The 57671-nt window shown below is 45.8% G+C and carries 40 protein-coding genes, 1 tRNA gene and 1 pseudogene (1 of these 42 running past the window's edge); 16 read left to right on the plus strand and 26 right to left on the minus strand.

Annotated features, from left to right (window positions below; all coding sequences use genetic code 11):
* On the minus strand, positions 1-860 hold an 860-nt coding region (locus RIB93_RS12825), incomplete at its 3' end, for a GGDEF domain-containing response regulator (protein WP_446373151.1).
* Positions 861-1196: 336 nt separating this feature from the next.
* Here RIB93_RS12825 and RIB93_RS12830 point away from each other — a divergent pair.
* Both RIB93_RS12830 and RIB93_RS12835 read left to right on the plus strand, forming a co-directional pair.
* On the plus strand, positions 1197-1586 hold the full coding sequence (locus RIB93_RS12830; protein ID WP_446373152.1) for a hypothetical protein: 390 nt from the start codon (positions 1197-1199) through the stop codon (positions 1584-1586).
* Complete coding sequence (locus tag RIB93_RS12835) at positions 1564-2580, plus strand: S66 peptidase family protein (RefSeq protein ID WP_446373153.1); 1017 nt, start codon at positions 1564-1566, stop codon at positions 2578-2580. The genes RIB93_RS12830 and RIB93_RS12835 overlap by 23 nt, the downstream gene beginning before the upstream one ends.
* A gap of 110 nt (positions 2581-2690) precedes the next feature.
* On the opposite strand, the gene RIB93_RS12840 is transcribed toward RIB93_RS12835, so the two are convergent.
* The 5 genes from RIB93_RS12840 to RIB93_RS12860 form a co-directional block, all read right to left on the minus strand.
* A complete protein-coding gene (locus tag RIB93_RS12840; protein ID WP_446373154.1) occupies positions 2691-3560 on the minus strand; it encodes a DUF4388 domain-containing protein in 870 nt (289 codons plus the stop codon).
* Between the two features lie 315 nt (positions 3561-3875).
* Entirely contained in the window at positions 3876-5108 is a 1233-nt protein-coding gene (locus tag RIB93_RS12845; protein ID WP_446373155.1) for an RNA-guided endonuclease InsQ/TnpB family protein, read from the minus strand.
* Positions 5109-5504: 396 nt separating this feature from the next.
* A complete protein-coding gene (ilvB, locus tag RIB93_RS12850) occupies positions 5505-7370 on the minus strand; it encodes a biosynthetic-type acetolactate synthase large subunit (RefSeq protein ID WP_446373156.1) in 1866 nt (621 codons plus the stop codon).
* A gap of 245 nt (positions 7371-7615) precedes the next feature.
* Positions 7616-7963: a hypothetical protein gene (locus RIB93_RS12855; protein ID WP_446373157.1), complete on the minus strand. Its 348-nt coding sequence runs from the start codon at positions 7961-7963 to the stop codon at positions 7616-7618.
* Between the two features lie 172 nt (positions 7964-8135).
* Positions 8136-9545 (minus strand): AAA family ATPase, encoded by a 1410-nt coding sequence (locus tag RIB93_RS12860; RefSeq protein ID WP_446373158.1) that lies wholly within the window; start codon positions 9543-9545, stop codon positions 8136-8138.
* A gap of 257 nt (positions 9546-9802) precedes the next feature.
* Here RIB93_RS12860 and RIB93_RS12865 point away from each other — a divergent pair, with 257 nt between their 5' ends.
* The 6 genes from RIB93_RS12865 to RIB93_RS12890 all read left to right on the plus strand — a co-directional run bounded on the left by RIB93_RS12865 (position 9803) and on the right by RIB93_RS12890 (position 19838).
* Positions 9803-11608, plus strand: a complete 1806-nt coding sequence (locus RIB93_RS12865; protein WP_446373159.1) for a tetratricopeptide repeat protein — start codon at positions 9803-9805, stop codon at positions 11606-11608.
* A 12-nt stretch (positions 11609-11620) separates the two neighbouring features.
* Positions 11621-11755: a hypothetical protein gene (locus RIB93_RS12870; protein ID WP_446373160.1), complete on the plus strand. Its 135-nt coding sequence runs from the start codon at positions 11621-11623 to the stop codon at positions 11753-11755.
* A 310-nt stretch (positions 11756-12065) separates the two neighbouring features.
* A complete protein-coding gene (locus RIB93_RS12875; RefSeq protein ID WP_446373161.1) occupies positions 12066-14099 on the plus strand; it encodes a tetratricopeptide repeat protein in 2034 nt (677 codons plus the stop codon).
* A 156-nt stretch (positions 14100-14255) separates the two neighbouring features.
* On the plus strand, positions 14256-15785 hold the full coding sequence (locus RIB93_RS12880; protein ID WP_446373162.1) for a YifB family Mg chelatase-like AAA ATPase: 1530 nt from the start codon (positions 14256-14258) through the stop codon (positions 15783-15785).
* Between the two features lie 243 nt (positions 15786-16028).
* Positions 16029-16238: a hypothetical protein gene (locus RIB93_RS12885; protein ID WP_446373163.1), complete on the plus strand. Its 210-nt coding sequence runs from the start codon at positions 16029-16031 to the stop codon at positions 16236-16238.
* Positions 16239-16346: 108 nt separating this feature from the next.
* Complete coding sequence (locus tag RIB93_RS12890; RefSeq protein ID WP_446373164.1) at positions 16347-19838, plus strand: tetratricopeptide repeat protein; 3492 nt, start codon at positions 16347-16349, stop codon at positions 19836-19838.
* A 191-nt stretch (positions 19839-20029) separates the two neighbouring features.
* Here the strand turns inward: RIB93_RS12890 and RIB93_RS12895 are convergent, their stop codons facing one another.
* The gene (locus tag RIB93_RS12895) at positions 20030-20425 is read right to left on the minus strand and encodes a type II toxin-antitoxin system VapC family toxin (RefSeq protein ID WP_446373165.1); all 396 of its coding nucleotides are present in this window, start codon (positions 20423-20425) and stop codon (positions 20030-20032) included.
* The gene (locus RIB93_RS12900; RefSeq protein ID WP_446373166.1) at positions 20418-20702 is read right to left on the minus strand and encodes a hypothetical protein; all 285 of its coding nucleotides are present in this window, start codon (positions 20700-20702) and stop codon (positions 20418-20420) included. The genes RIB93_RS12895 and RIB93_RS12900 overlap by 8 nt, the downstream gene beginning before the upstream one ends.
* 576 nt (positions 20703-21278) lie before the next feature.
* Between RIB93_RS12900 and RIB93_RS12905 the strand changes: the two genes are divergently transcribed.
* The 3 genes from RIB93_RS12905 (at position 21279) to RIB93_RS12915 (ending at position 27695) form a co-directional block, all read left to right on the plus strand.
* A complete protein-coding gene (locus RIB93_RS12905; protein ID WP_446373167.1) occupies positions 21279-22763 on the plus strand; it encodes a Ycf66 family protein in 1485 nt (494 codons plus the stop codon).
* 126 nt (positions 22764-22889) lie between these two features.
* Positions 22890-26387: an isoleucine--tRNA ligase gene (ileS, locus tag RIB93_RS12910; RefSeq protein WP_446373168.1), complete on the plus strand. Its 3498-nt coding sequence runs from the start codon at positions 22890-22892 to the stop codon at positions 26385-26387.
* A 498-nt stretch (positions 26388-26885) separates the two neighbouring features.
* Positions 26886-27695: a hypothetical protein gene (locus RIB93_RS12915; protein ID WP_446373169.1), complete on the plus strand. Its 810-nt coding sequence runs from the start codon at positions 26886-26888 to the stop codon at positions 27693-27695.
* Positions 27696-27944: 249 nt separating this feature from the next.
* Here RIB93_RS12915 and RIB93_RS12920 read toward each other — a convergent pair whose 3' ends face one another.
* The 3 genes from RIB93_RS12920 to RIB93_RS12930 all read right to left on the minus strand — a co-directional run bounded on the left by RIB93_RS12920 (position 27945) and on the right by RIB93_RS12930 (position 30948).
* The gene (locus RIB93_RS12920) at positions 27945-28604 is read right to left on the minus strand and encodes a hypothetical protein (protein WP_446373170.1); all 660 of its coding nucleotides are present in this window, start codon (positions 28602-28604) and stop codon (positions 27945-27947) included.
* Positions 28605-28764: 160 nt separating this feature from the next.
* Positions 28765-29400 carry a hypothetical protein gene (locus RIB93_RS12925; protein ID WP_446373171.1) on the minus strand — a complete coding sequence of 212 codons (636 nt, stop codon included), beginning with the start codon at positions 29398-29400 and terminating at the stop codon, positions 28765-28767.
* A 66-nt stretch (positions 29401-29466) separates the two neighbouring features.
* On the minus strand, positions 29467-30948 hold the full coding sequence (locus tag RIB93_RS12930) for an eCIS core domain-containing protein (RefSeq protein WP_446373172.1): 1482 nt from the start codon (positions 30946-30948) through the stop codon (positions 29467-29469).
* Positions 30949-31038: 90 nt separating this feature from the next.
* Here RIB93_RS12930 and RIB93_RS12935 point away from each other — a divergent pair, with 90 nt between their 5' ends.
* Positions 31039-31350 carry a hypothetical protein gene (locus tag RIB93_RS12935; protein WP_446373173.1) on the plus strand — a complete coding sequence of 104 codons (312 nt, stop codon included), beginning with the start codon at positions 31039-31041 and terminating at the stop codon, positions 31348-31350.
* A gap of 43 nt (positions 31351-31393) precedes the next feature.
* On the opposite strand, the gene RIB93_RS12940 is transcribed toward RIB93_RS12935, so the two are convergent.
* Positions 31394-32683: a WG repeat-containing protein gene (locus RIB93_RS12940; protein WP_446373174.1), complete on the minus strand. Its 1290-nt coding sequence runs from the start codon at positions 32681-32683 to the stop codon at positions 31394-31396.
* Positions 32664-34253, minus strand: a complete 1590-nt coding sequence (locus RIB93_RS12945) for an eCIS core domain-containing protein (protein WP_446373175.1) — start codon at positions 34251-34253, stop codon at positions 32664-32666. Before RIB93_RS12945 ends, RIB93_RS12940 begins: the two co-directional genes overlap by 20 nt.
* 106 nt (positions 34254-34359) lie before the next feature.
* Between RIB93_RS12945 and RIB93_RS12950 the strand changes: the two genes are divergently transcribed.
* Positions 34360-36405: an ATP-binding protein gene (locus RIB93_RS12950; RefSeq protein ID WP_446373176.1), complete on the plus strand. Its 2046-nt coding sequence runs from the start codon at positions 34360-34362 to the stop codon at positions 36403-36405.
* 212 nt (positions 36406-36617) lie between these two features.
* Here the strand turns inward: RIB93_RS12950 and RIB93_RS12955 are convergent.
* Positions 36618-36689, minus strand: a tRNA-Gln gene (locus RIB93_RS12955).
* 484 nt (positions 36690-37173) lie between these two features.
* On the opposite strand from RIB93_RS12955, the gene RIB93_RS12960 reads away from it, so the two are divergent.
* A complete protein-coding gene (locus RIB93_RS12960; protein ID WP_044204643.1) occupies positions 37174-37407 on the plus strand; it encodes a hypothetical protein in 234 nt (77 codons plus the stop codon).
* Here the strand turns inward: RIB93_RS12960 and RIB93_RS12965 are convergent.
* From RIB93_RS12965 to RIB93_RS12985, 5 genes and pseudogenes are all read right to left on the minus strand, one after another.
* Positions 37395-39110 (minus strand): R3H domain-containing nucleic acid-binding protein, encoded by a 1716-nt coding sequence (locus RIB93_RS12965; protein ID WP_446373195.1) that lies wholly within the window; start codon positions 39108-39110, stop codon positions 37395-37397. The two genes, RIB93_RS12960 and RIB93_RS12965, sit on opposite strands and share 13 nt — an antisense overlap.
* Positions 39111-39280: 170 nt before the next feature.
* Positions 39281-40534, minus strand: coding sequence for a circadian clock protein LdpA (gene ldpA / locus RIB93_RS12970; RefSeq protein ID WP_446373177.1), 1254 nt, complete (start codon positions 40532-40534; stop codon positions 39281-39283).
* Entirely contained in the window at positions 40527-40769 is a 243-nt protein-coding gene (locus tag RIB93_RS12975) for a hypothetical protein (protein ID WP_446373178.1), read from the minus strand. Before RIB93_RS12975 ends, ldpA begins: the two co-directional genes overlap by 8 nt.
* A gap of 236 nt (positions 40770-41005) precedes the next feature.
* Positions 41006-41206, minus strand: a pseudogene (locus RIB93_RS12980) (RNA-guided endonuclease TnpB family protein); the annotation flags it as partial.
* Complete coding sequence (locus RIB93_RS12985) at positions 41113-41964, minus strand: hypothetical protein (RefSeq protein WP_446373179.1); 852 nt, start codon at positions 41962-41964, stop codon at positions 41113-41115. The pseudogene RIB93_RS12980 and the gene RIB93_RS12985, both read right to left, overlap by 94 nt.
* 576 nt (positions 41965-42540) lie before the next feature.
* Between RIB93_RS12985 and RIB93_RS12990 the strand changes: the two genes are divergently transcribed.
* Positions 42541-46650 carry a response regulator gene (locus RIB93_RS12990; protein WP_446373180.1) on the plus strand — a complete coding sequence of 1370 codons (4110 nt, stop codon included), beginning with the start codon at positions 42541-42543 and terminating at the stop codon, positions 46648-46650.
* A 209-nt stretch (positions 46651-46859) separates the two neighbouring features.
* Positions 46860-47453: a hypothetical protein gene (locus RIB93_RS12995; RefSeq protein ID WP_446373181.1), complete on the plus strand. Its 594-nt coding sequence runs from the start codon at positions 46860-46862 to the stop codon at positions 47451-47453.
* A 428-nt stretch (positions 47454-47881) separates the two neighbouring features.
* Here the strand turns inward: RIB93_RS12995 and RIB93_RS13000 are convergent, their stop codons facing one another.
* From RIB93_RS13000 to RIB93_RS13030, 7 genes are all read right to left on the minus strand, one after another.
* Positions 47882-48721, minus strand: coding sequence for an SDR family oxidoreductase (locus RIB93_RS13000; RefSeq protein WP_446373182.1), 840 nt, complete (start codon positions 48719-48721; stop codon positions 47882-47884).
* A 261-nt stretch (positions 48722-48982) separates the two neighbouring features.
* Entirely contained in the window at positions 48983-50539 is a 1557-nt protein-coding gene (locus tag RIB93_RS13005) for an iron uptake porin (RefSeq protein ID WP_446373183.1), read from the minus strand.
* 39 nt (positions 50540-50578) lie between these two features.
* Positions 50579-51580, minus strand: coding sequence for a phosphotransferase (locus RIB93_RS13010; RefSeq protein ID WP_446373184.1), 1002 nt, complete (start codon positions 51578-51580; stop codon positions 50579-50581).
* A 219-nt stretch (positions 51581-51799) separates the two neighbouring features.
* On the minus strand, positions 51800-53638 hold the full coding sequence (locus tag RIB93_RS13015) for an ABC transporter ATP-binding protein (protein ID WP_446373185.1): 1839 nt from the start codon (positions 53636-53638) through the stop codon (positions 51800-51802).
* The gene (locus tag RIB93_RS13020) at positions 53635-54903 is read right to left on the minus strand and encodes a glycosyltransferase family 4 protein (protein WP_446373186.1); all 1269 of its coding nucleotides are present in this window, start codon (positions 54901-54903) and stop codon (positions 53635-53637) included. Before RIB93_RS13020 ends, RIB93_RS13015 begins: the two co-directional genes overlap by 4 nt.
* Before the next feature lie 408 nt (positions 54904-55311).
* Positions 55312-56649, minus strand: a complete 1338-nt coding sequence (locus tag RIB93_RS13025) for a glycosyltransferase (RefSeq protein ID WP_446373196.1) — start codon at positions 56647-56649, stop codon at positions 55312-55314.
* Between the two features lie 300 nt (positions 56650-56949).
* Positions 56950-57671: the 3' portion of a glycosyltransferase family protein gene (locus RIB93_RS13030; RefSeq protein WP_446373187.1), read on the minus strand. The gene runs 670 nt beyond the window's last position; 722 of the gene's 1392 nt are visible here — the last part of the coding sequence; the start codon falls outside the window, past its right edge — the gene reads right to left on this strand; it ends in the stop codon at positions 56950-56952.

Genomic DNA, 57671 nt, shown 5'->3' on the forward strand with positions numbered 1-57671 from the left:
TCACTGACAGCAGAAGCCGCATGGGTAATTTTTAAACCGTGAACCAAACTGCGTAATTCTTCAGCGACTAGCGACGCACCAATTGTGGTGGTATTAGGTAAAACAATTGCAAACTCTTCCCCACCGTAGCGAGCGACTAAATCCACCGAACGTTTGGCACAAAAACGCAAAGCATCAGCTACCCTTCGCAAACAGGCATCACCGGCTTGATGACCGTAGGTATCATTATATTTCTTGAAAAAGTCGATATCACATAGAATCAGAGACAAGGGCAACTCTTCTCGAATCATGCGCCACCATTCATCATCAAGGTATTGATCAAACCGACGGCGATTGGCTACACCCGTCAGTCCATCTAACGTGGCTAAACGTTGTAACTCTCGATTGGCTTGTTCAAGTTTTTGATAAAGCTGAAACTGTTGAATTAAACGCCGTACTCGTTGACGCAAGACGGCTAAGTGAATCGGTTTGGTGATATAGTCAGTAGCACCAACGGCAAAGGCGCGGTCAACGGATTCTGGATCATCGAGATTGGTAATCATTAACACCGGCGTTTGGGAAACTCCCTGTAACCCTTGAGCCTCCAAATGTTCGCTATCGGGTGATGTCTCGTCTTCGTCTGAGAGTTTTTGTAAGTGTTTGCAACAGGTAAAACCATCCATGACCGGCATCAGGGCGTCTAGCATGACCAGATGCGGTTTGAGACGCTGATAAACGTCCAAACCCTGTTCGCCGTTGGTTGCTTCAACAACTTTATAGCCTTCTTTTTCCATGACTCGGCGTAAAAGTTCTCGTATAAACTGGTCATCATCAACCACCAAAATGGTTGGCGGTTCTTCGGGCAAAGAAACTAATTTCATCCTTAAGAATGCTGATATTGCCGTCTTTGGGTCTGTAAGATTAATGTGACCCGTTGATACTCAGCCTCTAGCTGGCAAAAAAAACTGCGCCAGTGCTGCTATGGGATCACCACCCTTGCTTATCTGTTCTAGCATCTGACGAAACGGGTAGATGTTCCTAGTTCCTAAAATCCCATGACTTCAACGTGTCAACTTCATCAATTGAGTCTCTATACGTCTGTTGAGGATAGCTGCAGCATGGATGCCATTAACCTGAGGCATGTTCCAGGGAATGATTGATCACCTCCAAATCGAGAGAAAGAGTATCTTTCCCTACCATAGCCTGAAGCAATTGCCATGTCTCTGGGTGTAATGGCTGAATTGTTAGAGTTGTTGACTGGCTATCGTGAATTTTGCCGGCAGATGCTGTTCAACGAGTCAGATTCAGCACCGTCAGATCAAATGTCTGTAATTAATCGGATACAAAAAAATAATCATTTCTGTACCGATCGCGCGGTGATGACACAAACCAAGCATCAATCCCGGTTCGGGAGTTTAATGCCTAGCTGCGGTGAGTTGACCAAAATCTGGCAGATGCAATATCTCTATTATTATTGCTTGATGTTTAGAGATGATTCAAGTAAGTCAATTCTAGCTCTTTTTCCCAGCTTGGTACTCCCAGCCATTTTCCACGTTGTCTATTGTAGTTTTCCGGGACTGACCATTGAGCCAACCCTTTTCCGGTAATCGCCGTGCCTTTCTTAAACTCTTGGGACTAACGCTGTTGGCAACCCAAGTCCCTGTAACGGCAAACCCCCTACCCCTTCTCAAACCACGACGCCTGAATCCTGGCGATACCGTAGGGTTGATTAGTCCAGCTGGTCTAGTTGACCAAAAGACCCTTGATGAAATCGCTCCCACTTTATCACAACTCGGTTTGAAAACCAAACTGGGAACCCATCTTTTCGACCAATACGGCTACCTCGCGGGTCAAGATGTTGACCGCGCTGCTGATGTGAATGCGATGTTCGCTGATTCCTCTGTCCGGGCTGTGCTGGCAATGGCAGGTGGATGGGGTTGTAATCGAATTTTACCCCTGTTGGATTACGAGCTAATCCGCCAAAATCCCAAAATCATTATCGGCTATAGCGATGTCACTTCACTGCTGTTAGGGATTTATACTCACAGTAATCTGATCACCTTTCATGGACCACTCGGAACATCAACCTGGAATTGGTTCTCAATCCAACATCTGCAACGCATCTTGTTTGATGGGGCAGCAATGACACTGCAAAATCTATTGAGTACTCCTGTGGAAACCATTACCCCCGGTAAAGCAAGGGGGCGTCTGGTGGGGGGTAATTTATCGCTGGTGGCGGCGCTGGTGGGGTCAGACTATTTACCCGATTGGCAGAACTCTATTTTGTTTGTGGAAGATATCCGGGAAGAGGTTTACCGGATTGACCGCTTGTTAACCCAGCTCAAACTCGCTGGAATTCTCGATCAAGTGGCTGGATTTATTTTTGCCCAATGTACAAACTGTCCTGCAGGTGAGGCGAATGAACCATCGCTGACGTTGCGGCAAGTCTTAGCTGACCATATCAAACCTTTGGGGATTCCTGCCTGGTATGGTTCGATGATCGGTCATATTCAGGATAAGTTCACTGTCCCTATCGGTGGAATGGTAGAAATTGATGCGGAGCGAGGCACAATTCGTTTATTAGAATCGGTAGTAATCTGATATATAGCAGTTTAGTCCTGATTGAGGTACGTTATTTGATGGCACGCTGCTGCAAACCGCTGCGCGTCTACATTTGTTGTGTCTGATCCACTTATCCGTCCTGGCTCTAACTAAGCCGCCCGTAACGGCAGATGCTTGGACTTATCTGCTAAGAAACCCATTAGATTGTGCAAAAATGAGTGGCTGACTGGCTGATCGGTCGCTTCTGGATGGAGCGGTGTCGCGATCGCGTCCACAGATTGAGGACAGGGCGTATGCATCATGAAGGGAACTTCTTCGATCAATCCGACTGCCATTAATCGAAAAGCAATCTGCTGTACCGTTTTTACCGAAAGTCTGAGTTGTTTAGCAATTTCCCTCAAGGACACAGTGCCACTGGTATACTCCCAGACTTGAGATTCTAAGGCGTTGAGGGGATAACGAGGGTGTCCTGTAACACTGAGCAACCCCCCATTAACATCAGGTAATTTATCGCTGAGGGCATCCCAATTACGCAAAGAACGTAATCCTAGTAAATTGGCACCTAGGGTGTTTAAGCTCAAACCCGTCATTCCTAACATGGGGAGTTTAACTTCATGGCTGAACTTAAAATGACCTGTTTTGAGTTGAAACAAGGTACAGGTGGGTCGTAAGACTTGGACTTGGAACAACCATTTGATTTGTTGAAGGGTTAACAACCCATGTTCTTGCAGGTATGTACCCAAGGGTTGCTCCTGAGGCAATGACTCACTCAATTGAGTTAACTGACTTCTATCCATCCATTGGCGTTGAGCAATTAACTTAATTAATCCTAGATGCTTTAACTGAGAATCAACTGCCACAATTCGACCGCGATAGACCCAAACATAGCAAACGCCATTGGGGGTGACAGGAGTAGAAACATCAGTATTCACAGTGAGTAAACCCGTATGATGCCCTTTACCAAGGAGCCGAAAAATTTCGGGTAATGAAAAGTCAGTGAGTGAGCCTGTAATACACATTGTTCTTACGTTGATATCAGTTTTGTTATTTAGGATGCAAATAGCAGGGTAACGCCTTCAAAGTCAGCCTGTTTAGCTTGATCCCGAAAAAAAATCTGTAGTTTTTACTACTCTTAGTGTAATCCCTGATGAAAGTTTCATCCAATTGCTTTTTTACTAAGTTATGTTAAGAAAGGAGAATCTTTATTAAAATACAACTCAAAAAGTTGAGCCTTATAACCATTCTCATGTTTTGCCGTCATCCATTTGTACCTAAGACGATTCTTTCTCAGTTAAAGTTTATTTAACATCCTACTGAAGGCAGACAATAGTGAACTACCCATCGCTAACCCTGTCGGGTATAGCGTGGGCTTCTGATCTCACAGGGGATTGCGTCAGCTTAGACTTGCGCCCAAGCTTCGGACTCACATCCCCTCCACCAGCAGCAGTCCTGGTTCCCAAGACCGATAAAATCCTGATGCCTTCTGCTCTGATATTTGCTGAGGCGTTGCCGTCTCTATCGTGGTGAATGCCACAACTAGGGCAAGTCCAAGACCTAACCTCTAGCGGCATCTCACTTACTTGATAATGACAGTTTGAGCAGAGTTTTGAACTGGGAAACCATCTATCAATCTCTACCAATACTTTACCCTCTTTTTCCAGCTTGTAAGATAAGAAATTGACGAACATTCCCCAGCCTACATCAGAGATTGCTTTGGCTAGTTTATGGTTACGAACCATGCCCTTGGTATTCAGACTTTCGACTACTATGACTTGGTTTTCGTCAACTAGCTTTCTGGATAGCTTATGTAAGTAGTCTTGACGGACATTCCTAACTCGTTCGTGAACCCTAGCTACCAGTTTTCTGGCTTTATCTCTTGACTTGCTTCCCTTCTCCTTTCTAGCTAATTTTCGTTGCTTTCTCTTGAGATTGCGCTCAGGTTTGGCTAAATGCCTGGGATTAGCGTATTTAGAGGTCTTGACCCCATCATTGACAATAGCGAAATCCTTTAACCCTAAGTCAATTCCTGCTACTTTACCATCAGTATTAGTCGGTGGTTTATCTCCTTCTAACTCCATTAGTACAGAGGCAAAATACTTACCCGATGGCATCATGCTAATCGTTACTGTCTTGATTGTTTCCTCAATTGGTCGGTGTATTTTAGCTTTGACTACACCAACGCGACCCGGAAACTTTAGGCAACCATCAACAACCTTAACCGACTGGGGATACTGAATAGATTGCTTGTTTTTCTTGGCTTTAAACCTAGGATATTTCGCCCGACGTTCAAAGAAGTTTCGATAAGCAGTTACTAGATTTAATGTTGTTGCTTGTAATACCTGAGAATAACATTCAGATAGCCATTCAGTATCCTCCTGTTTTTTGAGCTTAGGCAAAAATTTGTTCAATGCGGACTGACTCAAGCTTTTGCCCGTCGCCTGGTAAGTTTCAATGCACAGATTGAGCGCACGATTCCACCACCAACGAGCGCAACCAAAGTGTTGAGCTAGTATCTCTTGCTGTTCAGTTGTCGGATACAGTCTAACTTTGACGGCTTGATGTCGCATTGTTTATCACCTGCTCTTACTATTATATACATTCCTAGTAGGATTATTCCGGATTGTTTGTAAATTTCATCTGGATTGACCGATAAAATTTCCTTGGGGGATGTCCATGTATCCCAACGCCAAATCAAAAATTATGGCGTGGGACTTATGGTTCCTCCCCCAAACCCCCACCATCAGTTAAAGATGGGGAAGGTCGGGAAGGTGAGGAAGGTGGGGAAGATAATATTTTGAACTTTTACCCTTCACTTGGTTCGAGGGCATGGCGCGTGAATTAACTCACCATCTCCCTCATCTCCCCTATCTCCCCTATCTCCCTCATCTCCCCTATCTCCCCTATCTCCCCTATCTCCCCTATCTCCTCTTCCCCCACTGCCCTCACCTGGCGCTCGTCACCAATTAGCTCAGAGCAACCGTTGATTGTAGATCCAACAGTTTCGTGCCGCATTCACAACAACATTTATGCGTCGCTGGATTTTCGGTTCCACAGTTAGAACACGTCAGGATAGTGGGTGAAATCGGCTCTGGGTTATGAGGGTGCAACCCCATCATGTCGCTATTAGTATGACCGGGAGCAACCATGGGATAACAGTCCTCATTGCGGGTAACGCGCACATCTACAAGCACTGGACCGTCATGGGCAAGCATTTGAGCGATCGCCTCAGGTAATGCATGACGTTCAGTTACCTTAATGGCATTAATCCCGTACACCTGAGCCAGATTCACAAACTCTGGGGTGCCAACTTCCAGATTCGTCGCTTCATAGCGATCGCCATAGAACAAATGCTGCCATTGGCGCACCATTCCCAGCCAACCATTGTTGAGGATGACAATCTTGACACCAATGCCGTATTGGGCGATTGTACCCAGTTCCTGCATATTCATCTGGAAACTCCCATCACCACTGATACAAATCACCGGTTCTGAGGGGAGAGCCACTTTTACCCCTACAGCCGCAGGCAAGCCAAATCCCATTGTCCCCAAACCGCCACTAGAGATCCAGTGACGGGGCTTATTTTTCAAGAATTGAGCCGCCCACATTTGGTGTTGACCGACATCAGTGGTGTAATAAGCGTGGGGGGATTGACGAGCAACTTCCACAATCACTTCTTGGGGGGAAAGATTCTCCTGGGGATGGGGCAAATCTAAGGGATACTCATCCCGCCACTGTTGCAGGCGATCGCACCACGCTTTCGTCTGGTTGGGATCGATACCATTCCCAAGTTGATGAGAACGCCGCAACAGGTCAATTAACACCTGCCGCACGTCGCCAACAATGGGTACATCAGTGTTCCGATTTTTACCCACTTCCGCCGGATCAATATCGATGTGAATCACCTTCGCCTCAGCCGCAAACTGTTTCGGCAAACTTGCCACCCGGTCATCAAAGCGGGCACCCAAGGCGATTAACAGGTCACATTCACTCACGGCAAAGTTAGCATAGGCGGTGCCGTGCATCCCTAACATTCCCAAAGCCAGGGGATGGGACTCATCAAATGCTCCCTTACCCATCAGCGTCGTTGTCACCGGAATCTGAAAATGTTCCGCCAGTTCCAGAAGTTCTCCCTGGGCACTTGCCGCGATCGCACCGCCACCTACATAGAGTAACGGTTTCTTCGCTGCCCGGATCAAATCTAGTGCTTTGTTAACTTGGTTAGAATTCCCTTTCACCGTGGGACGGTATCCCGGTAGCTTAATCGTACCTGGCTCCACGGGAAAGTAATCAAATTGCTCCATTCCCACATCTTTGGGAATATCAATTAACACTGGTCCCGGTCTACCCGTACTCGCAATGTGAAACGCTTCCGCCACAATCTTAGGAATATCGCGAGCATCATTCACTAAATAGGAATGCTTGACAATTGGCAGCGTAATGCCGAAAATATCAATTTCTTGGAATCCATCCGTACCGATTGCCCCACGGGGAACCTGTCCCGTAATTGCAATCATTGGCACAGAGTCCAAACTCGCCGTGGCTAAACCTGTGACCAAATTCGTGGCTCCCGGTCCGGAGGTTGCCAAACAGATGCCCACTTTACCTGTCGCCCGGGCATACCCGTCAGCAGCATGGGCAGCACCCTGTTCGTGTCGCACCAGAATATGTTGGAGTTCGCCTGCGGCTTCCGCTTGGTAGATTTCATCGTAAATTGGTAGATTCGCACCGCCCGGATAACCGAAAATGTGCTTCACACCATGGCGCTTTAAACTATCAATCAGGGCAAAAGCGCCGGATACACGCCTGACTCTCACAGTTTCAGATTGCACAGCTAGTGCCTCCACTTAAGTCCAACAATTGTATGAGGAACGTTACTAATGAGTGCTAACCCAAAACTGGGTCAGCGGTTTGCTAATTTGGATACATCTTAGAGTTTGACTCAATGATTAGACTTTTATTGAAAGACGGTTTTAATTGTTAATGAACGAATGAACTTTGAGTAAAAATTTTATATTTTTTTAATCTCCTCAATTTTCGAGGGAATTACGAGAACTGGATTAAATTTATAATTTACTCACCAACTCTGTCTTTTAAGCATCTGTTTTATGTCGGCTTCTAGTATTTGAAAGGCAGACAGACTCCGCAGTTCTGAAAAGTCATCGATAAGTTCAGCGATTCGTTGAATCTTCTCTCGCTCTCTGGCGCGAAATTTCTTTAGTCGCCGACCTGTCAACCCACTTGCTTGACGCAGAAGTTGACAAAGATATTGTTTTGGATCAGGTAACTCCTCACATTTAGAGAGGTTTGGCAAATTTAAAGGTTGCTTTCCTCTGGGATTTTCTGCCGCCCTGCGTATGGCAGCTTCGTCAAATAATAACCAAGCTTCTGTCATCCGCACAGGTACAACACAGATAACCGACACAGAAACTGATTCCCTGATCCCCTCAACGGCTTTTTGAATTTCAGCAACTCGTTTCTCACGAGGCTCTTTTTCGGCATCCCTGTGTATAAATAAAAGGTCGCAAGGGTAAAGGTTCAAACTCAATTCAATTCTCTTTGAGTGATCCTGTGGTTGTTGTGGCAAGCGTCGAAAATCAGCCCACTGGGACTGGATAGTACGCGAGAAGTTTACCTAAAGGAACAGTACTTGTATTTTCGGTTTCCGCAACTTTAAGGTGTCGCCAAGTATTCGGTAGACAACTAAAGCGTACCCCTTTAAACCATTGTCCTGACGGTGCTTTTTCTTCCTTCAACTCAGCAACTAAGAGACTATCTTCTGGGACTTGCTGTACAACGGCTGGCGAGTGGGTATTGATGATTACTTGGCGTAGGGGATTGTCCTGATCAACAGGTTCTTCAACATCCGTGGCAATGTCTTGTAAGAGTCTGAGGATCTTCGGAATACGCTCTGGATGAATACCATTTTCAGGTTCCTCCAAGCACAACAAACCTTGAGCTTCTGGGTCTAATTCCAGTACCGCTAACGCCAAAAAACGCATCGTTCCATCTGAGAGCGATCGCGCTGGATGGGTGGTACCATCTCTAGTCGTGACCATTAATGTGAGCAGTTCGCGACGATCATCCCGCTCTATTCCTACCTCCCCAACATCATCGAGCAATTCTGCCAAACGACCTGCAACTTGAGCATAAACCTGCGCTTCGGCTTCCTGATCAGATTTGCGGAGATTTTTTCTCAGCCGTGCCAAATGATAGAGAGTTGAAGCCAGATGAGAGCCATCTGTTCCTAATTTTGTCGGTGCCGTAAATTCGTCGGGTTGTCGTAAAGAAGAAGGTTCTAGCTGTAGTAACTGCCAAGATTGCATTTCCCGACGTGCTAGTAGTGCCGTTGGGCTTTCGGCTGCATTGGTCACAGACAGTACAGTTCGAGGCAGATCAGCTGCTGAGCGAGCTAAGGGTCTACCACTGCTTCCGCCGTCTTGATGGAGCTTAATCACTCGATTTGTCCCCTCACCTTCTGTAGAAATAAAATAAGGGACTCGGCGCTGTCCTTTCACCGCCGACTTGCGCCAAGTTTTCGCCTTGTGATTAAATAGCAGATGCTTAGGGGCATCACCAAGATTAATATGAACTAACTCTTCTTTAAGTAGTTCCAGTGACCCTAATGAGCGGAGACTATCATCTGGTCGATAGGCTAGCTCTATAGAGTAGCGAAGAAAAGTAATACTAGCTTCGGCAGTTTGTCCTAAATCATCAACACCTTCACCTGGCACAATCATCTCAGCTTCAAATGACATCTGTGGAGCATAGTCATTGCCAATCCGATGAAACAGACTACGGACATCTCCTGTCCTACCGCCCTCATCTCGAACAGATAAAGCAGCTTCAATTAGAGGAAGATCGGCTAAGGCTGACAAAAACCTAATCGCATCAAACAAGTTAGATTTGCCTACGCCATTTACACCCGCTACACAGGTAAATGGACTAAAGCGGACATCCACATTAACAAGGTTTTTAAAGCCAGAAACTTTTAGCCTGGTTAGCATTATCTGATCCTATATAGTTTTTGGGAAGCGGCTAGATCCTAATCATTAAGTTGTATACATTTGAGAATCCATCGATTTTAACTTACATCTTTAATCAATTTCAATAAACCAGATAGCGCGAGCCAGGGAAACGCTCGCACTTTGATAGCCTATTGCCAAGAGCAATTTACCACCTAACACCTACCCTAACCTCCTTGAGAAAGGATTGCTATAGTACAGGAAGGATAAATAAATACTGGCATCAGGGGGCAAACCAGGTGATACCATTAGCAGACCTCAAAGCCTTAATTCAACAAACTGAAGCAAAAGGGGGAAGCCAAGACCCGAGTCTGGCGAACTTGTATGCTCAACTCGGACAACTCTATCAAAGCCGACTGGAAAATGGAGAATTTGAGGATTACCAGCACGAACTTGCCCTCGCGGTTGAGTATTTCCATAAAGCGGTTGACCGGCAACGACGATTGGGGTTAGACACTGACTTAGCGACAACGCTGAATCATCTGGCGGAACTATACAGAACCCAAGGACGCTACGACCAAGCCGAACCGCTTTATCTGCAAGCCTTAGACATAAGGAAACGTAACTTAGGAGATAACCATCCTGATATTGCCACCAGCCTCAACAACCTAGCACGACTCTATCACTCTCAGGGACAATATCCCCAAGCCGAACCGCTTTATCTGCAAGCCTTAGACATAAGGAAACGTAACTTAGGAGAGAACCATCCCGATGTCGCCATTAGCCTCAACGATATCGCCGCCCTCTACTTTTTCCAAGGACGCTACGAGGAAGCCGAATCTCTTTATCTGCAAGCGTTGGATTTAAGGAAACGCAGCTTAGGAGAGAACCATCCCGATGTTGCTACCAGTCTTAACAACCTCGCCTTACTTTACTTCTTACTGGGACGCTATGACCAAGCCAAACCCCTTTATCTGCAAGCCTTGGAACTGAGGAAACGCTTACTGGGAAGGAACCATCCCGATGTCGCCACTAGCCTGAATAATTTGGCAGAACTCTACAGAACCCAAGGACACTACAAACAAGCCGAACCCCTCTATCTGCAAGCCTTGGAAGTGATGAGACGCTTGTTGGGGGATGAGCATCCGGATGTGGCGACTAACCTGAACAATCTAGCTGCACTTTATTTCTGCCAAGAACGCTACGACGAAGCCGAACCCCTCTATCTGCAAGCCTGGGAAATCAGGAAACGCTTATTCGGTGATAATCATCCCGATGTGGCACAAAGCCTCAACAACTTAGCCGGACTCTACTTCTCTCAAGGACGCCAGGGTGAAGCCGAACCTCTCTATCGCCAAGCCTTGGAAATCTGGCAACGTTTATTGGGTGATAATCATCCAGATATCGCCACGAATCTGAATAATTTAGCCTTACTCCACCACTCCCAAGGACAGTACGAGGAAGCTGAACCTCTTTATCGCCAAGCGTTGGACTTAAGGAAACGGTTATTTGGTGCGAACCATCCTGATGTAGTGACCAGCCTAAATAACTTAGCATTGCTCTACCATTATCAAGGACGCTACGAGCAAGCCGAACCTCTTTATGTGGAGGTGTTGGATGTGGGTAGACAGTTCTTAGGAGAGGAGCATCCCGATGTTTTAACCAGCCTGAATAACTTAGCCGTACTCTATAAAAATCTCGCCGAACTTTATTCCACGCAGGGACGCTACGATGAAGCCGAACCTCTCTATCTGCAAGCCTTAGAGTTGCGGAAACGCTTACTGGGAGATGAACATCCAGATGTAGCCCAAAATCTGAATAATTTGGCAATACTCTACTTCTTTCAAGGACGTCATGACAAAGCCAAAGAGTTCTATTCCCAAGCCTGGGAGTTAGGAAAACGCTGGCTAGGGGATGAGCATCCAGATGTGGCACAAAATTTGAATAATTTGGCAGGACTTTATTCGTCTCAAGGAGAATATGAATTAGCTGAACCCCTTTATGTCCAAGCGTTGACAATTTGTGAAGAACGACTCGGCGCTAATCATCCGACTACAGCAACAATCCGGAAAAATCTCGATGATCTGCGTGCGGCGATGGGATAATCAGTCAAACGCTTGAGTCAGGGCGATGGGGGAGCTGGGGGAGCTGGGGGAGCTGGGGGAGCTGGGGGAGCTGGGGGAGCTGGGGGAGCTGGGGGAGCTAGGGGAGCAGGGGAAGCTGGGGGAGCTGGGACACCCTCGCACAGATAAAGGAAATCGACAGACAGCTAAAGAGAATGTACCCTATAGGAGTGGGTGTTGCTGCCAAACGCTCCGAATCAGGGATAACTCTTGTCGAATGTGCTTAGGATTGATTCGGATTAACGCGATTCACAATAACTTTGTCATTTTTTTTAGGTGAACTCGACTATAAACTCTTAAACACAACGAACATGAACCCAAAGCACTGGAATTTGGGCATAAGCTGCATAGTCTTAATGTTCTAGAGTATGGCAATCGTCAAAACCGATGAGGTTCACCGAATCGTTCAAGAGCGATTACAAGATTGGAGGTTAATTTCATGATGACGGAGTTGTCTGACCCGACGGTTGATAATGAAAAAACGTATGGCGATTTACTGACAGCGATTCAAGCCAGTCAAGGTAAGTTGAGTGTAATCCTAGCGGTTTGTGATGATATCCATTTTCGCAACCAACTGATTGAACGCTATGAAAGCGAACTCGCCACCTCTATGCGATCGCATCGCGTTATCTTGGTTAAGGATGACCCGAACCTGAGCCGCGCCATTACTGAACTTGTCCAAACCGATGACGATTTACGTCAGGGGGGAAACGCCGTTGTCACCGCGACGGGTGCTGAACAACTTCTCTGGCTCAAATTCGACGCCCAGCATTCAGAACAGGAAATTTTTTTCGCCTCCTTACCAGAAACCCAAGACGCCTTATCCGCCTTGGCTTGTCCACTTGTACTGTGGCTAACTCACCAACTAGAGAGTCAGCTAAGTCAAAACGCCCCAGAGTTCCAAAATTGGTGTCAAGCCGTCTTTCGCTTCCACTCCCAAAAAACAACCGCTATTCCCATTCAAAACATTGAGCCATTCCGCCATCTTATCGAAGAAAGCGACGCTTGGGATCAAAATGTATCAGTCTTTCCCGTCGCAGATCTCAACGCATTGATTGAGTACACCAAAGCCAAACGCGGCGTCAACGATCCGAATTTGGCAACCTTATATGCTCAAGTCGGACACCTTTATCAACGGCGCTTAGAACAGGGTGAATCTCTAAATTATCCCCAAGAACAAGCCTTAGCCGTTGAGTATTTAAGTCAAGCCATTCAGCTAAAAAAAGAACTCGGGCAAGAAACAAGCTTAGCCGAAACGGTGAATAATTTAGCCGAACTCTACAGACTGCAAGGATGCTACAGGGAAGCTGAACCTCTTTATTTAGAAGCCTTAGAACTCAGAAAAAGCTTGTTGGGCGATGCTCATCCTGATGTCGCCACCAGCCTCAACAACTTGGCAAAACTTTACCAGGCTCAAGGACAGTATGCCGAAGCCGAACCTCTTTATCTGCAAGCCTTGGACTTGAGGAAACGCTTACTGGGTGATGATCATCCAGATCTCGCTCATAGTCTCAATGATTTAGCCACCCTCTATTTTTGTCAAGGACGCTATGAAGACGCCGAACCCCTTTATCTGCAAACCTTGGACTTGAGGAAACGTAATTTAGGCGAGGAGCATCTGGATGTGGCAACCAGCCTTAGTAATCTAGGCTTACTTTATCATTATCAAAGACGCTATGAAGACGCCGAACCCCTTTATCTGCAATCCTTAGACATCGAAAAACGTTTGTTGGGCGAAGAGCATCCAGATGTTGCCACAAGCCTGAACAATCTCGCCGCCCTTTATAAGTCCCAAGGGCGCTACGAGGATGCTGAACCCCTTTATCTACAAGCCTTGGACTTGCAAAAACGCTTATTGGGAGACAACCATCCCGATGTCGCCACGAACCTCAACAACCTAGCCGCCCTCTACTTCTCTCAAGGACGCTACGAGAAAGCTGAACCCCTCTATCTTCAGGCGTTAGACATCAGAAAACGTTTATTGGGAGAGAACCATCCTGATGTGGCACAAAGCTTGAATAATTTGGCAGGACTTTATTTCTCTAAAGGACCCAATAATAAAACAGAATCGTTTTATTTGGAAGCGTTAAATATTCGGAAACGTTTGTTGGGAGAGAACCATCCTGATGTGGCAACTAGCCTGAACAATTTAGCGTTACTCTATCATTATCAGGGGCACTATGACAAAGCCGAACCCTTCTATCTACAAGCCTTACATCTGAGAAAACGTTTATTTGGAGATATCCATCCTGATGTAGTAACCAGTATGAATAATTTGGCATTACTCTATCATTATCAAGGACGCTACGAGCAAGCCGAACCCCTCTATCTCCAAGTCTTGGAACTCGGTAAACGCTTATGGGGAGAAGATCATCCCGATGTCGCGCTCAGTTTAAATAATTTGGCAGCCCTTTACAAGTCTCAAGGACGGTATGAACAAGCGAATTACTTAATGTCTAAGCTGTGGAATTGAAAATCGTCATTCGTCATTTGTCATTGGTCATTGGTAAGAGTTTGAGGGTTATTTACAGAACTTAATATAGATAGGCTTATTGCTACCGACCTACTTAGAATAGACGGTTGCGATCGCACGTCCTATAATTGCCAGTAAAACTCAGGATCAACAGACATGCTTGCCAGGGTTTGGAGTGCTTCGCTAGTCGGCATCGATGCGGTGAAAGTCGGTGTGGAAGTCGATGTGTCAGGCGGACTACCGGGAATTGTTGTTGTGGGATTACCGGATACCGCCGTCCAAGAATCGCGAGAACGGGTGAGGGCGGCGTTAAAAAATGCCGGCTTTGTCTTTCCGATGCGAAAAATCGTGATTAATCTCACCCCAGCCGACTTACGCAAAGAAGGACCCAGCTTTGATTTACCCATTAGTGTGGGGATTCTCGCCGCCTCGCAACAAGTCAATCCTGAATTATTAGGTGATTATCTATTTTTAGGCGAAGTCTCTCTAGATGGCAATTTACGCCCCATTGCGGGAGTCTTACCCATCGCCGCCGCCGCCCAAAGTTTGGGGATTTCGGGGTTAGTCGTACCCGCCGATAATGCCCAGGAAGCCGCCGTGGTGCGTGGATTAGACGTGTACGGATTCAAACATCTGGCTGATGTGGCGGATTTTTTGAATCAACCGGAACGCTATTCCCCAGTAACGATGGATGAATTACCCCAATCATCCTCCTCTCAGTTTACAGGCGGAAACTTAAACGAAGTTAAAGGTCAATCCCATGCGCGTCGGGCGTTAGAAATAGCCGCCGCCGGAGGACATAATTTAATTTTCGTCGGTCCACCGGGAAGCGGTAAAACCATGCTAGCGCGACGATTACCGGGAATTTTACCGCCCTTAAGTTTTGAAGAAGCCCTAGAAGTTACCCAAATTTATTCTGTAGCCGGATTACTCAAAGATAAAGGCAGATTAATCAGACATCGCCCCTTTCGCAGTCCCCACCATTCCGCATCAGGTCCATCATTAGTTGGAGGAGGGAGTTTTCCGCGTCCCGGCGAAATTTCCTTGGCGCATCGAGGGGTATTATTTCTGGATGAGTTAACCGAATTTAAGCGCAATGTATTGGAATTTTTGCGTCAACCTTTAGAAGATGGTTATGTGACCATTTCTCGCACCCGACAGTCTGTCCTATTTCCGGCACAATTTACGTTAGTTGCTAGTACTAATCCCTGTCCCTGTGGTTACTTTGGTGATACCCTGCAACCCTGCACCTGTTCAGCGCGACAACGGGAGAACTATTGGGCAAAACTTTCAGGTCCATTGATGGATCGAATAGATTTACAAGTTGCTGTGAATCGCCTCAAACCCGAAGAGATTACCCGACAGCCCCAAAGCGAATCATCAGAAGCCGTAAGGGAGAGAGTAAAAGTAGCCCGCGATCGCGCCCGTCATCGCTTCAACTCAGAACCCACACTGCGCTGCAATGCCCAGATGCAAAGTGGTCATTTGAGACAATGGTGTCATTTAGCCGATAGTAGTCGTAATCTCTTAGAAGGGGCAATTCGCAAACTTGGACTATCTGCCCGGGCAAGCGATCGCATCCTCAAAGTCGCCCGCACAATTGCCGATTTATCGGGGGCACAGACGCTGCAAACGGCACACATTGCTGAAGCGATCCAGTATCGTACTATTGATCGAATGCAGTAACACAGATTACACAGATTGAATGAGATTCTCCAATTGACTTGAGTCGCCCTTTGTTCAATCCCCGATGTTGGATAATGTTGCTTAGAATTTGAGGATAAGTGTTGAAGCGATGATGGCGCTAAAGCGCCTACTACGAACGGCGATGATGGCGCTAAAGCGCCTACTACGAACGGCGCGATCGCAGCCGCCCAACAAGGTTCTCAACCGGACTTAGCCAAGGTAACACAGTATTTACAAGCGGCGATGAAACAAGATCCGGCTTTTGCCCAAGAGGTGGAACGTTTAGCTGGACAGGTTGTGAACGTCAGTAGTATAGCCGATCAACGGACTCTGAATCAAAAGAGCGATCGTAGTCACAAAACTGTTCAAATCAAAAGCAAAAATGTTGGACAAGTTGGGGATCAGGAAATCTATGCTGACAATATTGAACATCAGGGCAATAATTTCTACTGAGTACTGGTAGAAAATCAGCGCAGCACCCCACCCAATTTAGATGAAATCCGCCCCAGTACCGATAATTGGCAAGGGCGAAGCTTAGAACGCCAAACTATTCGGGATTGGATGGCGGATGGAAATACTCGCTTAATTGGAATTACGGGTATCGGTGGGTTAGGAAAATCGACGCTGGCGGCTAAGATTTACGACGAGGATACTACAGCATTTGACGATAAAGTTTGGGCTGATATTAGCCGTATCGGGTTTACCGAGTTAGCGCGGCGAGTCTTATTTAAATTTGGAGTATCTCCGGAAACCATCGAGGCGATACCTGAACAATCCCTGGGAGATGCATTAGTCAATCATCTACGTCAGGGGCGGTATTTGCTGGTGATGGATAATCTAGAAACCCTGCTGCAATCTGATGATGGGAATAACAAGAATACCTCTATTCATGATGAATCCTATCGGCAGTTTTTCTATGGCTGGCTGGAATGTGGCGGCAAAAGTGTGGTGTTGGTGACAACGAGAGAACGCCTAGATTTGCCACCAATTCGATGTCAATGGTTATCTTTACCGGGATTAGAACCCGTGGAAGGGGCGACGTTATTGCAGGCGTTGGGAATTCGGGGAACCGAGGAGGAATTCGTCGAGTTTTCCCAGAAAGTAGAGGGACATCCGTTATTATTAACGCTGGTGGCTGGGTTTTTATTAGAAGAGGAAGAAGTTGATCCGCAGATTCGGTATTTGCAGCGCTATGGGTTGGCGGATATATCCCATTTATTAACGGATGATAATTTAACTGGATTGCATCGGGGTACAGTTGATATCTGGATGCGGCGGGTGTTGGATGAGAGTTTTGGGCGGATTAGCCAGAGAATGCAGCGATTGGTATTGGGGGTATGTGTTTATCGGATTCCCTTCAATTCAGCGATGGCGCTGGCGCAAATTCATAGTCTCTCTTTTGAACGGGATTTGGAGGTATCTCAACCTCAAAATAAGCAGGAAAGATCCTCTCTAGATTCTTCCTTAGATTCTCCAGATTCTCTTAGCCCCCCTTTTGAAGGGGGGTTGGGGGGATCTAAAAGGGACAACCTCGATAACAAAAGTATTGAGAAAGATTTGCGCCAGTTGGTGAGGCGTTCTTTATTACAGGAAGAAAGAGATAAAGATGGGGGGCGGTGGTTTAAGTTTCAGCCATTGATTCAGGAGTATGCGAAGTACAAAGCGGGAGATTTAACCCAGGCGCATCAACGGGCGATCGATTATTATCGTTTAAATACTCAACAACCTCCTTGGGAAAAAATAGAGGATATAACAGAATATCTGGAACTCTTCAATCACTGGTGTGAACTTCAACAGTATATTCCAGCTTTGAACATTCTGCGCTACTGCAATGAGTTTTTAGCATTGCGTGGGTATAGTCAGATTCAGGTTAAATTGTATAATCAATTAATTGGGGAGTGGAATCGAAGCAAGTTAGATTGGGTATTTGGTGGATTACTTAGAGATTTGGGAACTACTTATTATCATTTAGGAGAATACAAAAAATCCATCGTATACACGCAGCAGTCTTTAGCTATATTTGAGGGAATTGGTAATTGCACTGATATTGCTATTTCTCGGCTGAACTTGGGTAACCTTTATTATTTTATAGGAGATTATAAAAAATCAATAGAATACTCTCAGCAAGCTTTGGATTTATTGAAAAATAACGGCAATTATTTTCGAGATAACTTTCTTTTACAAAAGTACATTGCTATTTGTCTGAATAATTTAGGAAATGCTTACCGTTCACTAGCAGACTATAAACAAGCAATTGAATACCATAAAAAATCTTTGGATTTATTTGAAGAAATTGGCGATCACCTTAACAGTAAAAAGCTCCTGATAAATTTAGGCAATGTTTATTTTTCAATGGCAGAATATAAACAGGTAATTGAATACGATAAAAAATCTTTAGCTATATTGAAAGAGATTGGTGATCAAAGTGGAATTGCTAGTTCTTTGGATAATTTAGGCTGTGTTTGCCGTTCTTTAGGAGAATATCAAAAAGCAATAGACTACCATAAACAGTCATTATTGATTCGTCAGAAAATAGGAAATCGCAGTGGAATTGCTAGTTCTTTATCCAATTTAGGCGCTGTTTACCATTTCCTAGGAGAATACCAACACTCAATTGAATACTATCAACAAGCTTTTGAAATCAAACATGAAATAGGCGATCGCTGTGGTATGGCAGAGATCTTCGTAGGCTTGGGTAATACTTATAGTTGCTTAGGAGAATACCAACGGTCGATTGAATATTATCAGAAAGCTATGGTGATTTGTGAAGAAATTGGTGATCGTAATAGTCTTGCTGTTACTCTAGATAATTTTGGGACTGTTTATCATTACCTTGGGCAATATACAAAAGCGATAAAATATTTTCAGCAATCTTTAGCGATTCAACGAGAAATAGGTAATCGCAGAGGTATAGCTAATGCATTAGTAAATTTAGGTAATACTTATAATTTCTTAGGACAATATCAAGACTCTATTGAAGCTTCAATGGAGTCTTTGACGATTCAACAAAAGATTTGCAATCGCAGAGGTATAGCTAATGCATTAGTAAATTTAGGTAATACTTATAGATTTTTAGGACAATACCAAAATTCAATTGAATACTATCAGCAATCTTTAGCCATTCAACGGGAAGTAGGAGAACGTCGTGCAATTGCTGTATGTCTCAATGATTTAGGCAATGTTTACGGTTCGCTAGAGAACTACCCACTGGCAATTGAACATCATCAGCAGTCTTTGGCAATTCGTGAAGAAATTAATGATCGCTATGGTATTGCTGGTTCTCTACATAATTTAGGCAATGTTTACCGTTCACTAGGAGAATATAAACAAGCCATTCAATACTACCAGCAATCTTTAGTTATATTTGAGGAAATTGATAATCGCATTTACATTGCCTGTTCCTTTGATAATTTAGGCAAGGCTTACCATTCCCTAGGGGAAGATAAACTGGCAATTGAATATCATCAGCAGTCTTTGGCGATTCGTGAAGAAATTCGTGATCGCTATGGCATGGCTGAATCTCTGAATGATTTAGGCAATGTTTACCGTTCACTAGGAGAATATAAACAAGCCATTCAATATTACCAGCAATCTTTAGTTATATTTGAGAAAGTCGGTAATCGCATTTGCATTGCTATTTCTTTAATAAATTTAGGGACGGCTTACTATAGCACTGGATACTATAAACAAGCAATAGAGTACTATCAGCAGTCTTTGATGATTTTTCAAGAAATCGGAAATCGCCGTGAGATTGCCATAACTCTGCAAAAATTAGCTCAAGCCTATCATCGATGCGGTAGAGTGAAGGAAGGATTTGCCGCTGCGTATCAAGCCACCCAAATATTACAAGAACTGGGTCTTCCTCTTGATGCGATGCCTTATCCCCAGTGGCTCAAATCAGCGATTAAATTTGCTCAACGGGGTAAACTGCATCTAGTCTTATGCTTCATGGCTGGATTAATCGCATTTCCCTTTGCCCTACTTGCATTTACCACCCTAATCCTATGGCGAATCATCCGCGCCTCCATCAAGCGCTCGCCTCAGCACCAATGAGAAACAATCGAACAGATAAACCACCTATCATATAATTTCCACCTACTTCTCCCCACCTCGACAAATTCCCCTCAATACCGCCAATCCCTCTGCGTACCTCTGCGTTTCCCTCTGCGTCCTCTGCGTTAAAAAAACATCATTTCGATACCGACACATCGGACATTGTAAGGCACTAAAGTGCCAACTACAAACTAGCGCGATCGCTCAAATGGGTTCAAGATCCTCAAGCCATCAATACGGCGAAAGTCGTCCACATTTCGAGTCACTAATGTAAAATCCTGGGTCAAAGCACAAGCAGCAATCAAAGCATCTGCTAACCTAACACGATAATTACGCCGGATTTCCGCAGCACCGTCTAAAACAGCTTCAGTCAATAAAACACATCGAAGTGTTCGTAAAAACTCTCGCATCAAATTAGCCTCAGCCTCAGTTAAATTCGGGTAGCATAGCAACTCCACCCAACTAATCGGGCAATAGCCTCCTATTGCATCACCGACTTGAATTTCCTCAAATATAGGCTGCACTGCTGGCTCATCGTTGAAGTAATAAATTAGAATGTTTGTATCCAAAAGATAACTATTATTCATTCCATTCTTGTCTGAGTGAATTCTGAAATTCTACAGCATCCACACGCTTGGGCAAAAATCCCCGCCATTTCCCAAAATTTCCTCTTGTTTTTTCTGTACCATCAAATAACCCTATTAATGGATCAGACTCAACATCAATATCTACGACTGATGAAGGCGTTTCCTGAGATAGGTTAATTTGTTGGCGAATTAACCTTGACAACGCTTCAATTAATTGCACTTTCTCATCAAGAGTGAGGTTGCCCGATAGACGGAGTACCTCGTTATAATTAGCCATAGAGTCTTTCCTTGAACAACATTCCTTTGAACACTTATTTTAGCCCAAATAGCTATGTAGGATGGGCAAAGATTGTCAACCGGAAAATGCCGATAGTAGGGTGGGTTTCGACTTCGCTCAACCCACCAGCCTAAGCTGTTCGGCATTTATAGCAAATCGCTCTGGTGTATTTACAACTCCCGTACCTGAAACTGAGTCCAGATGAGATGTTCGTACAAACAAAGTGTAACTAGACCAGCGCGAAGCGCTATAAACCTTCATGTCAATAATGGCGAAATCCTTGTAGTGCGTTAAGCGAAGCCATGCCGCAGGCTTTGCATCTTGCTCGCTACTAATACCCAATTTAAATGCATGACAGCCTACCAGTCAGTACCATGGGTTGTCATCAGCGATGGGACTTGAATCGGGCGCAAGGATAGTGCCCCGACAAGGTGGTGAATAAACGGGAGCTTGTAACATCTCGTTACAATTAACTTGGCGCGATCGCACTCGACCTGCTGAAAATGATAAGGATAAAGTTAAGGGTTCCTGAACCCTCTACAATGATGAACGTTTGATTCAAGGAGTATCCGCCTAATGTTGCCATACGTCCTCGCGTTGGTTATCGGTCTTGGTAGCTTTGCCTATTACATGGCAGCATTCTTTTTTCCCGAAGTTCACCGTAAAAGCGACTTCCTCTGGAGTGGTGTAGGATTTTTCTACGCCCTCGTCTTGTGGGTATGTGCGGGACGGATTACGGGGGCGGTACTCCTGAGTCAACTCGCTAGTGTATCTCTATTAGGATGGTTAGGCTGGCAAACTCTGATGCTGCGGCGACAGTTGGCGTTACCTGAAGCCCAAACCGAAATTTCGCCCCAAGTTCAGGAAAAAATAGCTAGTTCTGGGATGTTCCAACTGGCAAAAAGTCTAGTTGTTCAACCCGTCGCCCGGGTGTTCCGTAGAAAACCCGTTGCGCCAACCCCCGTCGTGACTGAACCAGAACCTGTGACAGAACCCGCCACGCCAGAGACGGAAATCGCCCCAGCCAAAACGGAAATTGGCGAACCCTTCTCTGGGACAGTTACGGAAATAATAGAGGAAGTGCAACCCCCATCGGAAGAACGCGATGTTCCCGTCGCCTCTCCCACAGAGGTAAGCGAGGAAACCCCAGAGGAAACCCCAGAGGAACCCCTAGAGGAACCCGTAATCGCGGATATCACCGAACCGACTCAAGTCACGGAAACAGTAGAAACAACGCCAACTGAACGGGTTGAGGAACCCGCTGAGGAAACAACCCCGCCAGAACCGATAGGGGAATTTGCCCCAGACGAGTCTCCAACCCAGACACCCCTAGAAGAATGGACGTTAACCGAGACATCTGTAGCCGAGACACCCCTAGAGGAACAGACGTTAACTGAGACACCGACAGCAGAGAAATCAACAGACGCACAGAGGTTAACTGAGACACCTGTAGCCGAAACACCCACCCAACCCGTCCAGAAACAAACCAAACAACGTCAGGGAATTAGGGGATTTTTCAATAAGTTTTTAGGCAAAGGGAAGGCAAAACCCGCTAAAACGAAGGAACCGCAGACAGTATCAGATGATATTTCCACCTCACCCACACCAGAAATCCCTGAATCTAGTCCGTCAGACACCCCACTCGACGCTTCCCCAACTCCAAGTCAGGGTATAGAAGAAACAGCCGCAGCGGAGGAAACCCTAGCCGACGAAACCCCAGCGGAAACCCAAATTGTTGACGTTATCCCAGCAGCAGAAACACCAACAACGGAACCGAAACTCACACAGAACCCAGACATCCAACCCTCAGAAACCCCCGAAGAATCCGCGACTGAGGTGACTCAACCCGCTGACTCAGAACCCCTGATGCGCCCGAATCCGCCTGAACCCGAACAGGTAGACGCGGCGAACCCATTACCCAAACCGGAATCCTCACAGTCTCCAGACATCCCGGTCGCAGAAATTGCCCCAGAATCGCCATTATCGCCCCCCCCTGAACCTATTGGAGAGGGTGACGCCAAAACCCGACAATCTCAAGATTCAGAAAATCCTCCCCAGTAAAGTTGAAAGGATGGCAAATTCTCACCCATAATGTAGGGATAGATAAAGCTGCTTATTGTAAAAAGGGATAATGGGGACTAATCCCAACTCCCCCAAACGTACAACCACTAACCAACAGGTCGAACTGTGACAGAAGCTAAATCCTACAAAGACACCGTAAATCTGCCCCAAACTGAATTTAGTATGCGGGCAAACGCGGTCAAACGGGAACCGGAACTCCAACAATTTTGGCAAGACCAACAAATTTATCAGCGACTGTCACAGACGAATCCCGGTGATAGTTTCATCTTGCATGATGGTCCCCCCTACGCGAATGGGGCGCTGCATATGGGACACGCCCTAAATAAAATTCTTAAAGATATCATCAATAAATATAAGCTGCTGCAAGGGTATAAAGTTCGCTACATTCCTGGCTGGGATTGCCATGGCTTACCCATTGAACTGAAAGTCCTGCAAGCCATGGACCCAGAAGACCGACAAGCCCTAACCCCGATAAAACTGCGGCGCAAAGCCCGAAAATTTGCCCAGAAAACGGTTGATCAGCAACGCCAAGGGTTTCAACGCTATGGTGTATGGGGAGACTGGGATAACCCTTATCTTACCTTAACCCCGGAATACGAAGCCGCGCAAATTGGCGTATTCGGTCAGATGGTACTAAAAGGGTATATCTATCGGGGAATGAAGCCTGTTCATTGGAGTCCCAGTTCCCAAACCGCCTTGGCAGAAGCGGAGTTAGAATATCCAGAAGGGCATACCTCCCGCAGTCTTTATGCCGCGTTTCCCCTGACCAAAGCCACCGACTCTGTGGAAGCGAAGCTAAAACCCTATTTAGTAGATTTGGGTGTCGCCATCTGGACAACTACCCCCTGGACAATTCCCGGTAACTTAGCCGTGGCGGTTAATCCCGAACTCACCTACGCGGTGGTGGAAGTATCGGAGAAATCAGTCAGTCAGGAGGCGGAGAAATCCTCGAAACCCAGTAAGACAAAGGCAAAAGGATTTGCGCCAACTCAAGACGAGGAATCCCCAGAATCAGACTCCACCGACTTAGACACAGAAACCGAAGGGTTTAAATACTTAATCGTGGCGGCGGAATTAGTGGAACGCCTGTCTCAAACCCTGGATAAAGACCTAACCGTCAAAACCACGCTGAAAGGAGAAGAATTAGAACAGTGTACCTATCGCCATCCCCTGTTTGACCGAGAAAGTCCAATTGTAATTGGTGGCGATTACATTACCACAGAATCGGGAACCGGATTAGTTCATACTGCACCCGGTCATGGTCAAGAAGATTATATCGTCGGTCAGCGCTACAATTTACCGATTATCTCTCCCGTGGATGGAAATGGAGATTTTACCACCGAAGCCGGACCATTTGCCGGATTAAATGTGCTGCGGAATGCGAATCCAGCGGTGATTGACGCCCTGAAAGAGGCGGGTTCGTTCCTGAAAGAGGAAAACTACATCCATAAATATCCCTACGATTGGCGCACCAAAGAACCAACTATCTTCCGGGCGACGGAACAATGGTTTGCGTCGGTGGATGGCTTCCGGGAAGAAGTGATGAAGGCGATTCAATCCGTTAATTGGATTCCTTCCCAAGGCGAAAACCGGATTACCGCCATGGTGTCGGAACGTTCCGATTGGTGTATTTCGCGCCAACGGAGTTGGGGTGTACCGATTCCGGTGTTTTATGACGAGGAGACGAATGAACCCCTGTTGACAGAAGAAACCATTGCCCACGTCCAAAAGATTATTGCTGAAAAAGGGTCAGATGCGTGGTGGGAATTGCCCGTAACTGAATTATTGCCCGAATCCTACCAGAATAATGGTCGCACCTACCGCAAAGGAACCGATACGATGGATGTCTGGTTTGACTCCGGTTCGTCTTGGGCGGGAGTTGTGCAAGAACGAGAGGAATTATCCTACCCTGTAGATATGTACCTGGAAGGGTCAGACCAACATCGGGGGTGGTTCCAATCCAGTATCCTCACCAGTGTGGCGACAAATGGCTGTGCGCCCTATAAATCAGTGCTAACCCACGGCTTTGTTCTGGATGAACAAGGACGTAAAATGAGTAAATCCGTGGGGAATGTGGTAGACCCCGCAACAATTATTGAAGGCGGAAAGAATCATAAACAGGAACCGCCCTATGGGGCGGATTTACTGCGGCTGTGGGTGTCTTCGGTGGACTATTCGGTGGATGTTCCCATTGGTCAAGGAATACTCAAGCAGCTTTCCGATATTTATCGCAAGATTCGCAATACAGCGCGGTTTTTATTGGGGAATTTGCATGATTTTGACCCCGCTAAAAATGCGGTGGCGTATGAACAGTTACCGGAATTAGACCGTTATATGCTGCACCGGATAACGGAGGTGTTTGGTGAGGTGACGGAGGCGTTTGACAGTTATCAGTTTTTCCGCTTCTTCCAAACGGTGCAGAATTTCTGTGTGGTGGATTTGTCCAACTTTTATTTGGATATGGCAAAAGACCGCCTGTATATCAGCCACCCGGATTCGGTACGACGCCGCAGTTGTCAGACGGTATTAGCGATCGCACTGGAAAATTTAGCTCGATCCATCGCGCCTGTATTATGCCATACAGCAGAAGATATTTGGCAATATCTGCCTTATCCCACCCCCTATAAATCGGTGTTTGAGTCGGGATGGGTGCAGTTAGATGAAACCTGGAAAAAGCCAGAATTGGTGGAGAAATGGACAAGGTTACGGGCGATTCGCACCGAGGTGAATAAGGTGTTAGAACAAGCTAGGGCACAGAAGATGATAGGTTCTTCTCTAGAAGCGAAAGTCTTGCTTCATGTCCCCGATACGCAATTACGCCAACAGTTGCGGAAATTAAACCCCAGTGGGATTCCGCGTCTGTGGTTGCAAACGCCGAAACCGGAACTGATGGTGAGGGAACAGGAACCGGAAGCAGCATTAGCTTCAGAAACATTGTCCTCAGACACAGGGGAACAAGAGTGGAATGTTAATCAAATTCTGTCCACTGTCTTGACGACACTACGCCAGGTGTTCAGCGAAAATCAGCGAGTATGGTTAACGGTGGGAGTCGTGGTAGGGGTACCGATTACCTTAAAAGTAACCGCAACCGTATTAGCTTCGATCGCACGTTTACCCTTAATCGGTGATATGTTGCAACTGGTGGGGGTTGGCTACAGTGCTTGGTTTGTCAATCGCTATTTACTCCGCGCCCCTAATCGGCAAGAATTAGTCCAGAAAGCGCGATCGCTAAAAACAGAGGTATTGGGTGAAGGTTCTCCCCAACTGGAACCCGAAACGACGGAACCTGAAGCCGAACCTCCAGCGCCAGTACAACCCCAACCCCAACCCAGAATTCTAGGGGAACGGTTTACGGTTCTCAGTAACGGGGTGGATGAGTTGCGCTATCTATTTTTAGCCTCCCAAGTTGAGGTGTTAGATTCCCCGGATGCGATTGAAAATGCGGACTATCGCAGTCAGTCGGAACAAGTTTGGGTAGGGGTTGTCAAAGCAGAGGGGGAAAAGTGCGATCGTTGCTGGAACTATTCCCCGTTTGTGGGTAAAATTATCGAGCATCCCACCATTTGTGAACGGTGTCGGGCGGCGTTGGCAGGTCAATGGTAAATTGTCATTCGTCATTTGTCATTTGTCCTTTGTCATTCGTTCAATCAAGGAATTCTCGCCTTAAAAACCGGCTCTCCCGTACTTGGAGTGATAAGCAGAGCTTATTATCGCTGGAAAAATCACGCTGGCTTTATTGTCAAGAGCTTTTTTTTAAAGATTGTGTGAAGATTAACTGCTAGGTCAGTAGGATGCTTTATCATAACTTTATCTTATAATTAAAATGTGTTTGCGTTGTTTCAGAAATTCTATTTGTTTAAGAAAAGTAAATTTTAGTTTTAAGTTTTTTTTGACTAATTTTGCGAATTTCCTTGAAGTAAAGCAACTCCAGCACTCTGGCTGTATAAAACAGATTAGGGTGTTGGTTAATAATTGTCTGTAAATATATATTTTTTTTATACATAAAGTAATTAAAGAGTTGATGAAGATGGCTTTTATGGAATCGACCTCATCTAAAGAGAAAAGTATTATTAAGATAGCAAATTTAAAATGAGTTAAAAAATGATTAGCATCTATCGCAAAACAGTAGTTACCTTAGCTGGAATGCTTTTTGTCAGTTTTGGGATCACTAAAACAGCAAGTGCTTTTTCCCTTACACCTCAATATTCTTCGCTGGATTTTAGGGTAAAATCTAGTGCTGGACTTGGTGCTGGTGAAGTGTTTGTCGAGGACGTAGATTTAGATAATCAGTTTGGCACAATTAATTTATTAAATGGGTCAGTCAGTGCCTTAGCTACTTCTAACGGTCATAGCATACTAACTACAGCCGAGGGAACATCTGAGTGGACTAATAGCTCTGAAGGTTTGGTAAATCTTTTTAATATAGGCTGGAATATTGATGGGCGTGTTCCTGGCACAACTTCGGCAAGCGCAAACTGGCTTTACAGTTTTACTGCTCATGAGGATGGAATATTTGTTCTTGACTTTGAAATTACGGGTTTCGGTACATCTTTAATAGGAACATTTGGTCTAAATGGTTGGATTCTTGAATGGTCTGGATTTGAACCTAATGAAAATGTTGGATACGATCCTGATGAGAATCCTGATGCTCGTCCAGACTATCCCATATCAGGAACAATAACGCGAACAGTTCAGTCAGGTGTCACTTACACTGTTCGTTTGCGTGATCGCGGTGCAAATGTCGCCAGTACATCGTTGTTGAGTGGCATTACGCAGAGAAGTGGTATTTTTAAGTGGAAAGTGGTTGAGGCTACTGAACCTGTTCCTGTCCCAGAATCCTCTTCTGCTTTGGGTCTTCTAGCCTTTAGTGCTTTAGGAGCAAGTTCAGTCAGGCGAGTAACTAAATCATAGCAGGGTTGTTTCATTTATTGGCAGCCGCGTAAACTGAAGGGATCAAGATGCAGATTCAAACCGTGATTAGCGCTACGAGGTACGGAAAGGACATCAGTTAGTCCAAGAGGGAACAGGGAACAGGGAACAGGGAACAGGGAACGGTAAGGGAGCATCCCAATTTGGCACGTTGACTCTTTGAATTGGGCTGCAACCCTTGCAATTGCGTTACTTGAGGTAATACTTTATCCAAAACAGGATGCTCCCTGTTCAGTCACCGACAAAAGTTCCGTCCCCCAGTGAGAGTTTAGCGTTAAAAGTACCCTGAATCTCAGTTGCCATTTTCGGTACGCACAGATAGAGTTTTCCCGGAAGGTAATCCCCCTGTCGTTGACCAATCTGCAAAAATACTCGGTAATCTAGGTCGTCAAGTGTACTGTAATCCCACAACGTATAATAATCGACATCTGAATCCTCTTGCAGATTTTTCACATACTCCGTCGCATCAACACGATAATCCCAGATACTTTCGCGTTCTGTGCCGTATCTTCCTCCGTAAGCATAGGTTGTTCCTTCCGCCTTGGACGTGTAATACTCTATCGGTTCTACAGGAGATGAAGCACCAATGAGTATGTCAAAGATAAATAACACTGTGATTGCCTGCGGATCAAGATTTCCATGCTGTATCCGTAGTTTTGGAAATGAGATGTCTGACTTGTCTAAGGAAAACCTGCGCCCATAAACTTGACCAGAGACAGGAGTATTTGGTATTTCCTCTACTGTTGGTATTTCTGGACAATTAATCGGTTCCGGTGGAGGGATTAGCTGGGGGCGAGATTGTCCGAGAAAGGGAATGCTGTCTCCTGAACAACTCGCCATTGTTATAGTCGCTAACATGACTACAACATTTATTCTGGTTTGAGACTTCATTTTCGGCTTACGTCTAAAATGATTAATTAGGAATTTGAAATTAAATTCATACTAAGTTGCCTTCACACGTATAACTCTCTTATTCTCTTATTCTCTTATTCTCTGTGTTCTGTAGTGACTCTGTGGTTCACCAAATTCTACGTTAGACTGCAACTTGGTATTAGTCATCGACAAAAGTTCCGTTAGGGGGTGATAGTTTAGCGTTAAACGTTCCTTGAATCTCAGTTGCAGCTTCCGGTATGCACAAATAGAGTTTGCCCGGAAGGTAATCTCCCTGTCGCTGACCAATCTGCAAAAATACCCGGTAATCTGGATAGTCAAGCGAAGTACTGTAAGACCACAATATATAATGATCGCCATCTGAATTATCTTGCAGATTCTTTACATACTCCGTCGCGGCAACACGGTAATCCCAGATACTTTCACGTTCTGTGCCATATCTTCCTCCGTAAGCATAAGTTGTTCCTTCCGCCTTGGAGGTGTAGTATTCTATCGGTTCTACAGGAGATGAAGATTCAACTGGGTCAAAATATGAAGATCCAACTGGGATGTCAAAACTAAATCGCACTGTGATTGCCTGCGGATCAAGATTACCCTGTTGTATCCGTAAATAAAGAAGAGAAATATCTGACTTGTCTAAGGAAAACTTGCGCCCATAAACTTGACCAGAAACAGGAGTATTTGGTATTTCTTCAACCGTTGGTATTTCTGGACAATTAATCGGTTCCGGCGGAGGGATTGGCTGGGGGCGCGATTGTCCGAGAAAGGGGATGCTGTCTCCTGAACAACTTGCCATTGTTATGGCAGCTACTATTATTACAAGGTCTATTCTTGTTCGAGGTTTCATTTTCGGCTTATTTTCTCATTGTTGCAAAGGCATATTCACTCGCTCATTTTCATGTTTAGTAACATAGCTATGACTACCATCATCAGGATCGACGTCTTTACTCTTAACTTTTTGAGAGACATAAACGCCATCTGGAGTATGATTGCCATCACCTCCGGATTCAATGGGATTACCACCTGCATTCCCCGCAGAACTTATATAGAGAGAAATCTCATGAGTGTGGGCATAGTAGCTGTTGGTTCCGCCTAAAGAAAACTCTTCAATATTTGCCTTAAAATCCTGTTCACTGCTGAAATTGGTGCCAATATTGGCATTTGCTTCTACAGGAAGCAGTTTTTTAATTGGCAAGCTTCCAGAAGCACCGAGACTTCCCTCGAGTTGCCGACGATTATGAACGCCAAAGTTGAAATTCATGTTAGGTGTTTCCCAGGTTTTAGCATTCTTTAAGATGTAGGTGGCACTAAACTTGTATCCTTCATGTCCTCCCCCGAAATCTTTTGGTTCTGTTTTGGCACTGGAAACCATTAACCGAACGTGGCTACCAACGGTTTTGTCACCGAGAAATAATCGTGGTGTTCCTTGGAATTTACCTTGGGTTGCGCCCAATGTGGCAGAGATTCTGGGATTGATGTAATAGGTTCCCTCGCTGCCTAAGTTTCCGCCTCTTCCCGCCAAAGCACTGCCAAAATTTCTCTCATCAATCAATTTGACCTCTGCGGATGCCCAAACATCTTGCCCGATCGCACTCGGTTGTCGCGGTGCATTTTCGGCTTGTGCCATTACCGAAGGCATCGACGGCGCGATCGCCGTGTCTCCTGTATACTCTCCTAATAAAGGTTCAGCCGACTTGCCAGCTACTACGGCATCGGCTACCGAATTGGCGTGCTGTTCATACTTATCCCCCACCTGCCCCAAACCATCCTTCAGTTGCACCTTCCCAGATTTTTGCTGCACCACATGAGCAGCTTCATGGGCAGCTAATCCGACACTCGGAGTCTTGGCAAAGGCAATCCGATTTCCAGAGGTATAAGCCGCTGCCCCCAACTTCTGAGATGCCGCCGCCGCCTCTTTACCCATATACGCTTGAACATGGGACAAGTCTTGACCAAATGACTGTTGGATTTTATCCAGGTGTGGTAGTCGTCTCGGTGTCCCCCTAAATCCATCAGCGGCAATGTCTTGGGGTGACTTTTGTTGCACCGCCTCCCCATTGTCTTTAAGTTGCACACCATCTTCGGCTTCACCGTGGACATCTTTGGGCTGGAGGGCTTGCATTTGCGCCTGTCTTTGAATTGCCTCATCCATCCCCTCAAGCAGCTTTGCCTGAATTAAATCTCTCTGATCACTCGAATAAGCGCGAGTCACCTTTCCAGAAGCAGACGGTTGTTTGGCTTGTGCCTGTACAGGAAATCGCGGTGGTGCAAACCCTGTAGCACTATCTTTGGGCGCAGGAGTGGGTGGAATAAACGAAGGTTTCTTCTGTTGAGCTTCTTGCATGACCTGATGACTATATAACTTGCATATATGCTGTATATAAAAATTATATCGGACAAATTCGACTTCCACGTCAGGGGTTCTACCCATTCTATGACTTCTACAGTAATAGATTGGTACAAAGCCAATTATCAATATTTGATCACATCGGTTAACCGAGTCTATCGTCATCTTGAATGCTATATTTCCCACAAACAGAATCAGAAAACTGATCCAAACCCCAATCTCCCCCCACCGGAAACGCCCAACTCGGCGATTCCCTTTGCCTTGGATATCCTCTGCACCCAATTCGGCTTATCGGCTTGCGATCGCGATATCCTTCTCCTATGTGTAGGCATAGAACTCAACCCCGATTTTCCGTTACTCACGGCTACAGCCGCTAGCCCTTCAGAAATGTCGATATAGGTCGAATAAATGCCGGAAAACTCACTTCGACCTCAAAACTTACTCAATTGGTAGGATTCCAAATATATTTCCCAGTTTTATCGATATAGCCAAATTGATCGCCAATTATGACCAACGCTAATCCCTGGCTGAATACTCCAACTTGATCAAACTTTGGGGAAATTACCAGCTTTCCGGTCTTGTCAATAAATCCCTGTTTGTCGCTAATTGTCACGGAAGCCATTCCATCAACGAACGAGCCAACCTGATCGAACTGTGGGGAGATAACTATCTGCCCAGTTTTGTCGATAAAACCCCACATCATATCAATTTTAACAGCAGCCAATCCTTGAGAGAAGCTCTCTGCACCATCAAATTCAGGAGGTATGACCCACCTTCCTGTCTTGTCAATAAACCCAAATTTATATCCATCTGCTACACCATTTTTGTAGCTAGAAGCAACTAAAGCAACTGCAAAACCTTCGGAAAAACTTTGAGTAAACCTAAACTCTTTTGGTGGGATAACTATCTGACCAGTCTTATCGATAAATCCCTGCTTGTTTCCCATTCTAACAACGGCTAGCCCTTCCGAGAAGTCAAACGCCTGCTCAAATTGGGGTTGAATGATAATTTTTCCGGTTTTGTCAATATAGCCCCACCTACTGGTTGACCCCCATCTATTTTTCACCTCAATCCGTGCCAGCCCTCCAGAGAAGCTCCGCGCAAAATCAAATTGGGGTCGGATAACTAGTTTGCCAGTTTCATCGATAAAACCCCACTTATCGTCAATTGATACAGCCGCCAGCCCTTCGGAAAAATCAAAAATCTCCTCAAAATGAGGTGTAACAATGAACTTTCCGGTGTGGTCAATTATTCCCCATTTTTTATCAATTGCTACTCGTGCCAGCCCTTGAAAAAAATTACGAACTTCATCAAATTGTAGCGGGATAACCAGCTTTCCCTTCTGATCGATAAAACCGAACTTGCCGTCAATTTTGACACCAGCTAGCCCTTCGGCGAAGGGCAAAGCCTGATCAAACTGGGGTGAGATAACAATTTCGCCGCTGGGGTTAATATAGCCTTCCTGAAGATTCTCGGCAATCGGAAATAGTGGCTCTAACATTTGCCTCTGTTTCACCGATGGATTTGATAGCTGCGTCACCGTTTTGGATCTACTGGATACAGGCGTTACCAATCGGCAAGCCGTTGTAAAATTTCCGACACTCAGGCAGATAAATAAGATAGTGATTTGCTTGAGTTTTAATTGCATGATTTCCTGACTATAGGAATAAATAAAAGTTAATCCTTTTCCATCTATATGTAGATATAGAGTATCATTTAATTTCGATTTCACCTACACTTCGAGCATCTTTTCGAGAGTTGATTAGATAGAGCCAAATACTCGGCCATTCGTTATATTGTGTAATTGTTACACACCCCGCGCTTACTCGTCCTGGGTGTAGATAGCGATCTCCACTGTGTCCAATTCGGAACCAAGTTGTACCAAACTTACCGTAAGGTGTTCCGTATTCATTGTGTTGAAAGTCTGGTATTTCAATATCGTGTTTTCCTCGATGCACAGGATTTTTAGCATCGATTATTCCATTAACCGAAGCGTTACTACCATAAGAGAATCGACCATAAATGTTTGTTGAATCCTCTGAAATTTTCTGAAACGTCATATTTGCTGCTCGGCTAAATGAGTAGAACTCAACAAGGGCACTACTCCTGATCCGTGCATCTTTATCTTTATAGCGTCCTTCAAGGATCTTCACGGATCTCGTCCCGTCAGGAAGCGCCGATGCCCTTGAGAACAGTGCAACTGTGTGGGGGAGTTCAACAGGGGCTCCTGGAATGTGAAAACCACCGATATAACCACTTTCAAGAGAAACCCAACCGGGGTGGTATGGATTTGAAATACGCCATGTTTTGTTCTCAATCACAGGTGGAGGCGGACCCGGTTGAGGATTGGGTACTCGCAACTGTTTCCCATCACTTGATCCAGAATTATGCTTTTCTAGTAGGTTTTTCTCCTCTACTAAACGCTGAAGCTGAACTGGAACTGAATTGTCAGGAGCTAATGACATTGACACAACCTGAGCTGATTGAGTAGCAGCTTTTTGCTTGTATTGGTTTCCAGATTGTTCAATTATCAGTTTCGTTTGGTTCGTTTGGATAGCTGCCGTCTCTGACGACATCCCATCCAAGTCTTTCCTTGTGTGTACATCTAAAGAGTCTGCTTCAATATATTCACCCAAAAGAGAGGTAGCCGACTTTCCAGCTACCACGGCATCCGCTACCGCATCGGCGTGCTGTTCATACTTATCCCCCACCTGTCCCAAACCATCCTTCAGTTGCACTTTCCCAGATTGTTGCTGCATGACATGCGCTGCTTCATGGGCTGCCAATCCGACACTCGGAGTCTTAGCAAAGGCAATCTGATTTCCAGAGGTATAAGCCGCCGCCCCCAACTTCTGAGATGCCGCCGCCGCCTCTTTCCCCATATACGCTTGAACATGGGATAAGTCTTGACCAAAGGACTGTTGGATCTTATCCAGATGTGGTAATTGTCTCGGTGTTCCCCTAAATCCATCCCCGGCAATGTCTTGGGGTGACTTGTGTTGCACCGCCTCCCCATTGTCTTTAAGTTGCACACCATCCTCGGCTTCACCGTGGGCATCTTTGGGCTGGATGGCTTGCATTTGTGCCTGTCTTGGCATCGCCTCATCCATTCCCTCAAGCAGCTTTGCCTGAATTAAATCTCGGTCATAACTCGAATAAGCGCGAGTCACCTTTCCAGAAGCCGACGGTTGTTTGGCTTGCGACTGTACAGGAAATCGCGGTGGTGCAAACCCTGTAGCACTATCTTTGGGCGCAGGGGCGGGTGGAATAAACGAAGGTTTCTTCTGTTGAGCTTCCTGCATAAGCTGATGACTATATAACTTGCAATTAATTCTATAAAACTATATGCTGTATATAAAAATTATATCGGACAAAATCGACTTCCACGTCAGGGGTTCTACCCATTCTATGACTTCTACAGCAATAGATTGGTACAAAGCCAATTATCAATATTTGATGACATCGGTTAACCGAGTCTATCGTCATCTTGAATGCTATATTTCCCACAAACAGAATCAGACAACTGACCCAAACCCCAATCTCCCCCCACCGGAAACACCTAACTCGGCGATTCCCTTTGCCTTGGATATCCTCTGCACCCAATTCGGCTTATCGGCTTGCGATCGCGATATCCTCCTCCTATGTGTAGGCATGGAACTCGACCCCGATTTCCCGTCACTCTGTCGTCAAGCCAGTGGTGACTCCCAGATTAATTATCCCACCCTGAGTTTAGCCTTATCTGTCTTACCCAACATCAGTTTAAGCGTCCTAGGACGACAATCCCCCTTACAATATTGGCAACTGATTGAAATCGCTCCAGGTGTAACCTTAACTCAATCACCCCTACGAATTGACCCGCGTATCCTCTGCTATCTTTTAGGCGAACCCAGCATCGATGCTCAACTTGATGAGCGAGTTAAACCCTTGGATCTCGGCTTAACAGGAGAATTAGCCCTTCCCCCATCCCATCAGCAAATCGCCCAGATAATTGCTTCGGCTTGGTCTGAATCTCCCCCCACCTCAAAACTGCCAATTATCGAATTGTCTGGCTCAGATTTGACCACAAAACGCCGCATTGCTGCTGAAGCCACGACGTTATTCGGCTGTTCTATCCGTCGTATGTCAGCAACGGTACTTCCCTCGGATTCCACCCAACTGCATCAATTACGGCGACGCTGGGAACGGGAAGCTATCTTAACCAATTGTGTATTGTTTCTCGAATGTGACTCTCTGAACATGGGAGATACACCAGGAGTATCACTGATTTCTCAATTTATTGCTGAAATCAATACGCCTGTAATCCTGAGTAGTCAACAGCGACTTCCCGTAACAGAGCGATCGCTAACCACCTACGATATACCCAAACTCACTCTCCAAGAACAACGTTCCCTATTTTTCACTTATCTAGCAGACAAAGGAAGCGAACTCAATGGCGACGTTAATCGCTTAATTGCCCAATTCAATCTCAGCCAAAGTGCGATTCATTCCGTCTGTACCCAAGCCATCCATCAGGTTAATCGCAATGATCACACCAATTTAGGAACAACCCTGTGGAATACTAGCCGCCACCAAGCCCGTCCTCGCCTAGATGCACTCGCCCAACGCATTGAAACGCCAATGACCTGGGATGACCTGATTCTGCCAGAATCCCAACTCAAAACCCTGAAGGAAATTGTCGCCCACACTCGCCAACGCGCCAAAGTCTACCAGGATTGGGGAATGGGGGGAAAACAGAGTCGGGGACTGGGACTAACAGCATTATTCTATGGTCAAAGTGGTACAGGTAAAACCACTGCTGCTGAAATCATTGCCAAAGAACTGCACCTCGACCTGTACCGCATTGATTTGAGTGCAGTTGTGAGTAAGTATATCGGGGAAACGGAGAAAAACCTAGCTCAAATCTTTGACGCGGCTGAAGTCGGCGGTGTCGTCCTATTATTCGACGAAGCCGACTCTTTATTTGCCAAACGCGGTCAAGTCAAAGAAGCCCGCGATCGCTATGCTAACCAAGAAGTCAGTTATCTACTCCAACGCTTAGAAAACTATCAAGGCTTGGCGATTCTCACAACCAACTTAAGAGACTCGATTGACTCAGCCTTCGAGCGACGATTGCGTTTTGTACTGGAATTTCCCTTCCCAGATGCAATACAACGAGAGCAGATTTGGCGGCGCGTCTTTCCCAAGTCTACTCCCACCCGACGATTGAATTTTGAGAAGTTAGCGCGGCTGGCTGTTTCCGGAGGCAGTATCCACAATATTGCTTTAGCCGCAGCCTTTCTCGCCGCTGAAGCCTCAGAACCAGTGGGAATGAAGCATCTATTGGCAGGGGCGCAAACTGAAGGGATCAAGATGCAGATTCAAACCGTGATTAGTGTTGGGACTCAGGATTGGCTAGAGTCATCGAAATCTAAATCTAAGTCAAAATCTAAATCCAAATATAGCGCTACGCGCTAGGCAATAGGCAATAGGCAATAGGCAATAGGCAATAGGGTAATGGGTTATAGAAATGTTGTCTTCCATCTCCCCCATCTCCCCTGCTCCCCTGCTCCCACCACAAGACTTATTCAGCAGCCCCTACATTAATCCAACTATCAATCCCCACCCTGTAAGAGAGTGGGGAATTCCGCCAAATCGATTAATCAAATTATTTTGTCGGGTAGATGCGACTGGGGTGCCAGGATTCGAACCTGGGAATGGCGGGACCAAAACCCGCTGCCTTACCGCTTGGCTACACCCCAATGTGTGTACCTTGCTTATATTAGCAGTTGTAGCTGGGAATATGTCAAGAGATTTTGGAAAATTGGCTGATTTCTCCTGATCTCAGGGAACAGAAGGCTCAATTTACGCGGCGGACTCCCCATATATAAACAAATATTAAGATAAGCTAAGATTATTTGACTCGTTCGTCAAGGGTGAAAAAGTTAATATAATCTTTATATTACGCTTAAATCCCCTATAATAAGGCATTAGCTGCATTAATCAGGGGAACGTAGCTTTTACATATCTTCAGGTTAGGAGGATTTTTGTCCAAGGGTTGAACTCAATTTGTATTCTTTTGTAAAGAAAAAATTTGATAGCATGTCGAGTTGTCACCATACCGTCAGACCCAGTAAGAGCAACGCTCTACTGGCGATTTATAGCTAGGGGTGACTAGAGCTGAAGACAACTCGTCATAGAACCTGGCACAACTTTAACCTACCGATTAACGCTGGAGATTCACTAATGAGATTAATTCGCGAGATTGTTCAAGAAGCGGAAAAGACTGGCTACCTGACCCTGCAAGCTGAAGATCAATTGCGTCAACTTTTAGCGAACAAGTACGACTGGGAAGACTTTACAGCATTTATCCAATTACAGCAAGCGGTGATGGAAGAACGGGTGAAGCAAGAGTCTCGTGAGCTACTCTACACGTTATCCTCTTGCCACACCCCTACCCCTTGCCATCAAGCGGGATAGATTCGCAAGCGGCGATTGGGTTCATCGCCAAAACTATCGGACTTGAGGCGATAGTGTTCCACCAGTTCGTGCTGCATTTTTCGCACTTTTGGCGATCGCGGCAGTAACTCGACGGGCTGTCCATTAGGAATCACGATTTGCTCGACGGCTAACCGGGCTTCTTCTAGCGCCTCAATTTCATCATCACTTCCACTTTGGGTAAACAACCGCAAATCTGCTGCATCGGGAACGCCAGGATCATCCATATCCAACATCCGCCGCAGGGCGCGACTCACTTGGGGAACGGTGCTGGCTTTAACCGCGTGGATAGGGATTTGCCGGGAGCGGGCAATTGAGCGCAGTTTCGAGTGACTTTTAACATGCGATCGCAAGCCCAAAATGGCATCAGCACTATCCATGTCCTTGGTTAAGACAACGGGTAAATTTAGCACCCGAATCACCTGCTCAATTTGATGGCGACTCACCCCATAAGGATAGACATGGAGGGGCAAATCTTCACCATTCGGTCCAATCGTGTCTACAACCTCGCCAACGGAATTGGGTTGTTGCCAAGAGTCATGGAGAAGCTGATCAAAATAACTGGTTTGAGCCGAAGCCGGTGATGAGGAACGCGATAGTGGCTGCATCTGTCCCGACGAACGCCAGCCACTGGGTTGTGCCACTATCCCGGACTGGGTATGGCGATCCAGGGGTGCGGGTGCATCAGGGAATTCACGGGTAATAATTACCTTATTCTGCTCATCCACCGTCCGCACTTGCGGATTCGGTTTGCGTCCCCGCAGTAGCGCATCCACGGTATCCGCAACACTCTCATGCACTACCCAGCGCTGACGCTCCAGCATTTCCACCGCAATCTCAAAGGTGGGCGGGGCTTTGCGTTCCAATACCGTTTTTTGAGAACCCCGACGTCTGGCTTCATCATCACCCAGAGTTACGGCTTGAATCCCACCGACTAAATCAGAGAGCGTCGGATTTTTAATCAGATTCTCGATTTGGTTTCCATGCGCCGTCCCCACCAACTGCACCCCTCGTTCTGCGATCGTGCGAGCGGCTAGGGCTTCGAGTTCGGTGCCAATTTCATCAATGACAATCACTTCGGGCATGTGATTTTCTACCGCTTCAATCATCACCTGATGTTGAAGTTCTGGACGCGACACTTGCATCCGTCGAGCTCGACCAATGGCGGGATGGGGAATATCGCCATCGCCTGCAATTTCATTGGAGGTATCAATAATCACTACCCGTTTTTGTAGATCATCTGCCAGCACCCGGGCAATTTCGCGTAACGCCGTCGTTTTGCCCACACCTGGACGCCCCAACATCAAAATTGATTGACCCCGTTCGACGAGATCATGAATCAGACCAATAGTGCCAAACACCGCTCGTCCGACGCGACAGGTTAACCCGATAATGTCGCCGGGACGATTGCGAATCGCGCTAATCCGGTGTAAGGTTTTCTCCAGTCCGGCTCGATTATCCCCACTGAAATGCCCAACCCGCTCAACACAATAGTTTAATTGTTCAGCGGTGACGGGGGTTTCGGACAGATATTCGGCACCAGAGGGGAAACGCACCTCAGGAAATCGACCCAAATCCATCACCACTTCAATTAAATTGTCGCGATGGGGGTGTTGCTCCAGGATTTGGCGAATATCCTCTGGCAAAATAGCGAGTAATTTTTGGAGATCCTCAGTAATCTGCATCCCAGCTAAATTGGTGGTGTTAGATAAGGCTTGATTGGATAACGATTGGGGATGGGATGGGTTCATCCCGTTGGCATTCACCATAGGCTTGTCATTCGTCATTCGTCATTTGTCTTATGTCATTCGCCTGATGTATCTGAGGTAAAGGTGTGAGGACTATTTACAGAGCTTCATATCGTTGGGTTTATATCCACCAACCTCCTGAGTTCGTCTGGAACAGGCTTAGAAACAGACTTCAGTTGAGATACTAGGGAATGGGCTAGAGCCACGGCTTTTGCCAGCCGATGCGGATCATTTTCCAGGTTTGCCCTTGATGATAATGGAAATGCTTGGAAATTGATATTATGATTTGCTTCATGGTATTGATCGAGTTGGTCTAAAATTGGAGCCAGTAATACCCGGGCATAGCTTCCGTAAGCCACACCCGCGACAAAGGGCTGGATGGGGTTAGCGGTAGGGTCTTCTGGGGTTCCAGGGTTGAGGAGTCCTACTGCTTTGAGTTTACTGACGGTATGGTGATTGGTTCCACCCGCCAGTTGCACGTATCCAGGTAAGTTGGCGGATAACACCTTTTGTGCCAGTTTCACGGCTTTTCGAGTGGTTCCTGTCCCAATATCACCACTCATTGGCTTGCCATCGGTTTGCCAGAGGAGGGGACAAGGTAAGGGCGTGATCAGATGGTAAAGTTCCCAGAGATAATCAATCAAGCCCTCACCATCCGGACAACTGATAGCCAGCAACTTCAGGCTATGAACCCAGGGAGCGATCGCGCCCCAGAGTCGTTTAAAATCACTAAAATGCCCGACTTGGGTGTGAATTTCCAAAGCATCAACGCCCGTTGAAAGAATCAGTTCCGCTAGAGTTGTGGGGGTGGATACATAGGAGCGAGTATAGATCAGTTGACTGGGGCAAACGGGTAAGCAACGTCCGCAGCCATAACAGCGTTGATCAATAACACCGGAGAATCCCTTGGGCGAGTGAGGATAGTTGAAAGGTTGGTCAGGTTTCGCCTGTTTGAGGGACTCCGGCGGAGTTGGCGGTGGCTCAAAGACAATCGCTTGAGCCGGACAAATCGTTTGGCAAGGGCGCGGACAGTCTGGAGGACAAGCATTGGGGTTAAATTCAGCTTTGCGAAAATGGGGATCTTCTCCATCATTTAAACTGACCATTAACCAGGGTGGGTTACTGTATCCCATGCTTTGTGCTTGACCGGACTCCACGAGACTTGTCGCCATCCCTAAGGCTGTCTTTGCCGCCGCAATTACGGCAGGGTCAGCTGCCACATCAATACAATCAGCCCCAGCTAGAGTATACGCCAAGGTGAGGTTACGAACGGCAGGGAGGTGCTGAAAACTTGCGCCACAGATGAGCTTGAACCAGCGACCTTCCCTTAGGGATTGTAAGGGAGTGTACAGTTTAGTCACCCTTATATGCTAATTCCTTGTGCCAAAAATGGGGAGATTGATTTCTCAGCCAACCTGGGGGACAGTAAACCGCAGGCTTCAGGATTAGGGTTGGGCAATTGGGTTGCGATCGCGACTCAGATGCATCGATTTCGCCATATCTAGGCAATTTAGTCAGGTTGTCCCCTAAATCTGGGGGGTAAATCCAGAGGGTGCTGTTTTTTATCCCCAAGATATGAATGGACATGGATTTCATGTTTAATTTTTGTAACATTCATCAATCCTGTTGACCCCGCCGACAGTAGGGGTTTGGTTCCCAAACCCTTGGAAGGGTTCCCCATGCCCACAAAAAGACCCCGCTCTGTTCATTTGGCGGAGTCAACCTTAACTCTCTACTACACTAAAAAGATTACTGCAATCCCAGGACTAGATCTATAAAGTTTCGGTAAAGTTCCGGGGGAAAAGGTTAAAGATTCTGTAAAGCTACTCCCTGTTCAATCCAACGTCTACTCCGATGAAGTGACCGTCCGGCACTGGATCAGGAATAGAAATATCAGACTGAATGCTTATGACCGCAAACCAACCTATTGCCTTCTTGATTACCCTAACCTGCTTAATGATGAAGCCATCGGGAATTGGGCGATGTAGGTTGATTTGGACTTTCCCCAGTTTAGGTAGCTTAATCTGCCATCCGTTCCCGTCGCCAAAAAACTGTAAATCTTATTTCTCAACGCTACATATTCTTGGTATTGGCGAAAATTCTCCCTAAAGTTTTCTTCATACTTAAAAATTCGGGGAATTTCTCGAAACAATAAGGCACTGGTTGACGCCACGAGCAAAATAGTAATCAATCCCTTATTGGCTTGTTTCCATCCCTCACGAGTAATGACAAACAGGCAAATCCCTGCCACAATAGCCGCCCCCGTAGCTAAAGATGTGGTAGTGTAGTAGCGTCGATAGAATGATTTCATGATTTGCTCATGAATTTTAATCCGGACATGCACTTCTTGAAGCTGTTGATCAATGCTCTGTAGTTCAGCCGGGGAAAAGCTGGATGAATTTCCGGATGGTTGAAAGGTTTTTGCTGAATAGCTTAGAGAAATATCTGGGTAGGTTTCCCAATCCGACAACCAAATTTTGGCGCGGTGAATAGCCACTCTTTCTTTACAGAAATAAGCAGCAAAGAGAATAGCCAACAAGGTGAAAAGAATCAGACTATGTCCCATTACCGTTGGCTGCCGCCGCTTTTCCTCGTCGTATTTGAGGAGAGCGATGTTTAGCCTTCTCCATTTCCGGCGAGAATCTTTCCCTTCTTCAATGGCTTCGGTAACTTCTACAGAAGAGGCTTGATTGATGGGGGTAGAGCTACTATTGACTACAGAGGTTAAGGATTGGAGTTGAGTGTTAGTGTTTGGATTGGGATTCGGTGGTTTATCGGAGGACTGACTCATCAGGATATCCTCTTCAGGCGGGTTGGTAAATAACGCAGACGGAAAACTTAGACCTGTTCAGCGTTTGGACGATTGATTCTCCTTTCACGGCAAACAGGGTGAATATTAGTCTTTCTCAACTATGATAGTGATATCCGTAACGTTGGCGAGAATCTTTGATTACATTATTTTAACGTGTCATCGTCCTTCCATCTGGTATCCCTCTGCTTCCCTGCTTGCCCAACCCAAACATCTATTATAGATAAGGTGTTGGGGATAAAGATTTCTTACAGGTTGTGCTAATACATAGAGAGAAATGGATGATTTACCGTTAGCTATTAATGTTTTGCCATTTTCTACAGGAAACGGAATTAGAGCAACTCGCGGATCGACCTGTGCATTAGCCGGATAAGAATGGGCAGACTAGACAAGTAGACTAGGGGCAGGATCAAACAATTGAGATCTCGAATACCTTGAGACGGACTCCTCCCCAACCCTCCCTTTGTCAAGGGGAGGGAACTCAAAATTTGCTCTGCTCACGGCAAAAACTATTGATTGATTAGCGAGTCAATCTGCTGGATTATTGAAGGACTGACAATGCCAGATTTATTAACAACCCTGTTGTATATTCCTCACGGTCATTGCTACTTGTGGCAAACGAATTTAGTTTCCCTACATGTTATTTCTGACGCCTTAATCGCGCTGGCTTATTTTTCAATTCCTGTTATTCTGCTTTACTTTGTTAGCCAGCGAGAGGATGTCCCGTTTCCCAGAATATTTTTCTTATTTGGTGCTTTTATTATTGCCTGTGGGATGACTCATGTCATGGGAGTCTGGACACTTTGGTTTCCAGATTATTGGCTCTCTGGCTTGATTAAAGCAGTTACGGCTCTGGTTTCCTGTTACACGGCGATGGTACTGATTCCGCTGACTCCCCAAGCCTTGGCGCTACCCAGCCCCGCTCAACTGCAAGCGGCGAATCAGGCGTTGGAAATTGAAATCCGCGATCGCAAACAAGCAGAAGCGGCGGTGCGTACTCTAAATTCACAACTTGAGCAGCGTGTCAATGAGCGTACCAAAGAATTAACCCAGGTGAATCAGAAGTTAGAACGGGAAATCAAAGAACGTATCCAAGTCGCCGACGCCTTGCTGGAAGCCGAAGAAAAATATCGCAGTATCTTTGAAAACGCGGGTTGGGGTATCTTCCAAACCACCCCCGATGGACGGTATCTTAGCGCTAATCCGGCTCTGGCTAAGATTTATGGTTATCCCTCCCCCGCCGCCCTGATCAACCGCCTCACTAATTGTGAACATCAACTCTACGTCGATCAAAACCAACGGGCTGAATTTAAACGCCTAATTCATCAACAGGGTTCTGTCTCCAGTTTCGAGTCCCAAGTGTATCGCCAAGACGGGAGTATTATCTGGATTAGTGAGAATACTCGTGCGGTGCGGGATGCCAGTGGTGTGCTGCTGTACTATGAAGGATCAGTGGAGGATATTAGCGATCGCAAGCAAGCCGCCGAACAGTTACAAGCCAGTGAGCAAAAGCTACGTCAAATCATTGATCTAGTGCCTCACTTTATTTTCGCCAAAAATTTAGATGGACAGTTTATCTTAGTCAATCAAGCGATCGCAGATGCCTATGGGACAACGGTAGAACATCTGCTCAACCACAAAGACGAAGACTTTATTCAATCTCCCGAACAACTGCGCCGCATTCGCGAAGAAGAACGGCAAATTATCCAAGATGGACAACCCAAACACATCCCAGAAGAACGAGTTCCCGATGCTCAGGGGAATATCCGCATCGTGCAAACCACCCGCATTCCCTTCTATGTCACGGGTTCAGCAACACCCGCAATTTTAGGCATTGCCATTGATATTACTCAACGCAAACACATTGAACAAGAACTGCGCGAAAATGCTGCCATAATTCGCGCTTTATACGAAGTCACAACCGGACAAAATTCTAACTTTGAGCAAAAGCTGCAAAACTTACTAACCATGGGACGCCGCCAGTTTAATCTGGATGTCGGTATCCTCTCTCATATTGAAAACATTGACACCGAGAATGGGCGTTATGAAATTATTGCCGCTCAAATGCCCAATAATTTGAGCTTCAAAGGCGTCACTCTTGACCTGAAACAAACCTACTGCGCCGAAATCGTACACGCCAAAAAACCCCTTTGTATCTTATCCGCTAGCACCAGCCAGTGGCACAATCACCCTGGCTTCAAAGTTTTCCAAGTCGAAGCCTATATCGGTGTCCCTGTGGTTGTCGCTGGAGACTTGTATGGTACACTCTGTTTCGCCAGTCTCACCCCCCGAGAAAAGCCATTCAAAGATATAGAAATAGAAATGTTACGACTGATGGCGCAGTGGATTGGCGGAGAAATTGAGCGTCAACAGGCAGCACAAGAATTGGCACAAGCTCGTGATGTGGCTTTGGCAGCGACTCGGGCTAAAAGCGAATTCCTCGCCACGATGAGTCATGAAATTCGCACGCCGATGAATGGGGTGATTGGTATGACTGGACTGCTTTTGGATACGCAGTTAACGTCACATCAACAAGAATTTGTCACGACCATTCGTAATAGTGGTGATACCTTACTCACCATTATTAATGATATTCTTGACTTCTCCAAGATTGAATCCGGCAAACTAGAGTTGGAAGAAGTCTCCTTTGATCTGCAAATTTGTATTGAAAATTGTCTAGATCTATTAGCGGCTAAAGCCAGTGATAAGCACTTAGAACTGGCATATCAAATCACGCCTCAAACCCCCCGCATGATTATTGGTGATGTAACCCGCTTACGGCAAATTTTGGTTAACCTGTTAAGCAATGCGGTTAAATTTACCCAATCGGGGGAAGTGATTGTTTCCGTTAACGCCGAGAAACTCGACTATGAACAATGGGAGCGCCGGGAAACAAAAACTAGCCTAACTCCACGAATTACTCCCTCGGTGGCTACCCCTCATTATCGGATTCAATTTGCGGTTAAGGATACCGGGATTGGTATTCCCCCAGAACGATTAAACCGTTTATTTCAACCCTTCAGTCAAATCGATTCCTCCACCACCCGCAAATATGGTGGTACAGGATTGGGACTTGCCATCTGTAAGCAATTGTGCGAAATGATGGGCGGGACAATGTGGGTAGACAGTCAAGATGGAGTGGGTTCAACCTTTTACTTCACCCTCGTGGTTCCGGCTGATCCGAGTACCCAGCAGAATACGAATCAGGTTTGTCGATTGGAACTCGATGGTCAACGACTGCTAATTGTTGATGATAACGACACCAATCGTAAGATTTTGATGCGCCAAGCTCAAGTTTGGGGAATGGAATGCTATGCGGCACAATCAGGGGTTCAAGCCTTAGATTGGCTACATCAGGGGGAACGGTTTGACTTGGCAATTCTGGATATGCAGATGCCAGAGATGGATGGGGTGACATTGGCGCAAAAAATTCGTAAAGTTCCCGGTTGTCAAACGCTGGCTCTGGTGATGCTCTCGTCTCTGGGTGAGTTGCAAGTCGATACACCTGATGTGAAGCAGACGTTTGCTGGGTTTCTGACTAAACCGATTAAACAGTCTCAACTGTGTGATGTGCTGATGCAAGCGATGGCGGGGATACCGATTAAGGTGAAAGTTCACAGCGCCAAGAAACCAGACATTGATGCCAAGATGGGTGAACGGTTACCCCTACGGATTTTACTGGCAGAAGATAATCCGGTGAATCAGCAGGTAGGGTTGCATCTGTTGCAACGGATGGGATATCGAGCAGATGTCGCAGGGAATGGGTTAGAAGTCTTGGAAGCGCTACGGCGTCAGCCTTATGATGTGGTGTTTATGGACGTACAGATGCCAGAAATGGATGGGCTAGAGGCATCCCGGCGCATTTGTCAAGAGTGGTCTGATTTAGATGGGGATACTCAATCACAACGTCCGCGAATAATTGCCATGACTGCTAATGCCATGGTGGGCGATCGCGAAATGTGCATCGAGGCAGGTATGGATGATTATATCAGCAAACCCATCCGCATTGAGGAATTGGTTGAGGCGTTAAAGAAAGCAGGGGGTGTAGGGGCGGGTTTTACCAATACCCTTGCGGAGAAAACCTCTAACTTAACTAAACCCGCCCTAGCTGGGGGAGCAGAGGGAGCTGGGGGAGCTGGGGGAGCTGGGGGAGCTGGGGGAGCAGAGGGAGCTGGGGGAGCTGGGGGAGCAGAGGGAGCAGGGGAAGCAGAGGGAGCAGAGGGAGCAGGGGGAGCAGGGGAAGCAGAGGAAGTTAGGCGTTCTATTGATACAACCTCATCGGATAATACCCAGGCGGGTTTATTAGATGTATCGAATAAACCCGTATTTGACCCGGTAATTTTTCAACAATTACGGGAGATGCTGAATCAAGAGGAGGTATTAGCCGAAGTGATTACGCGCTATCTAGAGGATGCGCCTAAACTCTTACAAGACTTGTCGGATGGGATCACCCAGGGAGAAACCGAACTGGTGACGCGAACCGCTCATACCTTGAAATCCAGCAGTGCGATGTTAGGAGCAAGCCGTTTAGCTCATTTGTGTCAGGAGTTAGAAGCCAAGGCGAATAGTGATACCGTTGAGATTAAAGCCGCGCTATTCTCCCAGATTCAAGCTGAATATGAACCCGTGAAAACAGTTTTATTGGAACACAAACCCGACAAACCTTAGTTGGTAGTTCGTAGTAGGGAACCTTAGCCCTAGATTCTGTTGGGTTGAGCGAAGTCGAAACCCAACCTACTGGACTGACACAGCTAAAATTGTGGAATAGATTTGACGTTTAAACCGGGCGCACGCCATGCGCCCCTACAATGCTAATCCATCAAATAAGGTGTGCCACGCCACTACAACCTATTCCACTATTTTGGTATAGTCATTTTATGACCACAGACTTAACTGATCCGACACTTGATCACGCGATCGCGTTTTTAACCACGTCTTCTACCAAACCCCCTGAATCAAAGGCTGTGGTTGAGGCGCTGTTAACCGCTGAGAAGACAGCCAAACAGAGGAAAGTACGCCATAGCTATTCCGAGTTACTGGGAACATGGCGATTGGGATTTATCACCGGAACCAAACGCTCTCGTCAGCGTGCTGGCGTGGTGTTGGGTGCGGGACGGTTTTTGCCGAAATGGGTAACGATTCAGTTATCCTACTCCCCATCAGAAGCCAGTCAAGAGCAAGGAACAGTGGTAAATTCAGTACAACTGGGATCTCTGCAATTGGTTGTCACTGGACCCACTCAGTTTTTTGCTAAGACGAATATCCTGGCTTTTGATTTCACCCGCATGAACGTGTCATTATTTGGCTTAAAATTGTATAACGGATATATTCGCGGCGGTCAAGAGCGAGAGGCTTCTTTTTATGATAAACCGTTAAAAGATAAGGCATTTTTTACCTATTTTCTCGTCGAAAAACGGGCAATTGCAGCAAGAGGACGCGGTGGTGGGTTGGCATTGTGGACAGCATTGTAGGGGCGGGTTTAGGAACTGAATTAACTTGTCACCCATAACGTATCAACAAAACCCGCCCTATCTCACCCATAACGTATCAACAAAACCCGCCCTATCTCACCCACAACGTATCAACAAAACCCGCCCTATCTCACCCCTAACGTATCAACAAAACCCGCCCTATCTCACCCCTAACGTACCAACAAAACCCGCCCTATCTCACCCCTAACAGTTCAAAAAAACGCCTACCTTATACCAAGTTGCGTTCTATCATGTCTAGGAACAGCGTTGCGTGAAGCTTTCGCTATAGCGAGGAACGAGATACGAGAATCTGGACAGATGCGCGAGCGTCATGGAGCCTGCCCTCGAAGGTCGTGAAGGGTTTCACTGCATTCTGCGAACCATGACAGATTCTACCTTAGACTGCAACTTGGTATTAAACCTTTCAACTATTCCAGACCAGAAAACAGTGCTGTCCAATCAATTTTAGCAGGTCTTGCGCCTTGATTAACTAACTCAAAAACCTTTCCCTCTGTCACCGGATGATCAATACATTCAACGCAGGCGGCGGCTACATCAATTCGACTGGTTTCACCGTTTAGGGTATCGCCTGTCCCCACAACCACCCCTAATTTACCATTTGTTTTTGCCTTCAAGAGTGTGTTTAAATCATAGGAAGTGTAGGGACCATCAATTAGCCGTGCGGGGCGAATAATTGTGTAAGGTAACCCAGAATTAATAATAGCTGATTCCCCCTTTTCTTTGGCATCCAGTACACCGAAAGCATTCAAAAGATTGAAAGGTGGTTTATCTTTCCGCAAAACACCGCAGGAGGAGATAAACACAAATCGGTTTAAATCCTTGGGTGCAACATTGACTAAATTACTCACCCCTTGAGCATCCACTTGTTCAGGACTATTTCGAGCATGAGTGCGGCGATAGTCGGCATCCAGATAAATTTTACCCCATTCAATTAAATTTCCTAACCCCTCCCCTTGATCCATTGTGTCGAAATCCCATTTATTAGAGGGTAAAGCTGTGGTTCCAGTACAACAGATAATGTGAGTAATAGTCTGAGTGGCGGCGGGGAGAGTAGCTGGCTGACGGATATCGCCAATAGCAATTTCTACGCGGTTATCAAACATAGTCCGGGCTTTTTCAGCGTTGCGGGTAAGTACACGCACAGGAAACCCTTTCTCTAGGAGTTTGGCAACGGTTAATTGTCCAACTCCGCCTGTGGCTCCGGCGACGAGTACCCGTTCTTGATTTCTGGCTGTTGGTGAAGTCATGGGCTATCCTCCTTGGATACTGTACCTTAGAACCGGGAATAGAGCAATGCGATCGCGGTTAATTAGCTACTCTTAAATTGAATATTTTTATAATCTGTGTATCGATTGGCTTGATTTGAGCAAAACCTAGCTTAATCGCCTTAAAACTTATTCAGTATACCCTAAGTACGGGAGAGTCCCCCTGAACTTTATTCTACACGGCTTGTCACTGGGGAAGCTACAGCGCCTTCGCTAATCACAGAACCTCAGATTAAATCAAGATTAAAACGTCAATGTAACTCGGATAGTGCCAACATAAATCACATCATTATCATCATTGTGTTCTGGATTAGTAATCACAAATAATCCGGGAGTAATCGAGATATCGTCATTCAGCGAAAAACGGTAAAATGTTTCTAGATGTAACGCTGTATCCCGATCCTCAAAATCATTACCCATTTGATTATCAATAATCTTTGGCGGTTGACCAATTACAATACCGGCTAAACTATCTTCTTTGCCAAAATCCGGCAAAGCCAACAACATCGCCCAGGTAAAGATATTAGCATTAGGTTGATTGGGTAAGTCATTAGCTTGCGCTTGAATTAAACCCACTCGCCCGCCTAAAATAAATCCTGGATTGACTCGTATAGAGGCTTCAGCGGCAAAAGAGTTAGCAATTATGTCTTCAGTCTCGCGATTAAACGGATCACTGGTTAATTCGCTACCCGTTCCCGTATTAAAACTATTCGAGGAACGGGTATATGTGAAACTTAAAGAGGCGATGTCACTAGGTTGCCAGGTTAATTGCGCGATCGCAGCATAAGTATCATTGCCCAAAATCCCATTATCGGCTTCATTGGCATCAATCGCAACATATCCCAAGGATAAATTAACAGACTCCCCCAAGTTCTGAGAAATGCCAATTCCCGCCCCTTCTCCTTGACGACGGATGGGATTTTCTCGCCCAAAGGTGGAAATGGAACCATCCCCACTTCCGCTAAATAGAGGGTTGACGGTGGGGATTAAATCGCCTAACCCGATTCCTACTGTACCCAGACTCACTTGGGTTTGGGGAGTGACTAAAAATCTGTACTCTAATTCATCAAGTTCTACTTCATTGTCATCTTTTCCATCAAATCCTAAGTTTGCCATTTGTGTCCCTGTGGCTTCAGCAAATTCGGGAATATCACGACCTTGTAAACGGATTTGTAGTCTATCTTTTCCAGTAAAACTCGTTTCTAATGTGAGGCGAAATCGATTGCCAAAGGTGAGATTATTCTCAATGGGTTCTCCAGTTCCATCAGCTTTTTTTGTTCCCTGAACTCCACTAAACGCAAGAATCACCTCTCCTTCTAATTCAGTGGTGGGAGAAAATTGCCGAGACTCTAATTGAGTTGTGCGATTTTCTAGGCTGTATACCCGTTCGCTAAGTAGGTTTAATTCAGTAGAAAAATTTTGTTGTAATCGTTGCAATGTTTTTAGATCAGTTTCGGCAACGGGGTTGGTTGTACTGTTAATATTTTGTTCGTAAATGTAATTTAGACAAGCCTTTAATCCAGTGGCAAATTCATAGCGAGTCAGGGTTTGATTGCCGCGATAGGTGTTATTAGGATATCCGATGAGGCAACCATAGCGGTCAATGAGCGATCGCAATGCCTGAAATGCCCAATCATCAGGACTGACATCGGCTAGCTGAGATACAGGTGTGACGGCGTTCATGTCACTATTGGTGAGTTCCTTTGACCGTGAACGATTAGGGTGAATATCGGTTGTCAGAAACTCATTGGCTAGGGTGGTATGTGTTTCTATTAAAGGAGAAACTAATACAATTATCACAAGCCCTAGTTTTTGATATAAAACTTGTCTAATCATCTTTTATTTGAGACGTTGTTCACACAGTTCTAATAAAGATTCAGTAAATTGACATCGCTCTGGAAACTGAGTGCTGATGTAAATATGTCGCACTAAGGTTAAGGTTGTATAAGACTGAATCGCTGGACGAAGGGCTTCACCTGCAAGCTGAATAAATCTCTCAGCTAACGCATTTTCACACTCCACTAAGGCTTCGGGATGCCCTGAAGTACGCAAACTTTGCTCGGTGATATGTCCAATAAAATTACCAATATCTAAGCCGGGATTGCCTTGACAATATAAGTCTAGATCCAGCAAATAAAGGCGAGTGTTATCGACAAGAATTTGGTCGGGATAAAAGTCGCGATGAATCCCTAGAAGTTGCGGTTCTGGGGTTATTGATGCCACGCGATCGCACGCCGCTAAAATTTGCTCTAAACGGCTTTCCCACTGGGGTTTGAGTTGAGTCACTAAGGGCAGACGTTCGTGCAAAATTCGCAGTTCATCGGCTATGGTGTGGCGACGCTGGGGCGGTATTTTGGCTTGATGTAGTTTATGAATGGCTTCGGCAATTCGTTTAGATAGGGGAATTCCTTGGGGTTGGGGGAGTAGTTTTGTGGCGGTTACTCCGGGGACTTTGCGCTGAAGCCACATCTGAAATTCGGGAATTATGGCGATGGGTTCGGGGATGCTAATTCCATCGTTACTATTATCGGTAAATCCTTTTTGCCAAAGGGTTTTGTTGAGTTGATAGCTTTTAAAATCAGTGCCTTTTGCCCGTACTTTGCCGAGGAGGGTGATGGGAATGGTTGAATTATTGGGGTTTGTTAGGTTGTATTCTATTAAGCAGCGACGTCCGGGTTTGTGGCGAATGACTTTAATCGCACAAAGGTTGCTTTTTTGAAGGGGTTGTGGTAGGTTTTGGGTTAGTTTTTGCTGGGCGGTGATTGGGTTAAGGGCTGCGGTAAGGAATGACAGGTTTGGATCGGTGGTGATGTTGAATGGATCGATTACGGGAATGGTCATGGGATTGAAGATTTTAGAGTTAAATGGGTGGCGTCGAACTGATGTTTTTTTAACGCAGAGGTACGCAGAGGTAAGCGCAGAGGGGCGCAGAGGGTTTGGGGGATTTGGATGATGGGTTGGGGGATTTGGAGGAATTATGGGACATGAGAGTCTCAAACCCTGACAAATGACGAATGACGAATGACGAATGACGATCTCCACCGTTAGCTTTTATGGTGTTCACCTACTTATTTCTTGCTTTTTGTTTTGTCTATCGGCTGGAGATTGCATCTGATATAAGCTGGTATATTTTCCATTGATTTGCATTAATTGAGAATGGGTTCCTTGTTCGAGGATTTGTCCGTTTTCTAGGTAGAGAATTAAATCAGCACGAGCGGCGAGGGTTAAGTCATGGGTGATGAGAAAGGTGGTGCGGTTTTGGGCTACGCTTTCTAGGGCGGTGATGACGGCTTGTTCGTTATGTTTGTCTAAGCCGGTGGTGGGTTCATCGAGGATGAGAATGGGGGCTTTGCGAATGGCGGATCGGGCGATGGCTAAACGTTGACGTTGTCCTCCGGAGAGGGTGGAGCCTCGCTCGCCTAAGATGGTGTCGTAGCCTTGGGGAAGTGCTTCGACAAATTCGTGAGCATTAGCAAGACGCACGGCTGCTTCAATCTGGGCGTGGGTAGCATCGGGTACTCCATAAGCGATGTTTTCCCAAACGGTGGCGGCAAAGAGTATACTGTCTTGCATGACGACACTAATTTGAGTTCGTAATGATTTGAGGGTATAGTCACGAATATCTCGTCCATCAATCATGACTCGCCCTTCGCTGGGGTCATACAAACGCAAAAGTAGGCTCAAGAGTGTTGATTTACCACTTCCGGAGGTGCCAACGAGAGCCACTTTTTGTCCGGGTTTTATGTCTAATTCAATGGCTTTGAGTAAGGGATTACTGGTTTGATAGGCAAAGCTAACACAATCAAATCGGACATATCCTTGAAATGGAGGCGCGACAATGGCAAACGGGGAATCACTAATCTCTGGTGTTTCATCTAAAATGTCTAAAACACGCTCCCCAGAGGCGACGGCTTTTGATAGTCGCCCGGTATATTTGGCGAAGTTTTGTATGGGTTTAAAGGCTTGTTTGAGATAGGTTAAGAAAACGAGAACATCCCCTGGGGTTAGAGCATCCCGTAATGTCAGCTTTGCACCATACCACAAGACAATGGCTGTACCAATGGCGATGACGACATCCACAGTACGTTCTAAGCTAGCGGATAAGCGTTGGGTTTTCACGCTTTCCTTGAGACTGCGGTGATTGGCTTGGGAGAAGACGTTGGCGAAGGCGTCTTGCAGGGAAAGGGCTTGTACTAATTTAATTGCGCCAATGGATTCGGCTAGAGTGGCGGCGACAGCCCCCTCACGCCAACGCTGCTGACGTGAGGCTTGCTGGATTCGCTCACTTAGGCGGGTGGCGGCAAACCAAAAGAAGGGTAAGGTAATTAATGCTAGTAATGTTAGATCGCGATCGATCCAAATCATGATTCCAATCATACCCAATAGTGTCATAATGCTGACTAAAAGCGGCATGACGGCGGTGAGGACAATTTCTTGTAATCGGGTGGTATCGGTGCTGATTCGCACTAATAAATCACCACTTCTGGCTTTGGTATGGTAGGAGAGAGATAGGCACTGAAGATGGCGATAGAGTTGTTCGCGAATTTCGGCTAAGATGCGGCTACTGGCTAGGGCTAAACTCACGGTACTCCAGTAAGATGCTATTGCTCGTAGTGCGGTGATGGCGATTAACCCGAAAGCCGAGAGAGTTAGCAATGTTACTGGATCAAAACGATTGAGAATACTAATGTTTTTATCGGGTGCATCAATTAAAATATAGTCAAAAACAAATTTCAGGGGCCACGGTTCAAGTAATCGTAATACGACTTCAGCGAATAGAGCGAATCCCGCTGTGATTAAGAGTAAACTTTGTTTCTGAAGATAGGGGGAGAAGCGATGTAATATTCGCCAGAAACTAGGGATGGATTTTTGTGTCATTTGTCTTATGTCATTCGTCATTCGTCATTCCCAATCGGCTTCCCCTGTTCCCCTAGAAGGGCGGGTTTAGTCAAGTTATCAGTTTGGTGCAAAATGTTATCTGTCAAACCCGCCCCTACACCCTCTGCTCCCTCTGCCATACCCGCGATTTCTAATAGACGTTTCGCGATCGCATCCCAGGTATGATGGTGTTGTATCGTCTGTCTGGCGGCTTTTCCTAGCTGTTTGCCCCATTCAGGATTATGGTAGAGGCGCTCCAAAGTTGTGGCTAAGGCTACGGTGTCACCTGGAGGACACAATAACCCATTAATTTCATCTTCAATTAATTCTCTCAATTGTCCAATACGACTTGCCACTACGGGTAATCCGGCTGCCATGTATTCATAGACTTTTAAGGGTGAAAAATAAAAATCAGATTGGTGCGGATAAGGGGCAACGGCAACGGTCATTTTTGCTAAAAATTCAGGAATTTTATCAGGATTAACTGCTCCGGTAAAATGAGTCACCTCTAATAATTCGCGTGCTGATAATTCTGTGACTAAATTATCCCGTTCGGGTCCATCCCCGACAATTAATAGTCGCGTATTCCCATACTTTTGATGTAGGGTGTCAAAGGCTTCGACTAAAATCGATACTCCATGCCAAGGCTTGAGTGTGCCAACAAATCCCACGGTAAATGGTTCTGGATGAATCGATAACGGCAATTTAATATCACAGGAAAAACGCTCTGGGTTAACGCCATTAGCGATAATATGCACTCGTTTACTTACTCCCGGATAGCTTTCTATATAAGTCTTAATTTCTTCAGACACGGCAATAATTGCACTGGCTGTACTAAACACTTGCTGTGCCACTTGTTCGGCTAGTGTGCGATCGACTAATCCCCGATGTTTTGCCTGTTCTTGAATCAAGGGAGCATTGACTTCTAAAATCCCTGGTATTCCCATAGACTTGGCATAATCCATTCCGGTAAAACTCCAGAGCGAGTAACGCTCATAAACTAAGTTGAAAATACCGTTATTTTCAAGTGCTATACGTAGATCAAGGTTAGCAGATAGGGCAGCTTGTTCACGGGCAGCTATTTCACCTTTGGGAATAGAGGGTAAACGATGAACGATGACATCGGCTAAATCCGGTGGCGGATCACCACCGATTCGTGTGGCAAATAAATCAACCTGTATTCCTAGTTTTAACCAAGCGCGAATTACCTCCTGAACATGAATCGAGCAACCTTTTTGACCAAAAACGGGAATACCTGGATCAGCGCAAATATAAGCAATTCGCATAATTTATAGCTTCAACAAACGATAAACAACTAACTTTATTTTTAACCCTATTTCCCCTCAATTATCCCTGTGTTATGGATAAAATAAATAGGTTTGTAGGGGCGGGTTTCACCACTTAACTTTATTCTTGACCCTAATGTTACTAAACCCGCCCTGAATCAGGGATAAAATAAATAACCTTGTAGGGGCGGGTTTCACTAATTAATTTTATTCTTGACCGTAATGTCATTAAACCCGCCCTGTGTTGTGGATAAAATAAATAGGTCTGTAGGGGCGGGTTTCACCACTTAATTTTATTATTGACCCTGATGTTACTAAACCCGCCCCGTCTCAAGTCTGGAATAAAAGGGTTATTTGACAAATGACAAGATATCCTGTTTGGTAACGCTTACGCGAAACCCAACCTACTTATACATTTTGCGTAAAACTAACATTATCTTGTGGGTCAGACTGGGATAATATATGATTAGAAACAACTGGGGAAGACTGTAACTTATCTTGATTAACCACTTGATTAAAAATAGTGCGTAAAACCGCAGTATTGCGATAAATATCAAACTCTGACTCAATCAATTGCCGCGCTTTTGTTGCCAGTTTCACCCGTAAACTGGAATTAATCAGTAAGCGTTCTAGGGCATTTGCTAACGCCTGAGAATCATGTTGATCCACCATCAATCCCGTCTCTTCATGACGCACAACTTCAGGAATTCCGGTTACATCAGTAGCCACACAAGGCGTGCCCAGCGCCATCGTTTCCAGTAAAACCGTTGGTAAACCCTCACGATTTCCATCGCTACCAATAATATAAGGTGCAGCAAATACAGCCGCATTCTGGATATGCTCAAAGACTTCATTTTGAGGACGCGAACCAATAATTTCAACCGTTGATTCTAAACCGAGGTGTTGAATTTGCTCTCGTAGATTTGCTTCTAATGAACCCGATCCAATAATTTGACAGTGAAACGAACAGCCGCGATGGGCAAGAATCGAACAAGCGTCAATTAAAACAGAAACCCCTTTTTTCTCCACCAATCGACTGACTGAAAGAATAGTGGGTGGGCGTTCTTGGGGAGATTTATACCCCAACTGGTTTAAATTCAAGCCATTATAAATGCGCTGGATAGGGGCGGCGGCTGCACCATACATCTGTTGTAAATACTTGAGATTATAGTCACTAACCGTAATCACACTTGCCGCATCTTGTAGCTTCCGTTTCATATCTTCCGGTTCGACACTTTCATGGAAAATATCCTTAGCATGAGCCGTGAAAGTATAAGTAATTCCGGCAAAATGAGCAGCCAAACGAGCAACACTGGTTGCCACTGTACCAAAATGGGCGTGGAGATGACTAATATTTTTTAACCGTACCTCTCGTGCTAACCAGGCGGCTTGATAAACGGTACTGGCTTTTTCTCCTTGAGCAAACTCTAATTTTGTCCAAAAATCGGGGATAATTTTACTGGCTTCCTGAAGTTCTGCCCAGAAGAAGCTAGCGGCTGTTGGGTTAAGGCTATTGAGAGATTCGCTAACTCGCCCTTGGATGGGTTTACGAATATAGTAAACGGGAGCGCGAACTTGGGAAATAATATTTTGAAAATGAGTTTCCGCCGGAGGGCGCAGAGCAAATATTTCTATCTCTAATCCAGCGGCTTCATGGGCTAAAATTTCATTGACGACGAATGTTTCTGAGTAGCGTGGATAACGCTTGAGAACATAACCAACGCGGTTTAATTGTGTGGAAAGCATCATTGAAATTAGAGATTTGCAAAATTGTGAATATGTAGGGGCGGGTTTAAACGATAACGTTCCGGCTAAAACCACTAACTAAACTCAACCCGCCCCAACCAAGTTGAGAGTTTTGAGTTTTGAGTTTTGAATAAAGCATCATTCCAATGGGGGATTAGGTAAAGGTTGGATGTGTAGGGGCGGGTTTAACCGATAACGTTTCTACTCAAACCACGAACTGAACTAAACCCGCCCCAACCAAGTCCTATAGTTTCTACATAAACAAATGAATCTTGACGAATTTGATTTCTGATTCAACAATTACGAAACATTAGCCATGGAAATAACTGGGGAATCAACAACAGATTCGAGTAAATGAGGTAAACGTGCCAACCCATGGAAATCGATGCGATCGCGTCGATGTGTCGATGTTCCCATTGTCCGCGATAGCCATTCACTTAAAGCGGTGGGCGTGACATTATCGGGATGCAGCATATCAACTAATCCCAAATCCTGTAACCGTTTAGCTCGAATTAACTGTTCCTGGCGCGGTTTGACTCGTGGTACAATCAGTGCGGGTTTGTCAAAGGAAAGAACTTCATAAGTGGTGTTGTAGCCGCCCATCGTAATCACACAATCCGCCCGATTCAATAATTGAGTAGGTTCAGCCAGAAACTCCAACACTCGTAAACGGGGATGTTTTGCCGCGATTTGGTGTAAGTTTTGACGCACAGGAAGGGGCATAAATGGACCGGTTAAAATCACCCCGTTGGTGTCTGGAGGTAAAGGGGTTTGGGCAAAGGTTTCTGCCAGCTTATCCCCATCTTGCCCACCGCCAACCATACACACCGCCAGCCGCCCAGGGGGAAGATTTAGTGTGGCTAAGGGATCAACGTCGGGAGTATCCACAAATTCCAGTCGTTTGCGCTGATCAAAACAACCGGTATAACGCACCTTTGCGGCTATATCGGGGGAAAATTGACAATCCTCAACCAAATCAGAGATTCTAGGATCACCGTAAATCCACACCGCATCGTAATACT

Origin of the sequence: Coleofasciculus sp. D1-CHI-01 (assembly GCF_040218875.1) — a bacterium.
Taxonomy (GTDB): Bacteria; Cyanobacteriota; Cyanobacteriia; order Cyanobacteriales; family Coleofasciculaceae; genus Coleofasciculus.

Bases quoted from the DNA above. Each gene is read 5' to 3' on its own strand.
- RIB93_RS12830 (WP_446373152.1), top strand. From the start codon at position 1,197: ATGTCTCTGGGTGTAATGGCTGAATTGTTAGAGTTGTTGACTGGCTAT.
- RIB93_RS12840 (WP_446373154.1), bottom strand. From the start codon at position 3,560: ATGTGTATTACAGGCTCACTCACTGACTTTTCATTACCCGAAATTTTT.
- RIB93_RS12845 (WP_446373155.1), bottom strand. From the start codon at position 5,108: ATGCGACATCAAGCCGTCAAAGTTAGACTGTATCCGACAACTGAACAG.
- RIB93_RS12860 (WP_446373158.1), bottom strand. From the start codon at position 9,545: ATGCTAACCAGGCTAAAAGTTTCTGGCTTTAAAAACCTTGTTAATGTG.
- RIB93_RS12875 (WP_446373161.1), top strand. From the start codon at position 12,066: ATGATGACGGAGTTGTCTGACCCGACGGTTGATAATGAAAAAACGTAT.
- RIB93_RS12880 (WP_446373162.1), top strand. From the start codon at position 14,256: ATGCTTGCCAGGGTTTGGAGTGCTTCGCTAGTCGGCATCGATGCGGTG.
- RIB93_RS12885 (WP_446373163.1), top strand. From the start codon at position 16,029: ATGAAACAAGATCCGGCTTTTGCCCAAGAGGTGGAACGTTTAGCTGGA.
- RIB93_RS12890 (WP_446373164.1), top strand. From the start codon at position 16,347: ATGGCGGATGGAAATACTCGCTTAATTGGAATTACGGGTATCGGTGGG.
- RIB93_RS12895 (WP_446373165.1), bottom strand. From the start codon at position 20,425: ATGAATAATAGTTATCTTTTGGATACAAACATTCTAATTTATTACTTC.
- RIB93_RS12900 (WP_446373166.1), bottom strand. From the start codon at position 20,702: ATGGCTAATTATAACGAGGTACTCCGTCTATCGGGCAACCTCACTCTT.
- RIB93_RS12905 (WP_446373167.1), top strand. From the start codon at position 21,279: ATGTTGCCATACGTCCTCGCGTTGGTTATCGGTCTTGGTAGCTTTGCC.
- RIB93_RS12915 (WP_446373169.1), top strand. From the start codon at position 26,886: ATGATTAGCATCTATCGCAAAACAGTAGTTACCTTAGCTGGAATGCTT.
- RIB93_RS12920 (WP_446373170.1), bottom strand. From the start codon at position 28,604: ATGAAGTCTCAAACCAGAATAAATGTTGTAGTCATGTTAGCGACTATA.
- RIB93_RS12925 (WP_446373171.1), bottom strand. From the start codon at position 29,400: ATGGCAAGTTGTTCAGGAGACAGCATCCCCTTTCTCGGACAATCGCGC.
- RIB93_RS12930 (WP_446373172.1), bottom strand. From the start codon at position 30,948: ATGCAAGAAGCTCAACAGAAGAAACCTTCGTTTATTCCACCCACTCCT.
- RIB93_RS12935 (WP_446373173.1), top strand. From the start codon at position 31,039: ATGACTTCTACAGTAATAGATTGGTACAAAGCCAATTATCAATATTTG.
- RIB93_RS12945 (WP_446373175.1), bottom strand. From the start codon at position 34,253: ATGCAGGAAGCTCAACAGAAGAAACCTTCGTTTATTCCACCCGCCCCT.
- RIB93_RS12950 (WP_446373176.1), top strand. From the start codon at position 34,360: ATGACTTCTACAGCAATAGATTGGTACAAAGCCAATTATCAATATTTG.
- RIB93_RS12960 (WP_044204643.1), top strand. From the start codon at position 37,174: ATGAGATTAATTCGCGAGATTGTTCAAGAAGCGGAAAAGACTGGCTAC.
- RIB93_RS12965 (WP_446373195.1), bottom strand. From the start codon at position 39,110: ATGCAGATTACTGAGGATCTCCAAAAATTACTCGCTATTTTGCCAGAG.
- RIB93_RS12975 (WP_446373178.1), bottom strand. From the start codon at position 40,769: ATGAAATCCATGTCCATTCATATCTTGGGGATAAAAAACAGCACCCTC.
- RIB93_RS12985 (WP_446373179.1), bottom strand. From the start codon at position 41,964: ATGAGTCAGTCCTCCGATAAACCACCGAATCCCAATCCAAACACTAAC.
- RIB93_RS12990 (WP_446373180.1), top strand. From the start codon at position 42,541: ATGCCAGATTTATTAACAACCCTGTTGTATATTCCTCACGGTCATTGC.
- RIB93_RS12995 (WP_446373181.1), top strand. From the start codon at position 46,860: ATGACCACAGACTTAACTGATCCGACACTTGATCACGCGATCGCGTTT.
- RIB93_RS13000 (WP_446373182.1), bottom strand. From the start codon at position 48,721: ATGACTTCACCAACAGCCAGAAATCAAGAACGGGTACTCGTCGCCGGA.
- RIB93_RS13010 (WP_446373184.1), bottom strand. From the start codon at position 51,580: ATGACCATTCCCGTAATCGATCCATTCAACATCACCACCGATCCAAAC.
- RIB93_RS13015 (WP_446373185.1), bottom strand. From the start codon at position 53,638: ATGACGAATGACATAAGACAAATGACACAAAAATCCATCCCTAGTTTC.
- RIB93_RS13020 (WP_446373186.1), bottom strand. From the start codon at position 54,903: ATGCGAATTGCTTATATTTGCGCTGATCCAGGTATTCCCGTTTTTGGT.
- RIB93_RS13025 (WP_446373196.1), bottom strand. From the start codon at position 56,649: ATGCTTTCCACACAATTAAACCGCGTTGGTTATGTTCTCAAGCGTTAT.